The organism is Kitasatospora sp. Root107, assembly GCF_001424875.1.
Lineage (GTDB): Bacteria > Actinomycetota > Actinomycetes > Streptomycetales > Streptomycetaceae > Kitasatospora.
The window spans coordinates 57488-115158 of the sequence record NZ_LMCT01000005.1; the positions used below are offsets into that span (position 1 = coordinate 57488).

A 57671-nucleotide genomic window follows, 5' to 3' on the forward strand; every position below is an offset into this window, starting at 1 on the left:
CTGGCGAATCGGGTGAAGGCCCTGGTCGCCACCTCCGCGCTCGGCATGGGCTTCGACAAGCCCGACCTCGGTTTCGTGGTGCACCTCGGCTCGCCGGGCTCCCCGATCGCGTACTACCAGCAGGTCGGCCGCGCCGGCCGCGGGGTGGACCGGGCCGAGGTGCTGCTGCTGCCCGGCCGCGAGGACGAGGCGATCTGGCGGTACTTCGCCTCGCTCGGCTTCCCCGCCGAGGAGCAGGTCAGGCGGACGCTCGCGGCGCTCGCCGAGGCCGGCCGGCCGCTCTCCACCGCCGCGCTGGAGCCGAGGGTCGACCTCCGCCGGGCCCGGCTGGAGACCATGCTCAAGGTGCTCGACGTGGACGGCGCGGTCCGCCGGGTGCGCGGCGGCTGGACGGCGACGGGGCAGCCCTGGGAGTACGACGCGGCGCGCTACGCCAAGGTGGCCGAGTCCCGGGAGGCCGAGCAGCGGGCGATGCGCGAGTACGCCGCCACCACCGGCTGCCGGATGGAGTTCCTCCGCCGCCAGCTGGACGACGAGCAGGCCGCCCCGTGCGGGCGGTGCGACAACTGCGCCGGCACCCGGCCGTCCGCCGAGATCTCGGCGGAGGCCGACTCGGCGGCCCGGGCCGCACTCGGCCGACCCGGTGTCAGTTTCGAGCCGCGGCGGCTCTGGCCGACCGGCATGGAGGCGATCGGCGTCCCGCTCAAGGGCCGGATCCCGGCGGGCGAGCAGGCCGAGACCGGCCGGGCGCTCGGGCGGCTCTCCGACATCGGCTGGGGCACCCGGCTGCGCGCCCTGCTCGCCGACGACGCACCGGACACCCCGGTCCCGGCCGAGGTGCTGGACGCGATGGTGACCGTGCTGGCCGACTGGGCGCGCGGCCCGGGCGGCTGGGCCGGTCCTGCGGACGCCGAGGGCAAGCGGTCGGCCCGCCCGGTCGGCGTGGTCACGATGGCCTCGGCCCGCCGACCGCAGCTGGTCGGCAGCCTCGGCGCCCGGCTCGCCGAGGTCGGCCGGCTCCCGCTGCTCGGGCAGCTGGAGTACGTGGGCGGCCAGCCGCCACGCGGTGCCCGGAGCAACAGCGCCCAGCGGCTGCACTCGCTGGCGGGCACCCTGCTGGTGCCACCCGCGCTGCAGGAGGCGATCGCCGCCGCCCCCGGCCCGGTGCTGCTGGTCGACGACCTGGTCGACTCCGGCTGGACGGTCACCGTGGCGGCCCGGCTGCTCCGCCAGGCCGGCGCCGGTCCGGTGCTCCCGCTCACCCTCGCCGTCCAGGCCTGAGGACCCGGGCCTGACCACCCGGGCCTGAGCACCGGGCCAGGCCGACCTGACAGATCCGACCCTCCGTCAGCCGAATGGCAGTCAGCTTGCGGTGGAATATATCCGGCAGACCATCGGCATTCGGGCGGCGTTCGTCATTTCATCGTTGCCGTCGCCCTCATCTGAGCTGAGAATTGGGAGGTACCCAGAGCCCGGTCCGACGGACCCGGCCTTCGGCGTACGCAGACACCCGCGCGCCCTCGCACACCAGGGGCGGCGGCCGGGAAGGAGGATCGTGATCAGCGGCAGCGACCGACACCGGTTCTCCGGAAGACGCATTCTCGACCTGGAGAGCTGGACCAGCTCCGACATCCCCCTGCTGCGCGACCCGCGCGAGTTCGTCGCCGAGCTGCACCAACGGCACCTCCCGCAGCCGGGCACCACGGTGGTCGCGGTGCTGGACGCGCTGCACCAGGTCACCGCCTCCGCCTCGTTCGCCGCCCGCCAGCCCAGCGAGGACGGCTGGCAGCACCGGCACGAGATCCTCACCCACCTGCGCCAGGTCACCCCGCACGACCTCCGGCTGGCGCAGCCGAAGCGGACGGCGGTGCTGCTGCGCTGCCGTGACGGCGCGGCAGGCTGGACCCGGCAGGACGGCGCGTGGATGTGGGCCCTGCGGGACGCGGCCGCGCTGCACGGGCTGCGCTGCGGCTCGTACATCGCCCTGACGGCCAGCGGCTGGCAGTCGCTCGGGGACGGCCGCAGCGGGCGCAACCCGCACTCGGGCTCCTGGGCCGACGGCCCGGTGCACACCGTCACCGAGCTGGCCCCGCGTCCGCCGCGACCCCAGCCCGAGCAGACGGGCCAGCCTGCCCGGGTCGCACCGGTCCGCCCCCTGCACCGGTTCGCCACGGGCTGACCGGACGTCACACCCCGCCCCGGGAGACGACCACTACGCCGAGCCGAGTCCAGCTCAAGGCTCAACCCGTCACGCCGAGTTGACCCGCCAGACAGATCGGAAACTTTCCTAACCAAAGCCCTTGACCCCTCGCGCTCACGGCTCGATTCTGAACGGTGCCCTCAAGTCCGGCGCAACGCCCGGCACTTCCCCCGCACCAGACCCAAGAAGCGAGCAACCATGCGTCCATTCAAGGCAGTCGGCGGCCTGGCCGTCGCAGCTCTGCTGGTCGGGGCGGTCACCGTACCGACCGCCTCGGCCGCTCCGACCCGGTACGAGGCCGAGAACGCGGCCGTCTCGCTCGGCGTGGTGGAGGCCAACCACACGGGGTACTCGGGTACCGGGTTCGTCAACGGCGACAACGTAGCGGGTAGTTGGGTCGAGTTCACGGTGAACGCCGCCACGGCGGGCACCGCGGCGATCGCGATCCGGTACGCCAACGGCACCACGCTGGACCGCCCGGGCGATCTGACCGTGAACGGCACGGTGGTCTCGGCGGCCCGCTCCTTCCCCTCCACCGGGACGTGGGACGACTGGGCCACCTCCACCGTCACCGCCCAGGTCAACGCGGGGGCCAACAAGATCCGGCTCACCTCGACCAGTGCGACCGGCCTGCCCAACCTCGACGCCCTCGACCTCGACATCACCGCCCCGACCACCGACTACCAGGCCGAGGACGCAGCGACCGGCCAGGCCGCGGTGGCCACCAACCACACCGGCTACACCGGCACCGGCTTCGTCGACTACACCAACATCGCGGGCAGCTACGTCGAGTTCACGGTCAGCGCCGCCACGGCGGGCAGCGCCGCGCTCGCCTTCCGGTACGCCAACGCCGGGACGGCCGACCGGCCGATGGACATCGCGGTGAACGGCACCGTGGTCGCCGCCGGGGTCGGCTTCCCGCCCACCGCGAGCTGGGACACCTGGGCCACCAAGACCGTCAACGCCGCCCTCCTCGCCGGGACCAACAAGGTCCGCGCCACCGCGACCACCGCCAACGGCGGGCCCAACCTGGACCGGCTCCAGGTCGGCACCGGCGCCGACACCAGTGCGCCCAGCAGGCCCGGGGCGCCCAGCTGTTCGGCTGTCGGGGCGAACAGCCTCACGCTGTCCTGGGGTGCCTCGACCGACACTGTCGGCGTCAGTGCCTACGACATCTACGAGCACGGCAACAAGATCGGCGAAGCGCCCGGCGACACCACCGCCAAGCAGCTGACCGGCCTCACCCCGAGCACCACCTACAACCTCACGGTGATCGCGCGGGACGCCTCCGGCAACGCCTCGGCAGCCAGCACCCCGGTCGACTGCACCACCCTGGCCGGCACCGACCCGCCGCCCAGCCGGCCCGGCACGCCGACCGTCTCGGCCGTCAACTCCACCGGCGCCACGCTGACCTGGGCCGCCTCGACCGACGACAAGGGCGTCGTGGCGTACGAGATCCGCAGCGGCAGCGCCGTGGTGAAGACCGTGACCGGCACGCCTCCCGCCACCTCGACGGTGGTCACCGGCCTGGCCTGTGACGCACCGTTCGCCCTCACCGTGGTGGCCCAGGACACCGCGGGCGGCTACTCGACGCCGTCCGCGGCGGTGTCGTTCACCACCGGCGCCTGCTCGGCCGACGGCGGTGTGCCCGGATCGCCCACCACCCTCTCCAGCGGGTGGACCATCCCCTGGGGCGTGTACTGGATGCCCGACGGCAAGACCTCACTGGTGACCGAGCGGGACAGCTTCAAGGTCTTCAGGACCACCCTGGCCGGGGTCCGTACCCAGGTCGGCACCGTCCCCAACGCCGTCACCACCGACGGCGAGGGCGGGCTGCTCGGGGTCGCCGTCGACCCCGACTGGTCGACCAACCACCGGGTCTACTTCATGCACACCGCCAGTGAGGGCAACCGGATCGTCCGGATGAACTACGACGGCACGACGCTCAGCGGCTACACCGTGCTGCTCCAGGGCATCCAGAAGAACCGCTACCACAACGGCGGGCGGCTGGCGTTCGGCCCCGACGGGTACCTGTACGCCACCACCGGGGATGCCCAGACCTCGGCCAACGCGCAGAACAAGAACTCGCTGAACGGCAAGATCCTGCGACTCACCACCGAGGGCAAGCCGGCCCCCGGCAACCCGTTCAACAACTACGTCTACAGCTACGGCCACCGCAACCCGCAGGGCCTGGCCTTCGACCGCAACGGGCGGCTCTGGGAGGCGGAGTTCGGCAACGCCACGTACGACGAGCTCAACCTGATCAAGCCCGGCGCCAACTACGGCTGGCCGACCTGCGAAGGCACCTGCAGCACCGCCGGGATGACCAACCCGAAGGCCAGCTGGGCGGTCAACGTCGCCTCCCCCAGCGGGATCGCGATCGTCCGCAACGTGGTCTACATGGCGGCGCTGCGCGGCGAACGGATGTGGCGGATCCCGATCAACGGCGACACCGAGACCGTCGGTACGCCGACCTCCTACTACGTCGGCACCTACGGCCGGCTGCGCACGGTCAGCAAGGTGCCCGGCGCGGACCAGCTCTGGCTGACCACCACCAACGCCGACAACAACGGCGGGGCGGCCGACGGAGCGGACAAGCTCCTCCGGATCACCATCGGCTGAGCCACCGGGAGTTGAGACCTGAGGCCCAGGACTGTGGCGACCCCTGCCGGGGTCGCCACAGTGGGTCGGTCAGGCCGGGACCGGCGTGCCGGCGCCCGGGAACAGCGGCGCCACCGTGTCGACGTCGCCGCAGACCATCAGCAGCTCCGTGGCCAGCGCGTGCGCGGCCCGGGCGGCCTTGGCCAACCGGTCGGCAGGCACCGGGGAGTTGACCACCAGCACCACCACCTCGCGGCCGACCGTACGGGTCGCGGCGGCGTCCGCGTAGAAGACGTCGCCGCCGTCGGTGAGCTGCGCCCAGTAGCGCTCCTCGCCGAAGCCGATCTCGTGCTGCTGCCAGGGGTGCGGCTCACCGACCGTCAGGACCAGGACGGTGCCGGGGCGGCGGCCGGACTCCAGTAGCCGGTCGACGGTGTCGTCGGCCCGGTCGACCGCGCCGCGCGTGGTCGAGGGCACCAACTGGACCGGGGTGCCGGGTCGTCGGGCGGGCGGCGGTCCGGGGCGGGGCCCCGGCCGGGGTGCGGCCGGACGCGGGCCCGGCACCGGGCGGGCGGCTCCGGCGGGGACAGGTGTGCGGGGGGCTCGTGCGTCCGACTCTCGCGGAAAGGGAACGCCGGGGCCCGGGATACTCTCGTGAATCTCCGGCTCCTCGGGGAAGACAGGCATGCCCGATGTCTATCAAATGCCGGTCGAATGCGCACGGGCGCCCCACCAGTTGGAACCGACCGGCAATCATTGGACCCCGAACGGTCACCGCAGGTCCGAACACCGGGCGAACACCGGGCCAACGCGGGGGCCTGCGGCCCGAGTCGGGGTCCGGGTCGAGGTCGGAGTGAGAGTCAGAAGCCCAACGAGAGCTGCTCGCCGGCCGGTTCGTCGAACCGGCTGCGCTTCAGGTGGCTCCACCTCGGCAGCGCGTCCAGGTAGGACCAGGAGAGCCGGTGCTGCCCGGTCGGGCCGTACTCCTCCAGTGCCGCGCGGTGCACCGGCGAGGGGTAGCCCGCGTTGTCGGCGAAGCCGAACTCCGGGTGGTCCAGGCCGATTTCGGCCATCATCGCGTCGCGCTTCACCTTGGCGAGCACCGAGGCGGCCGAGACGCAGATGCAGGACTGGTCGCCCTTGATCACGGTCCGGACCCGCCAGGGGCCACCGAGGTAGTCGTGCTTGCCGTCCAGGATCACCGCGTCCGGGCGGACCGGCAGGGCTTCCAGGGCTCGGGTCGCGGCCAGCCGCAGCGCGGCCGTCATCCCCAGCTCGTCGCACTCCTCCGGCGAGGCGTGGCCGAGCGCGTACGCGGTGACCCAGTCGGCCAGCACCGGGGCCAGCTCGGTCCGGCGCTTCTCGGTCAGCAGCTTGGAGTCCGTCAGCCCGTCCGGCGCCTTGCGCAGCCCGGTCACCGCCGCACCCACCGTGACCGGTCCGGCCCAGGCGCCCCGGCCGACCTCGTCGAGGCCGACCACCACCTGCGCCCCCGCCCGGCGCAGCGAGCGCTCTACCGAGTGGGTGGGTGGCTCGTACGGCATCGGGGGTCCATTCCGGCTGCGAAGGTCTGACGCCTTCAGCCTACGACAACCCCCATGGCTGTCCCGACGGTCGCGGACGTGCCCCCCGGCACGCCCGCGACCGCCAAGTCCTCGGCTCCGCCGGTCCCTAGTGGCCCCGGACCCGGGCGCAGGCCTCGCCCCGGTCCATCAGGACCGGCCGGTCCCGCAGGATCTCGGCCGCCCGGGCCTCGGCCAGGCTGGTCACGTACCAGGACCGGTCCGAGCCGGCCAGCGATGCGGAGATCCGCTGGAGGGCGCAGGTGCGCCGGTCGCCCGTCAGTCGGTCCAGGGCGGGCGCCGCGTCGGCGGAGAGATCTCTCAGGTAGTCGACGTCGATGGTGCCGTGCTCGGAGCGGGCCACGTTCTGCTCGGCGATCAGCGCGTCCGGGCGGATCAGCCCGAAGACCGCGACCCCGACCACCGCGCTCAGCACCACCGCGCGGGGCAGGCAGCGCCGGGCCCCCAGCAGGACGCCGACCAGCACCAGCAGCAGCACGACGCCGAGCCAGACCTCGACGGCGGTGACCGAGATCCGCAGCCGGGTCAGACCGAAGGTCTCCACGTAGCGCTGCATCCGGTAGTACGCGGAGGCCACCACCACCAGGGTCAGTGCGCAGAGCAGGCCGATCAGGCTCTTCGACAGCAGCCGGTCGGCGGGAGTGCTCCGGGGCGCCCAGTGCTGGGCGAGGGCGACCACGACCAGGGTGAGCACGGTGACCCAGAGCAGCTGCCAGAAGCCCTGCCTGGCGTACTCGGCGGGGATCAGCCCGGGCTTGCTCATGACGGCCTCGTAGCCGCCGAAGAACACCACGGCCTGGATCGCCACGAAGGCGCCGAACAGCAGGTTGAGCGCGACCATCGGGACGGCCCACTCCGTCCGGCCGCGCTCCCGGCCGGGCTTGACGGGCAGTCGGTCCCAGCGGCGCGGGGCGGCGGCGGTGTGGGCGGCGCCGAGTGCGACCACCAGGCCGATCACGAAGAGCACGATCCGGGGCGTCAGCTTGCCGAGGTCGGTGCTCGGGGTCAGCCCGTCGAGCAGGTCGGCCACGGCCGCGTCGGCGCTGGCGAACAGCGCGCCGAAGACCCCCAGCAGCACCGCCGCGACCAGCACCGCCTTCAGTACCGGCAGCACCTTCGCCCTGGCCGGGTACGACTGGCCACGCAGCGCTCCGACCGCCCAGGGCAGCGAACGCGGGAAGTGCGACCAGATCCCGAGCGGCCCGAGCAGCACGCCGGCCCACCGGGTCCCGCCGTGCAGGGCCAACGAGGCGACCCCGAGCGCGGCGGTGAGGGCCAGGAAGGTCGGCCAGCCAGCGTCGGTGAACGCCGGGACGGCGGCCAGGACCAGCGCGACCAGCACCCACAGCACCGTCCACGGCCGGGCCCGGCGGCGCCGATCAGCAGGGTCGCCGAGAGCAGTCCGACGCCCGCCGCCGCGCCGAGCACGCGCAGCCCGGGGGTGGCAGGCACCCGGGGCTCGGTCGCGGTCACCCAGGCGGGCTTGGGCGGCGCCACCGGCGGCCGCCAGGGACCGGCCGGACCGCCGGCCGGACCGGCAGCCGGACCGGGCTTCGCCCCGGTGCGGGCACCGGCAGCAGGCCCCGGTATCGGCGGACCGGGCACGGAAGGACTGGACATGACGCTCCCTCAGAGTTCGACGAGCAGCGCGGTTCCGGACGGGGAAGCCGCGCCGCTCGTGACCCTAGGGGCCGAACGCCACTTCTGAACAGGTTCAAAACATCCCTGCGACCTCCTTGTCGCAGAGCTGTGACAGAACCTGACGGATCAGTAGGACCCGAACAGCGAGTACGACAGCACCGTCTTGGTCGCCGTACCGAAGCTGCTCGGCCAGGTCCCGAACGGCACCGCCGCGCCCTGGTACGCCCCGTCGCCGTACACGCCGGTGCTGAAGTGCATGTTGTTCACCGTCGCGCCGGTGCCGTTGGTGTTGTAGACCAGCCAGTACGTGGTCCCGGCGGTCAGCGTCACGTTCACCGGCAGCGCGTTCCAGGCGTTGGCGGTCAGCGCCCCCGCCGCCGTGGTGGTCACCAGGGTGCCGGGCGCACCGCCCGCGTCGGTGTAGACCGCCAGCTGGTACTGGTTGTTCGGTGCCGGGCTGACCGCGCCGACGTGCACGCTCAGCTGATTCAGCGTCACCGGGGCGGCGCCGGTGACGATCCGGCTGCCGTTCAGGTGGTTGAAGTCGGTGTCGTCGATCTGGGTGCCGATCTCGCTGTTGCCGATGGTCAGCGGCGGCGGACCTGCCGTGCTGAAGGTGAGGACGTACGGCGCGGCCAGCTGGTTGCCCGCCACATCGCGGACGCCCTGCACGGTCGCCGTGTACCCGGTGGTCAGCGCCAGCGCCGCCGCCGGGGTGAAGACCACCCCGCTGGTGGTCGAGTCGTACGAGACCGTGCCCGCCACCGCCGCTCCCCCGGCGGTGGGCCGCAGGGTGACGGCCGCGCCGTTCACCGTGGCCCCGTCCAGCGGCTCGCTGAACGAGAACCGGACCGGGTTCCCGGCCGGTGCGGCAGGCGCGCCGGCCACCGGCGAAGTCCCGGTCACGGTGGGCGCGGTGGTGTCCTGGCCGTAGCTCGCGGTGTAGCTGCCGACCGCTCCGTCGAAGAACGCGTAGGCGACGCCCTTGACGGTCTCCACCCGGTACGGCAGCGACTGGCCGCCCCGGCTGACCCCGGTCAGCGTCCCGGTGGCGGACTGCACGGGCAGCATCGCGCGCAGCCCGCTCGTGCCGCCGGTGATCTCGAAGGTGAGCGAACTGCCGCTCCAGGCCAGCTCGGTGAAGGCCGAGCCGTTACGCCCGTCCAGCCAGGTCAGCAGCTGGCGTCCCGACACCACCGGCACGCCCTTGGCCTTGGCCGCAGCGATCACCTGGTCGGAGGTCTGGGAGGCGGCGAAGTCGGTGTGGATGTTGGCGGTCAGCGCGGCGTAGTAGCCCTGCGGGCCGTAGGCGGCGTTCAGCAGGGTGTTGACCGTGCCCGGGTAGGACTGGCCGGACTCGTCGGTCAGCTGGGTGGTCGCCTGGTAGACGTCGATCAGGCTGCCGTCGGTGTCGGCGAACCTCATCGGCATCCCGGTGCCGTTGAAGTAGCCGGGCCGGTTCTGCACGAAGGAGGACGGGTAGAAGTAGTAGTCGTGGTCCAGCCGGATGCCGTTGGCCAGCTTGGTCTTCGCCTGGGTGGCCCAGTCGTCCCACTCCACGCAGTGCGTCCGGCTGCCCGAAGGCGTGGGCAGCGCCGGGTACTTGGTCTTCCAGGCGCTCAACTGGCTCGCGTACATGGACTGCAGGTTCGCCGCGGTGCCCCAGGGGCGGCAGTCGGTGGTGATGTGCACGCCCACCTCGAAGCCCTCGTCCGAGTAGGCCTGCGCCTGCGCGGGGGTCATCGGGCCGCCGGTGTACAGGTACGAGGAGCCGCGCACGCACTGCCAGTCGGCCGCCACGCAGCCGGGCGGGCTCTGCGAGATGTAGTAGTCCCAGCGGCCCGAGGTGCCGCCGACGCCGTGGTCGTCACCGGTCATCACCACCACCGCCTTGACGTCCCGCGGGAAGTACCAGAACCGCGGCAGCGGGGTCTTCGCCAGGTTCATCCTGGTGACCAGGTTGGCCAGCAGCCGCTGCTGCTCGTCGGCGATCGGGATCAGCGCCTTGTCCAGGTTGTTCCAGTTCGACTGCCCGCTCAGGCCGAAGAACATCTCGCTGGCCTCGTAGCCGTCGGTACCGTCGCGCTGCTGCCCGGCCCAGGCCGCGTTGCCCTGCCGGGTCTGCACCACCGACCTGGCCAGGTCGAAGGTGAAGGCGGCGGCCTGGCCCGAGCCGGCCGCGCGGACCGAGACCGCCGGGTTGGCGGTCGCCGTGGAGGCGTCGCTGTACAGCGTGGCGACCGCGGTCGCGCCGTTCAGCGTGTACCGGTCGGCAGTGCCGTGGAAGCCGATGGTCTCCCCGGTCAGCCCCGCCCCGGGGGCGGCCGAGGTGTCGATCCGCAGGTAGGCGTCGGACTGGGTGCCCGCCGTGGCGGTCAGGCCGAGCAGCGGGGCGAGCTTCTTGTCCGGCCGCATCGCGACCAGCCGTCCGCCGCCGTTGGTCCAGTCGGTCAGCACGGTGACCTGACCGTCCGTCAGCGCGGTCTCGCCGAGCAGCACCAGGTCGTGCTGGGCCAGCAGCGCCGGGGTGACCTGCGAGAGATCGACCAGCTGGTAGTGGTTCAGCCCCTCGGCCTTGAGGATCTCGGCCAGGTACTTGCTGTACGGGTTGGCCGCAGTGGTGACCAGCAGCACCGGACCCGACCCGCCGGGCCCGGTCCCCGGGGTGACGGTACCGCCACCGGTCGGGGTGTAGGTCGCGTAGATCGAGAACTCCAGCGAGGTGGTGGTCGAGGCACCGAAGCTCGCGGGCCAGCTGCCGTACGGCGTACCGGCGTTGCTGTACACGCCCTTGCCGCCGCCGTTGTACTTCAGGTTGTTGACGGCCGGGCTGCTGCCGTTGCTGTTGTAGGCCAGCCAGTACGCGGTGTTGGGGGCCAGGGTGGCCGCGACGGGCAGGGTGTTCCAGCTGTTCGCGGTCAGCGCGCCGGCCGCGCTGTTGGCCAGCAGGGCGCCGGGCTTGCCGCTGGCGTCCTGGTAGACCGCCAGCTGGTACTGGTTGTTGGGCGCCGTCCCGACCGGGCCGACGTACGCGCTGACGCTGCTGACCTGGCCCCCCTTGGCACCGGTGACGAACCGGGAGGCGTTGAGGTGGTTGGAGTCGCCGGAGTCGGTGGTGGTGCCGATCGTGGTGTTGCCCAGCTTGGCCGTCTCGGCCGCGCTCGCCGGTCCGGCGCTCAGCGCCGTCGCCGCGAGCAGCGCCACCAAAAAGCCCGAGAGTCTTTCCCTGTACCCCACACCCACCCCAAGTGTCTGATAACCGCATCTCTGGCGGAATGCCGTTACCGGTGTACAGCTTGGGGGGAGCCCACGTACGCAGAACCCTCACATTCCCGGGGCATGACAGGTCAGCCCTTGACGGAGCCGGCCAGCAGTCCTCGGACGAAGTAGCGCTGGAGCGCGAAGAAGACGATCAGCGGGATGATCAGCGACAGGAAGGCCCCGGCCGTCAGCAGCTCCCAGCGGCCGCCGAACGAACCGGAGAGCTGGGCCAGCCGGACGGTCATCGGCGCCACCTCGGGGGTGCCGCCCGCGAAGGTCAGTGCGACCAGCAGGTCGTTCCAGACCCAGAGGAACTCGAAGATCGCGAACGAGGCCAGCGCCGGGGTGCAGAGCGGCAGCACGATGGACCGGAAGATCTTGAAGTGCGAGGCGCCGTCCATGATCGCCGCCTCCATCAGGTCACGCGGCAGCTGCGAGATGAAGTTGTGCAGCAGGAAGGTGGCCAGCGGCAGCGCGAACATCGTGTGCGCGAGCCAGACCGGCGCGTACGTCCCGCTCAGGTCCACCGCCGGGATGATGGTCAGCCCGCCCAGGTGGGCCCCGCCGGAGAACAGCTGGAGCAGCGGGATCAGCGCCATCTGCAGCGGCACCACCTGCAGCGCGAAGATCACGAAGAAGACCGTGTCGCTGCCCCTGAACCGCACCCAGGCCAGCGCGTACGCCGCCATCGCCGCGATCACCAGCGGGAAGACGGTGGCCGGCACGCTGATCGCCAGCGAGTTGACCAGGAACGGCATCATCCCGGCGCTGACGCCGAAGCCGCCCTCGAACAGCACCGTGTGGTAGTTGGACAGGATCAGCTCGGGGTGGGTGAACACCTCCCACCAACCCGTGGTCGCCACCTCCTGCTTGGGCCGCAGCGAGGTGGCCAGCAGACCGAAGGTGGGGATGGTCCAGAGCACCGTCACCACGATCACGAACAGCGAGCCGAGCGGTCCACTGAAGGACCGTCGGACGGCGGTGGATCCCTTCATCGGGTCTCACGCTCCTTGCGCAGCTGGACGATGTTGTAGGCCACCAGCGGCAGCACCGCGAGGAAGAGGATCACCGCGAGGGTGCTCCCCCGGCCCACGTCGAACTGGGTGAAGGACTGCGCGTACATCTCGTTGGCCAGCACCTGGGTGCCGAAGTTGCCGCCGGTCATGGTGCGGACGATGTCGAAGGCCTTCAGCGTGGTGATCATGACGGTGGTCAGCACCACCACCACGGTGGTGCGGATCATCGGCACCGTGATGAACCAGAACAGCCGCATGCCGCGCGCGCCGTCCAGCCGGGCCGCCTCGGTCACCTCGTCCGGGATCGCCTTGATCGCGGCCGAGAGCACCACCATGGCGAAGCCGGTCTGCACCCAGACCATCACCGCGATCAGCAGGAAGTTGTTCAGCGGCTGGCTGAGGATCCAGTTCGGCGGGTCCTCCCAGCCCAGGCTGACGGCCAGTTGGCTGAGCAGGCCGATCTGCGGCTGGCCCGCGCCGCGGGACTCGTAGACGAACTTCCAGATGATCCCGGCGCCGACCAGCGAGACCGCCATCGGCAGGAAGATCAGCGACTTGTACAGCCCCTGCCAGCGCATCCGCTCCACCAGCAGCGCCAGCGCCAGGCCGAGGCCGGTCGCGGTGAGCGGCGCAACCACCAGCCAGAGCGCGGTGTTCAGCAGCACCGTGTGGATCGAGTCGGTGGTGAACGCCCAGTCGTAGTTGCGCAGGCCCACCGAGCGGTCGCTGTCGGCGTTGTAGAAGCTCAGGAAGACCGTCCGGACCAGCGGCGCGACCAGGCCGACCAGCAGCAGCAGGATGGCCGGGCCGAGCATCACCAGCACCGCGAGCGGCTTGGCGAACCGGCCGGTGGCCCGGCCCGCCGCGAAGAAGATCAGCAGCAGGATGCCCAGGAACCCGGCGATCGCGCCCAGGCTGTTGCCGAGCTTGATCCCGGCGTCGGTCCAGGCGGACGCGGCCAGCGGCCCGGCGGAGGCGACCACGTGCAGGGTGGCAGGCATTCAGATGTCCTTCCCGGCAATGGAGTTGGGGCGGCACGGGCGGGTGGACCCGCGCCGCCCGTGGCGGCCGGCGCCTTGCCCGGTGGGGATTGTCCGGAAGGAGCGTCGTTCGGTGCGTGCTCTCGGCGTGCCGGCCGGAGGTCCTCGTAGCGGAGCTACTTGGGCCTTTGGCCGGTGCGGCGAGAGTGCGTGCCGGGCGGCGCGACGGGGCAATCCCTGCCGGGCAAGGCGCTCACTGCTGCGGCCAGGCCGCATCGATGTCAGCCGCCACCTTCGGGATGGCCTGTCCCTCGGCGAACCAGGCGGTCAGTGCCTTCCACTCGGCACCCGCGCCGACGGCGGCGGGCATCAGGTCGGAGGCGTCGAACCGGAAGGTCGCGGCCGGGTCGGTCAGCGCGGCCGCCGAGAGCTTGTCGATCGGGTCGGTGTAGAGGCTCTTGTCCACGCCCTGGTTGGCGGAGACCCAGCCGCTGGAGACCTTGACCCGGCTGCTCGCCCACTCCGAGCTGGACAGGTAGTTCTGCACCGCCTGCACCTCGGGACGGCCCGCGAAGGCCGCCACGAACTCGCCACCGCCCTCGACCGGGTTGCCCACCGAGGGGTTCACCGCCGGGAACTGGAAGGCGAAGATGTCGCCGTCCGCCCCGATCTTGGTGCCCTTGGGCCACTGCGCCGCGTAGAACGAGGCCTGCTGGAGCATCGCGCACTTGTCGGTCAGGATCGGCGCCCCGGCGTCCTGGAAGGTGGTGGTGGCGATCGACTTCACGTCGCCGATGCCGCCGTTCACCCAGGCCGGGTTCTGCATCCAGCCCGCCACCGTCTGCATCGCCGCGGCGATCTTCGGGTCACCGAACTTCACCTGGTGGCTCACCCACTGGTCGTAGACCTCGCCACCGTGGGTGCCGAGCACGACCTCCTCCAGCCAGTCGGTCGCGGGCCAGCCGGTCGCGGTGCCGGAGCCGATGCCGCCGCACCAGGGCTTGGTGGAGCCCGAGGCGGCGATTTTCCCGCTCAGCGTCATCAGCTCGGCCCAGGTCTTCGGCACCTCGTAGCCGGCCGCCTTGAAGGCCTTCGGCGAGTACCAGACCAGCGACTTCATGTTGGCGCTCATCGGCGCCGCGTAGAAGGTCCCGTTCACCGACCCGTAGGTCTTCCAGATCGGGCTCCACTTGGCCTGGTTGGCCTCGGTCTGGGCCGGCGGCTTCACCACCTTGCCGGTCTTCACCATCTGGGCCAGCACGCCGGGCTGCGGGATGATCGCCAGGTCGGGCGCGTTTCCGCCGGTCACCCGGACCTGGATCTGCGACTCGAAGTCCGGCGAGCCCTCGTACGAGATCTTGATCCCCGTACAAGAACTGAACTCGGCCCAGGACTTCTCCAGCGAGTCCGACTCGGGGCTGCGGATCGAGGCGAACATCGTCACCGTCGTTCCGGAGTGCCCCGCGTAGGCCTGGTACTTGACGCAGTCGCCGGTCAGCGGGGCGGCCGAGCCGCCGCCGTTGCCACTGCTGGAGGAGTTGGAGCAGGCCGCCGTGAGAGCGAGCACGAGAACGGCGGGTACGGCCAGCAGCCGGGGGCGGAGGGTCATCGGCGGCCTTCGATCACGAGCAGGACGGTGGTCAACGAGGTCCTCCTTGCCAGGGCACGATCGTGCCAGCAGTAAGACGGAACTACAGGCGCTGAACCGGAGAAGTGGAGTGTCCCAACCCGTCGGGCTGGCTCGAAGACGTTAACCCAGTCGTCATCCCGAGCCAAGGTGTGCGTTCGACCTTCATCGGCCAGTGCCGCAGTCGTGACCTGGCCGTGCTGCGCGGCCAGGTCACCCGACGACGGATCAGAGCAGGACCGGCAGCGCCTTCAGGCTGTTGACCACCATCGACGGGCTCGGCCGGAGCTCCGCGTCCGGCACCGCGAGCCGAAGCCCGGGGAAGCGCTCGAACAGCGCGGGCAGCGCGATCTGCGCCTCCATCCGCGCCAGCGACGCCCCCGGGCAGATGTGCGGGCCGTGGCCGAAGGAGAGCAGCCTGGACGGCTCCCGGGTGACGTCGAACACCTCGGCGGTGATCCCGTGCTGGGCCGGGTCACGGCCGATCGCGTTGTAGGAGACCAGCACCGCGTCCCCGGCCGGGATCACCACGTCGCCGTACGGCAGGTCCTCGGCGGCGAACCGGAACAGGAAGTTGCTGGTCGGCGGCGTCCAGCGGAGCGACTCCTCGACCACCGCCGACCACGGCACCTCGCCCTTAAGGACCAGCTCGAGCTGGTCCGGGTGGGTGAGCAGGGCCCGGACGGCATTGACGATCAGGTTGACCGTGGTCTCGTGCCCGGCCGCGATGATCACCCGTACGGTGGCCGCCGCCTCGGCGTCGGTCAGTGCGCCGCCCTCGACGTCGGCCGCCAGCAGCGCGCTGATCAGGTCCTCGCCCGGCGCGGCCCGGCGCTTGGCCACCAGGTCGTTCACGAAGGCGTTCAGTGCCGCGATGATCGCCGGGACCTCGGCCGGGTCCTTCACACTGCTGAAGAACCGCTCGTACAGTTCCCGGATCCGGGTGTGGTCCTCCTCGGGCAGGCCGAGCAGCGACCCGATCACGGACATCGGCAGCGGGAAGGCGAACACCGTCTTGAGGTCCGCCTCGGGACCGGCCGCCGCCACCTTCTCCAGCAGTTCGGCGGTCATCGCCTCGATACCGGGCCGCATCGCCTCCACCCGGCGCGGGGTGAACGCCTGCGCCACGATCGAGCGCAGCCGCCGGTGCTCCGAGCCGTCGGTGGTGACCATGCTCGGCCCCGGTACCGCCAGACCGATCAGCGGCCAGGTCCTCGGTATCTCACCGCGCTGGTAGGCCGCCCAGTGCTGGGCGTTCTTCACCAGCCGCTCGTCGTTGAGCAGCGCCCTGGCAGCGGCGTGCCGGGTGATCGCCCAGGCCCGGACGCCCCCCATCAGCTCGACCGCGACCACCGGCCCGGCCGCGCGCAGCAGCGCACCCTCGGCGGCGCTGTCGGTGGCGAGCGGGTCCATCAGGATCGGGGCGGCCATACGTACTCCTTCGGTTGAGTGGCGGCTCTGCAGACAGGGGAACTCGCGCTCTGGGCTCAGCCATCAGGGGCTCGGGGCCCTGCTCCGCGCGCTTGCAAGGTGACCGTCGCGTGGGTGGTCAGGCACTTTCGCCGTGATACCCGCCAGCCACGAACCGTCGCCGTTCCCCGAGCCCCTGGACAGCGCAACCGGGCCATCTGCCGACGGTCAGCCGGCCAGGTAGCCAGGGGTGAAGGCCACCGGCAGCGCCATCAGCGCGCGCACCCAGGCCGACGGACGCCAGACCAGCGCGTGCTCGGCCACCGCGAGCCGCAGGTCGGGCAGCCGGTCCAGCAGCACCTCGATCGCCGTCGTGGCGATCACCTCGGCGGTCTCCTGGGCCGGGAACGGACAGCTGTGCGGGCCGTACGAGTAGGCCAGGTGGGCCCGGTTGCCCTCGGCCGGGGTGCCGTCCGGCTGCCGGACCGAGGGGTCGGTGTTGGCCCCGGCCAGGCCGAGCAGCAGCAGGTCCCCCGCCGCGATCCGCTGCCCGCCGAGCTGGGTGTCCCTGGTCGCCCAGCGGCCCGCGAAGATCTGGGTCGGGGTGTCCTCCCAGAGCGCCTCGGCGAGCGCCTGGCCGACGCTCCGCCTGCCGCCGGAGAGCGAGGCGGCGAACCGGTCGTCGGTGAGCATCAGGCGCAGCGCGTTGGAGATCCAGTACGCGCAGGGCTGGTGACCCGCGATCAGGATCACCCGCAGGTCGCGCATCACCTCCTCGTCGGTCAGCCCGGCCGGGTGCGCCAGCAGCCGGGAGGTGATGTCGGGGCCCGGCTCCGCGCGCTTGCGGTGCACCAGCCCGAGCATCACGTCCAGCAGGCGCTGTGCCCCGGCCTGGGCGTCCGCGCCGCCGTCCAGCATCGCCACCAGGCCGCCGATCAGCACCGGCGCCTCGTCCTCGTCCAGACCGAACAGCCGGCAGAGCACCAGCAGCGGCAGCCGGTGCGCGTAGTCGGCGACCAGCTCCGCCTCGCCCTTGCCGGCGAACCCGTCGATCAGCCGGTCGGCGACCTCCTCGCAGTGCTGCTTCAGCTCGTACTGGTCCACCCCGGCCAGCGCGTCGGTGACCGCCGTCTTCCGGCGCTGGTGCTCGGCGCCCTCGGCGTACAGGATCGACGGGACGGGGGCCATCATCGGCTTGAGCGGCCAGTCCGCCGGGATCTCCGGCCACTGGTTCCACCGAGTCGAGTCCCGGCCGAACAGCTTGGGCTGACCGGTCATCAGCTGGAGTTCGCGGTAGCCGATCACCAGCCAGGCGGGCACTCCTCCGGCCAACTCGACCGGCGCCACCGGGCCGTGGACGCGGCGCAGCTCCTGGTAGAGCTGGCCCGGGTCGGTCTGGAACCGGGGCCCGTACAGCGGGGTGGCGTCCGCGTGCGCCGGGCAGCCCGGGGGCGGGGTCGTCGCGGGCTCGGTCACGGGGTCTCCTCGTCAAGGGCTCTCTGAGCCAACTGCTGGATGTGGCGGACCAGTCCGATCAGCACCTGCTTGCCGGAGTCCCGGTCCCGGGCGTCGCAGTCGATCAGCGGCACGTGCTCGGGCAGGTCGAGTGCGGCGCGTACCTCGGCCAGGCTGTGCTCGGGGCCGCCGAAGTTGTTCCTGGCCACGATGAACGGCGTGCCGTGCTGCTCCAGCCGGTCGATCGCGTACCAGGACTCGGCCAGCCGCCGGGTGTCCACCAGCACCACCGCGCCCAGCGCCCCGGCGAACAGCCGGTCCCAGAGGAACCAGAACCGCTCCTGGCCGGGGGCGCCGAACAGGTACAGCACGTGCCGGTCGTCCAGGGTGATCCGGCCGAAGTCGAAGGCCACCGTGGTGGAGCGCTTCTCGGCCACCCCGGTCAGGTCGTCGACACCCTCCCCCGCCTTGGTCATGGTCTCCTCGGTGCTGAGCGGACGGATCTCGCTCACCGAACCGACCAGGGTGGTCTTGCCGACCCCGAAGCCGCCCACCACCACGATCTTCAGCCCGTCCGAGGCGGTGCTGCGCAGCGGACTGGCCGACCTCGCCCGCAGCAGCGCGGTGTCAGAGCCGTTGGAGTCCACTCAGCACCTGCTTCAACGTGTCGAGGTCGGGCAGCCGGGCCTTGCTGGGCGCGAACCGCGGGTGCCTGGCGGTGACCCGGCCGGTCTCCAGTAGGTCGCCCAGCAGGATCTTCACCACGCTGACCGGCAGGGCCAGTTCGGCCGCCAGCTCGACCACGGCGGTGGGGTCGGCGCAGATCTCCAGGATCCGGACGTGCTCGGACTGCATGCCGGGCGTCGGTTCCTGCTCGGCGACGATCAGGGTCACCAGGTCGAAGGCCTGCTCCGGCGGGCGGCTGCGCCCCTTGGTGACGGTGTAGAGCCGGTCCGGCGAATCGTCAGGACCCGGCAAGCCTCGGCCGGTGCTCATGCCGACTCGCGCGCCGGGGCGGTCAGGTACGTGCCGATCTGCTCGACCAGTCCGTACATGTTGTGCCCCACCACGCCGACGTCGGCGCTCTCGTCGGTGACCACCGCGAGGTGTGCGCCCTCGCCGGCCGCGACGATGCACAGGATGCCGCCGTGGAACTCGGTCATCGACTGCCGGACGCCGCCGGTGCGGTCGCCGAACTCGATCGAGGCGCCGTGCGCCAGGCTCTGGATCCCGGAGGCGATCGCGGCCAGCTGGTCGGCCTGATCGGTGCTCAGATCGGCGGTGTGGCAGAGCTTGAGGCCGTCGGCCGACAGCACCAGGGCGTGCCGGGCGCCGGGGGTGGCGGCCAGCAGGTTCTCCAACAGCCAGTCGAGACCGCGGTCGGTGCTGCTCATCGGGAGTCGTCCTTCCGGGAATCGTCGTCGGGGCTTGCGCCGGAGCCGGCCTGGATCGCGCGGCGGAACGCGCCGAACCGGGCGGCGGCCACTGCCGCATCGGCGTGTACGGGCTGCGCGGCGGGCGCGGCCACGGGGTGGGCCGTGCTCAGGGTCTGGCCGCGGCGGCGCTGTGGCAGGCCGTTCTCGGTGGGTTCGGCGCTCTCGGCAGGCTCGGTGACGGCCGGCTGGGGCGCCGGTCGCTCGTGTACGGGAGCGGGCTCCGGTGGTTCGGCCTGGACCGGTGCCGGGTGGGTGATCAGCTGCTCGGGGATCAGCACCACCACCCCGGTGCCACCCCGGGCGGACGGGCGGAACGAGATCTGCAGCCCGTGCTTGCGGGCCAGCACGCCGACCACGGCCAGGCCGAGCCGGGTGCCTGCGGAGAGCGCGGTGAGGTCCAGCGGATCGGCGGAGACGGCGGCCTCGGCCCGCTTCAGCCAGCTCTCGCCGAGGCCGAGCCCACCGTCCTCGACCGTGATCACCAGACCGGAGTGCACCTCCTCGACGTAGACGTGCACCTCGGCCGGTGGGGCGGAGAAGTTGGCGGCGTTGTCCAGCAGTTCGGCCAGCGCGTGCATCACGCCCTCGGCGGCGTACCCGGCCACCGCGGCCGTGCTGGCCGAGTGCAGCCGGACCCGCCGGTACGCGCCGATCCGGCCGAGCGCACCGCGCAGGATCGACTCCACCCCGATCGGCCTGGTCCACCGGCGGCCGGACCGGGCGCCGGTGAGCACCGCGATCGAGTCGGCCATCCTGCCCGCCTGGGCGGTGGCGTGATCGAGCGTCAGCAGGTCGCCGAGCACCTCCTCGCCGTGCCGGTGCTGCATCTCGCGCAGCTCCGCGTGCATGCTGGTGGCGAGCGCCTGGACCCGTCCCGCAGCGGTCGCGCAGACCGCCAGCGCGGCGGCCCGCTGCCGCTCGCCCCGGCCGATCTCGGTCGCCACGGTGCGCAGCAGCGCGGCGTGCGGCAGCTTGCGGTGCGGGGCCAGCGCGGTCTCCACCGAGCCGCCGGAGCGCAACCGGCCGACCACCTCGGGCAGCACCTCGGCGGACAGCCGTTCGAGGGCGGCCCGGTCGGCCTCCGCCTGCTCGGCCTGCTCGCGCAGTTCCTTGGTGTCGACCCGGGCGGTGGCCAATTCTGCTTCGACGAAGCGGAGTTCGGCGTGCGCCGAGTCGGCCTCGGCCCGGGTGGTAGCCAGCGCCGCACGCAGCTCGGCGGCGGCGTAGTGCGCGGCGCTCAACTCGGCGTGCAGGGTGGTGGCATGGCCGGTGGTCGCGGTCAGTTCGGCGCGGGCGGCGTCGAGTTCCTCGGCGCTCCGGTGGGCCCGGTCGAGCTGGCGGCAGGCCAGCGCGAGCAGCCCGCACCAGAGCAGCAGCGCCCCGCCGACGGTGCCGGCCACGGCAGGCTGCTGTGCGGTCGGAGCCAGCGCGACCGCGGCCGCGCCACCGCCGGCTCCGACCAGCAGGCCGACGGCGGCCCACCAGGCGGTGCTGCCGTACGGACGGCGGAGGGCCGCGCCTCGGTCGGGGCGCGTGCGAGCTCTCATCAGTCTGATCCTCGGGGGCGGAGGGCTGCGGGAGGCGGACGACAGCGCACCACCCGTCACGCTCTGGGTGGTTGATCAGTACACGCGGTCAGCAGATCATATCTATTCACCTCTTGCACTCAACCCCACATCTGACGCCCTGTCCGACTTTCGGACACCGTCCGTGACGATGCGACAGACGGTGCCCGAACGACAGGTTCAGCGACCCGACAGCGCCTCCAGCTCCCGCCGCAGGCCGTCCGGATCGATCCCCTGCTCCGTGATCAGCGTCACCGCCGGCCCCGCGCCCGCACGGAGCAGACCGAGCAGCAGATGCCGGACGCCGATCTCCTTCTCCTTCAGCCGCAGCGCCTCCCGCAGCGAGAGCTCCAGCACCTTCTTGGCGCCCGGCGTGAACGGCCGGTGGTCGCCCTTGAACCAGCCGCGCCGGCGCGGCTCCTCCCGCGCCCCGGTCAGCGCCCCCTCGCCGAACTCGGCCTCCACCGCCGCCCGGACGGCGTCCAGGTCCACCCCGATCGAGGCCAGCGCCTCCGCATCACTCCCCGGCCCGGGCCCGAGCCGCCGGGCCAGTCCGGCCCGGGCGGTCGCGTGATCCAGCCCCTTCGCCACCAGCAGCGCCGCCGCCGGGTCGGACGGATCGGCCAGCACCCCGAGCAGCAGGTGCTCGGTGCCGATCCAGTCGTGCTTCAACTCCCGTGCCTCGACCTGGGCCTGCACGACCACCTGCCGCGCCGCCACCGTGAACCGCTCGAACATCCCTCAGCCTCCGTCCCGCTTGGCGTGCTTCTTGTGTACGGCCTGCCTGCTGACGCCCAGACAGACCGCGATCTCCTGCCAGGACCAGCCCTGGCGGCGTGCGTTCCCGACCTGGAGGTCCTCCAGCCGGTCCGCCAGGTCGCGCAGGGCGCGGACGGCGCGCAGGCCGACCGCCGGGTCACGACTGCTCGCGGCTGCCGCGAGCTGCTTGGTGTCGCTCATAGTGTCAACTTAGGTTGACGAATCGCCCCTGTCAACCAAAGTTGACGCCTGGCGGCACCCGCTACGGTCGTGCCATGACCACCACGCCCACCGAGACCGGAGCCGGAGCCCTGCTACGCGACTGGCGGGAGCGACGCGGCCTCAGCCAGCTCCAACTCGCCCTGGGCGCCGACTCCTCGGCCCGGCACATCAGCTTCATCGAGACCGGCCGGTCCCGCCCGGGCCAGGAGCTGCTGCTCCGGCTCGCCGAACACCTGGACGTCCCGGTCCGCGAGCGCAACTCCCTGCTACTGGCCGCCGGTTACGCCCCGCACTACGCCGAGACCCCGCTCGACGACCCCTCGCTGGACGCCCTGCGCTCCGGCATGGAGCAGCTGCTCGCCGCCCACGAGCCCTACCCCGCGCTGATCGTCGACGGCACCTACCGCGTACTCGCCGCCAACCGCGGCATCGCCCTGCTGCTGGAGGGCGTCGACCCCGCCCTGCTCACCCAGCCGATGAACGCCATGCGGATCACCCTGCACCCGCAGGGCCTGGCCCCCCGGATCCGCAACCTGCGGCAGTGGCGGGCCCACCTGCTGGAGCAGATGGAGCGCCAGATCGCGCTGGTCCGCTCCGAACCGCTGCGCGTGCTGTACGAGGAGGTCCGCGCCTACCCCGCCCCCGCCGAGGACGAGTCGCAGGACGCCTCCGCGCTCTTCCCGTTCGCCCTCCCGCTCCGGTTCGAACACGGCGGGCGGGTGCTGTCGTTCCTCTCCACCATCTCGACCTTCAACACCCCCATGGACGTGACGGTCTCCGAGCTGGCCATGGAGACCTTCCTCCCGGCCGACCCGGAGACCGCGTCCTACCTGCGCGAGGTGCTGCCGTGACCGCCCACTGGTTGCACGTCGACCACGAACCGCAGCTGGAGTCCTTCTACGCCCGGTGCTGCTTCCGGCCGACAGCCGCCGGCCTGCTAGCGCTCTGACCGCGCCGCCGGACGCAGCGCCAGCCACTGCAGCGCCGCGAACCCCGCGACGGTGGCGGCCTGCATCGGGATCCACACCAGCCCGGCGGTGCTCGGCTCGAACCGCACCACCATCGCCACGATGCTCAGCACCGACCACACCACGTTCGCGTCCACCAGCGCCTTCACCGCCAGCGCCGACGGCTCCCGCCGACTCGCCAGGAACCCCACCCCGGCCCCGAACAGCAGCAGGAACGCCCCGATGTCCAGCAGCACCATCCGGTCGATCCCGAGCAGCTCCCCCAGCGGCCCCGAGAACGCCAGGTAGGCGAGCCCGTTCCCGCCGGTCACCACGGCATCCAACGCCAGCACCTTGCGCAGCCATCCCTGTCCGGCACCGGTCGAACGGACAGCACCAGCAAGCGAGTTCACAGCCATGACGAACAACCTCCGAGTGGTCGGTGGGCCCCTCCGGGGTTCTCCCCGGCGGCCTGAGACCAGCCTGCCGGGCGAGCGTCCCAGCGTCGATTACGTACCAGGTAATGCAGCCCGAGCAACGAACCGCCGCTGCCACGGAGTCTCGACGGCTCGGGCGTCATACCCCCGCCGCACGAACTCCACCGCCGCCCCCGCCGGCACCCCGTCCAACACAGCCAGCCAGGCCAACGCCGTCCCGGTCCGCCCCCGACCACCACCACACGCGACCTCGACCCGCTCCCCCTCGGCCCGCTCCCACGCCTCGGCCAGGACCGCCCTCGCCTCCGCCTCGTCGCCCGGCAGCCAGAAGTCGGGCCACCGCAACCACCGCTGCTCCCAGTCCACTTCGGGCGGCCGACGCCCCAACAGGTACACCCCGAACTCCGGCACCGGCCCGGCCGGCAACGGCCGCCGCAACCCCCGCCCCCGCACCAGCCGCCCGGACGGCAGCCGCAACACACCGGGGTCCCCGTCCTGCCAGGTCTCACTCATCGACCCACCGTAGCGCCGACGGAACCGCACGTCCGACGACCACGTTCTATCTCCCAACAGCCCACCCGGCAAGCCCCGTTGGGAGAAATCGCGATGGAACCCGCCACGCCCGAGCAGCAGACCCGGATCGCCGGAGTCGTGACCACCCTGCAGTCCGACCTCTCCCGCGCCGACGCCAAGGCGGGCCTCCTGCTGGCCCTGTCGGGAGCGGCCTTGGTCGCCCTGGCCTCGACCGCCTCCCACCTCCACCCCACGGTCCCCGCCACCATCGCCGCCGTTCTCTGCACCGCAGCCCTGCTCGCCGCGACCGCCCTCCTGCTCCTGGCCGTCCGCCCGAACCTCCGAGGCAGCGGCTGGACCACCTGGCCCCGCCTGACCAACGATCAGCTCCACACCTGGCTCACCGTCGGCTACAAGGTCGACCACCTGCGCTTCATGGCTGTCCTTGCCGCCCACAAATTCCGCCTGATCCGCACCGCCATCGACTGCCTCCTCGCCTCCCTCGGCCTGCTCGCCCTGACCACCCTCCTGGTCGCCACCGCCTGACATCCCGGCGCCCAGCAGATCTCACCGCCCGAAGGACCGCCCCGGGTGCACCTCGATCGGATGCTCGCCTGCCCGCCGCGGCGCAAGGACGGTCTCGTAGTGGTGATCGAAACTCAGCAGCGTCGGCCTGGCCAACCGCCAGGCCAGTGCGGCATTGACACAGTCAGTCAACCCGAGCGCCTGCCCAAGATGACGGCTCATCAGCCCCGCCGCCTCTGCCAACAACTGACGGTCGGCCTCGGCGATTTGCACGCGGCCCTGGCCGGCCAGCGCACCGAAACGGGTCACGGCACTGACAGCCTCTCGCTCCGCCGATGCACCACCCGCCGACCGAGCTCCGGGGAAGGCTCGGTCGCGCCCTGATCGCTGCGGGCCAAGGTGCGACAATTTCTCACCTGCCATAACGCTCACGGAAGATGTTGCGTTCGAGTGCCCGCCGCCCCGGGTGGGGGCGGTGCTCCGCCGGGTGGCCGACCGAGACCAACAGGGCGATGGCGAGGTCGTCGCGGTCGCCGATGCCGATCGCCTGCTTCACCTGAGCTTCGTCCCAGCCGTTCATCGGCGAGGTGGCCAGCCCGAGTTCGGTGGCGGCGAGCATCAGGAAGGAGGCCGCGATCATCGCGTCCTTGACCGCGTACTCGCGGAGCAGCCCTAGTTTCTCCAGGCCCTCCTGAAACTCCGTCGACTCGGCCGAGAACCCCGCGATGAACTCGTCGCTCCACGCACCGTTGCGGCTCGCCTGGTCATAGACGTCCGCGCGGTCCTCGCGCCAGGCCTGCGGCTCCGCGACGAAGACCAGGACGACCGGGGCTTCCTGCGGCTGGGGCTGACCTCCGGTGGCACGGGTCAGCCGGGCGCGGCCCTCGGCGTCCGCCACCACGACGATCGAACGGTCCTGCAGGTTCCAGCTGGTGGGCGCCTCGACGGCGAGGGCCAGCAGCGAGGCGAGGGCGGCCTCCGCGATCGGGTCGGGCCGGTAGTGGCGGATCGTGCGGCGGCTTCGGATGGCGTCTGCAACGGAAAGCGTCATGTGGCCAACTATTGGTTAGCGACACTCCTTCAGGAAGTAGGCACTAAATAGTGCGTTACTCTCCCATGCATGACGACCGTGGTGGATTCATCCGGACTGACCGCCGACTGCTACTCCGCGAAGTGCCCGACCCGCCAGGTGCTCGACCAGATCGCGGGCAAGTGGACGATCCTGGTCGTGGGCGCTCTCCTCGAAGGAACCTTGCGCTACACGGAGTTGAGCCGTCGCATCGAGGGCGTCTCGCAGAAGATGCTCACCCAGACCCTGCGCGGCCTGGAGGCCGACGGGTTCGTGACCCGGACGGTGTACCCGACCATCCCGCCCCGGGTCGACTACGACCTGACGGAGCTGGGCCGAAGCCTGGCCGGACCCGTCACCGCGCTCCGCCAGTGGGCGGAGGCGAACATCAACGAGATCGAACGGGCCCGCCGGCAGCACAAGGCGTGAACAGCGGAGCGGGGAGCCGACGTGTCGTCGACTCCCCGCTCCGGCAGGCTACTTCAGGCCGTCATCAGCTGCAGCCGCTGGTGGAGCCGCAGCCCTCGCAGAGGTAGCAGCTGCCCGCACGGCGCATCTTGGTGCCGCAGGAGAAGCAGAGCGGGGCGTCGGCGTTGAGCCCGAGCTGAATCTCCATCAGTTCGGTGGAGTTGTGCGCCTGGGCCGGGGCGACCTTGGGGGCCTCGACGGCGACCGGCTTGGGGGTGGTGGCGATCGGGGCGGACTGGGCCAGCGACTCGACGCCCAGGTCCTCCGGCTCGATCGGCTCGTAGGAACCGGTGTCGAGGTGGCGCTGGCGCTCCTCGACGGAGTGGATGCCGAGCGCCGAGCGGGTCTCGAAGGGCAGGAAGTCCAGCGCCAGGCGGCGGAAGATGTAGTCGACGATCGACTGCGCCATCCGCACGTCCGGGTCGTCCGTCAGACCGGCCGGCTCGAAGCGCATGTTGGTGAACTTCGAGACGTACGTCTCCAGCGGGACGCCGTACTGCATGCCGACCGAGACCGCGATCGAGAAGGCGTCCATCATGCCCGCGAGGGTGGAACCCTGCTTGGACATCTTCAGGAAGACCTCGCCGAGACCGTCGTCCGGGTAGGAGTTGGCGGTCATGTAGCCCTCGGCGCCGCCCACCGTGAAGGAGGTGGTGATGCCGGGGCGGCCCTTCGGGAGGCGCTTGCGGACCGGGCGGTACTCGACCACCGGAGCAGCGGTGACCGGGGCCTCGACGGCCGGAGCGTCCTTCTTCTTGGCCGAAAGGGGCTGCCCGACCTTGCAGTTGTCGCGATAAATGGCGAGGGCCTTCACACCGAGCTTCCACGCCTCGAAGTAGATCTCCTCGATCTCCTCGACGGTGGCGATCTCGGGCATGTTGACCGTCTTCGAGATGGCCCCCGAGATCCACGGCTGGATCGCCGCCATCATCCGCACGTGGCCCATCGCCGAGATGACCCGCTCGCCCATCGCACAGTCGAAGACCGAGTAGTGCGCCGGCTTCAGACCGGGCGCGTCCACCACGTTGCCGTGCTCGGCGATGTGGGCGACGACCGCCTCGACCTGCTCCTGCTGGTAGCCGAGGCGCTTGAGGGCGCGCGGCACGGTGTTGTTGACGATCTGCATCGAGCCGCCGCCGACCAGCTTCTTGAACTTGACCAGGGCGAGGTCGGGCTCGACGCCGGTGGTGTCGCAGTCCATCATCAGGCCGATGGTGCCGGTCGGTGCGAGCACCGAGGCCTGCGCGTTGCGGAAACCGTTCTGCGCACCGAGGGTCAGCACCTCGGCCCAGGTGGAGGTGGCCGCGGCCCAGATCGGGGCGTCCAGGTCGTCGTACGAGACCGCGACGGCGTTGGCGTCCGCGTGCTGCTGCATGACCCGCTGGTGCGGGGCGGCGTTGCGGGCGTAGCCGTCGTACGGGCCGACCACGCCGGCGAGTTCGGCGCCGCGGCGGTAGGCGGTGCCGGTCATCAGCGAGGTGATGGAGCCGGCCAGTGCGCGGCCGCCCTCGGAGTCGTAGGCGTGGCCGGTGGCCATCAGCAGGGCGCCGAGGTTGGCGTAGCCGATGCCGAGCTGGCGGTACGCGCGGGTGGTCTCGCCGATCTTCTCGGTCGGGAAGTCGGCGAAGCAGATCGAGATGTCCATCGCGGTGATGACCAGCTCGACCACCTTGGCGAAGCGCTCGGCGTCGAACGAGTCGTCGTCGCGGAGGAACTTCATCAGGTTCAGCGAGGCGAGGTTGCAGCTGGAGTTGTCCAGGTGCATGTACTCGGAGCAGGGGTTGGACGCGTTGATCCGGCCCGACTCCGGGCAGGTGTGCCAGTGGTTGATGGTGTCGTCGTACTGGATGCCCGGGTCGGCGCAGGCCCAGGCCGCCTCGGCCATCTTGCGGAACAGCTTCTTCGCGTCGATGGTCTCGATGACCTCGCCGGTCATCCGGGCCCGCAGGCCGAACTCGGTGCCGTTCTCGACCGCCGTCATGAACTCGTCGGAGACCCGGACCGAGTTGTTGGCGTTCTGGTACTGGACCGAGGTGATGTCGTCGCCACCGAGGTCCATGTCGAAGCCCGCGTCACGGAGGGCGCGGATCTTCTCCTCCTCCTTGACCTTGGTCTCGATGAAGGCCTCGACGTCCGGGTGGTCCACGTCCAGCACGACCATCTTGGCCGCGCGGCGGGTGGCGCCACCGGACTTGATGGTGCCGGCCGAGGCGTCGGCGCCGCGCATGAAGGAGACCGGGCCGCTGGCGTTGCCGCCGGAGGAGAGCAGCTCCTTGGAGGAGCGGATCCGGGAGAGGTTCAGGCCGGCGCCGGAGCCGCCCTTGAAGATCATCCCCTCTTCCTTGTACCAGTCCAGGATCGAGTCCATCGAGTCGTCGACGGCCAGGATGAAGCAGGCGGAGACCTGCTGCGGCTGCTTGGTGCCGACGTTGAACCAGACCGGCGAGTTGAAGCTGAACACCTGGTGGAGCAGGGCGTAGGTCAGCTCGTGCTCGAAGATCTCGGCGTCGTCCGGGCCGGCGAAGTAACCGTTCTTCTCGCCGGCGGCGCGGTAGGTCAGCACCACCCGGTCGATGATCTGCTTGAGGCTCCACTCGCGCTGCGGGGTGCCCACCGCGCCGCGGAAGTACTTCGAGGTGACGATGTTGACCGCGTTCACCGACCAGGAGTCGGGGAACTCGACGCCGCGCTGCTCGAAGTTGATCGAGCCGTCACGCCAGTTGGTCATCACCACATCGCGGCGCTCCCAGCTGACCTGGTCGTAGGGGTGCACGCCCGCAGTGGTGTGGATGCGCTCGACCCGGAGGCCGCCCTTGGGAGCCTTGCCGGCCCCCTTGGCAGCCTTCGACCCGCGTGCAGACCCGCTCGTGGTGTCGGTCACTTCTCGCTTCTCCTCTTGCGCAAATCCCCCAATATCCCAGTATGCGTGGGCACTGAGGGCGGACGACAGTGTTCAGCGGGCCGTTTTCGGGCACGCCGGACCGCCCCGGACGACTGGCATGGGCCGGTCGGTCAGGTAGCGGTGGAGAGGACGGCGACAGCGTCCTCGGTGGGGAGAGGACGCTCATCGCGGAGTTCCGCGATGGCGGCCTCGAAGTCTTCGAGATCGTCGAAGGCGCGGTACACCGAGGCGAACCTCAGGTACGCGACCAGATCCAGTTCCTTGAGTGGGCCGAGTATGGCCAGACCCACGTCGTGTGTCGAGAGCTCGGCACTACCGGAGGCCCGGACGCACTCCTCGACCCGCTGGCCGAGCTGGGCGAGGGCGTCCTCGGTGACCGGGCGGCCCTGACAGGCCTTGCGAACACCGCTGATCACCTTCGACCGGGAGAACGGCTCGGTCACGCCGCTGCGCTTGATGACCATCAACGTGGCGGTCTCGACCGTGGTGAATCGACGGCCGCAGTCGGGACACTGGCGGCGGCGACGGATCGAACTTCCGTCGTCGCTGGCCCGGGAGTCGACCACGCGGCTGTCCGGGTGCCGACAGAAGGGGCAGTGCACCTGTGGACTCCCTCTCTGAAGGCACGGCAACGGACTCGCACACTCTACACGGACCACTAGGGGTGGGCCCACCGGAGAACCTAGGCCCCCACATGTAGTGGTGGAAGCCCGACGCGCCGCTACGGGGTGAAATTTCTCCGACCCGTGAAATAGACTGCGCAAGTCGAACACTTAAGCGATGTACACCCAAGGCCTTGATCGAGTCAGCCCGACTCGAATAAATTCACTCGAACGTGTGTTTGGCGCAACCTTTCGATAGGGGCACCAGTTGAGCTGGGCAAAGGGAGACCTGTCGGAAGGACCGCCGTGAACACCGTCGAAGCCAAGACCTCCATCCCGGTGCAGGAGCGCCCCGCGCGCACCGCTGAGCAGGAGAGCGTGGACCCCACCATGAGCCGGAGCCAGCCCATCGAGCACTCGGCCGCCCAGGACGACGTCCTCGGCCAGCCGACCCCGACCCGCTCCATGGCGGGGCGGCCGCCGGGCATCCGCACCGACGAGGCCGGACTGACGGAGCGCCAGCGCCGGGTCATCGAGGTCATCAGGGACTCGGTGCAGCGCCGGGGTTACCCGCCGTCGATGCGGGAGATCGGCCAGGCCGTCGGCCTCAGCTCGACCTCCTCGGTCGCGCACCAGCTGATGGCGCTGGAGCGCAAGGGCTTCCTCCGGCGTGACCCGCACCGCCCGCGCGCCTACGAGGTGCGCGGCGTCGAGGTGGCCCGTCCGAACACCGCCGAGGCGGCCGGCCGGCCTTCCACCTCGTACGTGCCGCTGGTCGGCCGGATCGCCGCCGGTGGTCCGATCCTGGCCGAGCAGACGGTCGAGGACGTCTTCCCGCTGCCCCGTCAGCTGGTCGGCGAGGGCGAGCTGTTCGCGCTCACCGTGCGGGGTGACTCGATGATCGAGGCCGCCATCTGCGACGGCGACTGGGTCACCGTCCGCCGCCAGCCGGTGGCCGAGAACGGCGACATCGTGGCCGCGATGATCGAGGGCGAGGCCACCGTCAAGCGTCTCAAGCGCGAGGACGGCAAGATCTGGCTGATGCCCCACAACCCGGCCTACGACCCGATCCCGGGCGACAACGCGACCATCCTGGGCAAGGTCGTCGCGGTGCTCCGCCGCCTCTGACGCACCGTAGGACCACATGGGAAAGGGCCACCCCGAGAGGTGGCCCTTTCCCATGTCCGGCGGCGCGTCAGCCGCGCTTGGGCACCGGGCGGACCGGTGCCGCCACAGCGTCGATCGCGGCCAGCGAACGGCGCACCTGGTTGCGGTCGTCGGTGTACCAGAAGTCCGGCATCGAGGACTTGAAGAAGCTGCCGTACCGCTTGGTCGCCACCCGGGGGTCGAGCACCGCGACCACGCCCCGGTCCTCGGCCGCGCGGACCAGCCGGCCGGCGCCCTGGGCCATCAGCAGTGCGGCATGGGTGGCCGCGACCGCCATGAAGCCGTTGCCGCCGCGCTCCTCGACGTCCTTCTGACGGGCACTCATCAGCGGGTCGTCCGGGCGCGGGAACGGGATCCGGTCCATCACCACCAGCTGGCAGGCCGAGCCGGGGACGTCCACGCCCTGCCAGAGCGACAGCGTGCCGAACAGACAGGTCGTGGCGTCCGAGGCGAACTCCCGGATCAACTCGCCCAGGGTGTCCTCGCCCTGCAGGAGGATCTTGTGGTCCAGCCGCTCGCGCAGCGCCTCGGCGGCCGCCTTCGCCCCGCGCATCGAGGAGAACAGGCCGAGGGTACGGCCGCCGGCCGCGCCGATCAGCTCGGTGAGCTCGTCCAGCATCTCCGGGCGCTCCGGGTCACGGCCCGGGTCGGGCAGGTGCCTGGCGACGTAGAGGATGCCCTGCTTGGGGTAGGCGAACGGTGAGCCGACGTCGATGCCGCGCCAGTACGGCGGGGTGTCCTCGTCCTGGACCAGCTTCGGCTCCTCGGGCGAGCGCTCGTCCGGCAGCCGACCCTCCCCCGGCAGGCCGACCGAGGCGGCCACGCCGTTGAAGTCGCCGCCGAGCTTGAGGGTGGCGGAGGTGAGCACCACCGAGCGCTCGTTGTAGAGCTTCTCCCTGAGCAGTCCTGAGACGTTCAGCGGGGCGACCCGGAGCGAGGCGGTGCCGGGGCCGAAGCGGTCGCTGCGCTCGATCCAGATCACGTCGTACGCGGACTCGGTGAGCAGCCGGTCGGCGGTCTCGTGCAGCGACTCGACCGAGGCCATCGCCTGCTTGCGGGCCGCGTCCTCGTCGGTGAGCGCCTTGTCCCTGGTCTCGCCGAGCGAGGTGATCACCAGTCGGGCGGCGTCCCGGATCGCGGTGACCGCGTAGGCCAGGTACTCGGGCAGCTCGCCCTCGACCCGGCCGGGCTGGGCGGTCTCCATCAGGCCGTGGTAGTTCTCCGCGGCGGCCTGGAGGGCGTCCACCGACTTCTCGTTCGCCAGCCGGGCTGCTCGTTTGACCGCCCGGTTGACTGCGCCGACGGTGAGCTCGGCGGTGGCGGCGCCGGTCACCCGGTTCACCAGCTCGTGGGCCTCGTCGACGATCAGCAGGCCGTGGTCGGGCAGCACCGGGGTGCCCTCGATGGCGTCGATCGCCAGCATCGCGTGGTTGGTCACCACCACGTCGGCCAGCTTGGCCCGCTCGCGGGCCGCCTCGGCGAAGCACTCCTGCCCGTAGGTGCACTTGGCTGCGCCCAGGCACTCCCGGGAGGTGACCGAGAGCTGGGCCCAGGCCTTGTCGGAGACGCCGGGCGAGAGGTCGTCCCGGTCGCCGGTCTCGGTCTCGTCGGCCCACTCGCGGAGCCGGATCACGTCCTGGCCGAGCTTGCCGGTCGGGCCGCCGAGCGCGTCCACCGGGTCGAACAGGCCCTCGCCCTCGTCGCTCGGGGTGCCCTCGTGGGCGCGGTGCAGGCAGAGGTAGTTGGACCGGCCCTTGAGCATCGCGAACTGCGGGCGACGGCGCAGCACCGGGTGCAGCGCGTCCACCGTCCGGGGCAAGTCCCGCTCCACCAGCTGGCGTTGCAGCGCGAGGGTGGCGGTGGCCACCACCACCCGGTCCCCGTGCGCGAGCGCGGGGACCAGGTAGGCGAGGGACTTTCCGGTGCCGGTGCCGGCCTGCACCAGCAGGTGCTCGCCGCTGCCGACCGCGTCGGCGACGGCTTCGGCCATCGCGACCTGGCCGGGGCGCTCGACGCCCCCGACGGCCGTCACGGCGGCGTGCAGCAGCTCGGGGAGCGCGGCGCGGGAGACAGGTGCCGGGGCCTCGGCGGTGCCGGGCAGGGCCTGGGGTGCGGAGTCGTTCGTCATGGCCCGCCCAGCCTACGACGTGGGGGTGACAATCCGGCTCTGCTGTGGGGGCAGCCCGACCGACCCGCCGTAGTGCAGCGGGTTGTCCACCTCGCCGTGCACGGCGGCGTGCGGGCGGTGCGGGCGGTCCCGGTAGCCGTCGAGCAGCAGCCGGTTGCGGTTCAGGCAGAGCCGGTCGATCCGGGGGGTGAAGAGGTCGAAGAGCTTGAAGCGTTCGCCGAGCTCGGGGAAGCGCCGCTGGTAGGCGGTGATCCGCTCGCGCAGCAGCTCCCAGAACTCGGCCTCGGAGACCCCGAGCTGGGCGTCGAAGAGCGGGGCCAGGTAGCGGAAGACCCCGACGAACAGACCGGAGTGCAGGAACTGGCAGAGGTACTCGGACGGCTCGCGCAGCAGCACCTCACTCACCTCGGCCGGGAGGCCGTCGAGTTCGGGCAGGTCGCGGTCGCTGATGTTGACGTCGTCGACGAAGTCCTTGACCGCGAGCCGGGCGGGCGCGTCGTGCTGGTCGAAGACCACGATGGCGTTCTCGCCGTGCGGGGAGAAGACCGTGCCGTACCGGTAGAGGAAGTGCAGCAGCGGCGGCAGCATCACCGCGAACAGCCGGCGCAGCCAGTCCCGGGCCGGCAGACCGGAGCGGCCGACCAGCTCGGCGACCAGCGCACGGCCGTCCGAGCCGACCTGGAGCAGCGCGGCCAGGGTACGGGCCCGCTCGTGCGGAGCAAGGTACCGGCCGAGTGGTTCGCGCCAGATCGCGCCGAGCAATTCCTTGTACTGGTACGGGACTTCGGGCAGGTCCCGGTAGAGCGGGTGGTCGACGGTGACCGAGGCGATCTCGCCGAGCAGGATCACCCGGCACTCGTCGCGCAGGAACGGGTCGCCGTCCCGCAGGGCGTGGATCCAGGCGGTGACGGCGGGGGCGGCCAGCGTGCGTTCGGTCGGCAGGCCGCGCCAGACCAGGGTGTTGAGCACCGAGAGCGGCAGTTTGACGGTGCAGCGCTCGGGCCTGCTGAGGTTGAAGAAGCTGCGGACGGACTGCTGCGGCAGCCGCAGGTCGCCGTCGCTGGGCAGCGGGATGATCTCGCCGGAGGCGATCCAGGGGGCGAACAGCGGCAGGATCACCTCGTCCCACTGCCAGGGGTGCACCGGCAGCAGCAGGTAGTCCGCCCCCACCCCGGCCCGGAACTCCGGGCTCAACTCCTGTTCGTACAGATCCGGTTGACCCCGGAACTCGGCCAGCCTCCGGTGCACCGCCAGCCACGGCAGCCGCTGCGGGCTACGGGCCTCGGGGGCCCAGGCGGCCAGGTCGCGGGCCGACAGGCCGAGCCGGCCCTTGTTCGGGACGATCCACGGGTGCCCGGTCTGCCGTCCCTCCAGGGCGACGTGGTCCAGGTCGGCCAGCTCGGCGGCGGTCAGTTCGGTGCTCAGCTGCCGGGCGTCGGCGAGCAGCGTGGCGGTCAGCTCGCGGATCAGGTGGCCCAGGGTGTCGCCGGGCAGCCCGAGCACCCCCCGGGCCAGCTGGAGCAGCCGCAGCGGGTCCCCGTCGGGGTCGTCCTGGCAGTCCACCGAGTCCGGGTCGACCTGCCAACTCCCGTACGCGCCACGGCGGGCGGTGAACCGGTAGACCGCGTCCGGCAGGTCGAGCCGGTAGCCGGCGCCGTCCGGCACCGGGGTGAGCAGCTGCTCGTAGGCGAACTCGCCGAGCATCTTGGCGAGCATCGCCCGGCGGGCCCGCCGCCAGTGCGCGGCCGTGAGCTGGGGTGGCAGGTGGAGCTCGGCGGGAGGCTGCGGCACGGTGGCCCTCCGGAGGAGTTCAGCGGGTGACTGGGGTGGCACGGGTGCCCTCCTGCGGGCGCGGGAAGGCGGGAGCAGTGGGGGCGGGCGGGGCGAAGCTGGTCCAGGCCGTCCGGGTGGGCAGGCGGTGGACGGTCCGGCCGGTCACCGCGTTGAGGATCACGGCGGCCCGGTGGGCGCCGAGCCCGAGATCGGGGGTGCCGACGCCGTGCGTGTGCAGTTCGGCGTTCTGCACGTACAGGCCGCCGGTCAGCTCGGGCCTGGTGGCCACCCGGTGGTCCAGGCCGACCCGGAACCGGCCCTGCTCGTCCCAGTCGACCAGCTCGGCGACCGGGTCGAGCAGGGCCGGGCGGACCGCCCGGTAGCCGGTGGCCAGCACCACGGCATCGGTACGGACCACCTGCTCGACGCCCGAGTCGACCTGGCGGCAGGCGAGTTCGAAGCCACCGCACGGCCCGGCCAGCGCCTCGGTGACGGCGGTGCCAGGCCGGATCTCCACCGGGTCGGCGTCCATCGGCCGGCCGATGGTCCGCTCGTACAGCAGGTCGTGGATCTCGGCCAGCGTCTCGGCGCTGGCCGCCTTGTGCAGCTGCCACTGCTCCCGCACCAGCCGGTCCCGGACGGCGGGGGGCAGGCCGTGGAAGTGGCGGGTGTAGTCGGGGGTGAAGTGCTCCAGGCCCAGCTTGGAGTACTCCATCGGGGCCAGCGCCCTGGTCCTGGTCAGCCAGCGCAACCGGGTGCCGTCGTCACCCCGGTTGCGCAGCAGGTCGAGGAAGATCTCGGCACCGGACTGCCCGGAGCCGACCACGGTGATGTCCCTGGCCCGGTCCAGGCTCGCCCGGCGGTCCAGGTACTCGGCGGAGTGCCAGACCTGCGGGTGGCCGCGCAGCGCGGCGAACGCCTCCGGGAGTACGGGAGTCGTGCCGACGCCGAGCACCACGTTCCGCGCCCAGACCTCGGTGCCGCCGGCCAGCGCGCGGAACAGCCGGTGCCCGGGGTGCCAGTGCAGCTCGGTCACGGCGGCCCCGAACCGGCAGTTGACCAGCCGTTCGGCCGCCCAGCGGCAGTAGTGGTCGTACTCCCGGCGGGCCAGCTGGAAGCGCTCGGCGAAGTAGAACGGGAACAGCCGGTCCTGGTCCCGCAGGTAGTTGAGGAAGGACCACGGGTTGGTCGGGTCGACCAGCGAGACCAGGTCGGCCAGGAACGGCACCTGCATCCTGGCCCCGTCCACCAGCATCCCCGGGTGCCAGCGGAACTCCTGCCTCGCCTCGCAGAACAGCGAGTCGAGCCCGCTGACCCGGTCGGCCAGCGCCGCCAGGGACAGGTTGAACGGGCCGAGGCCGACGCCCAGCAGGTCGTACGCCTCGGGCTGCTCCTCGGACGGCACGTCGTACGCCTCGGGCTGCGGGTTGTCCATGTCGTCCTAGTGTTCGCGTTGACGGGTCATTGTTGACGCAGCATCAGGGCGGCCCGCTTCTCGGGCAGCTCCAGCTCGGCCACCGGGTCGAACCCGGCCCGCCGGAAGGCCCGCAGCGACGGGGTGTTGCGCAGGTCGGGCTCGGCGACCAGCCGCTCGCAGTCGGGCTCGGTCAGCAGCCGGTCGGCCAGCGCGGTCAGCAGGACGGTGCCGAGCCCCCGGCCGCGGTGGCCGGGCGGGCCGAGCAGCAGGTGCAGCCCGAGGTCGCCCTGCCCGGCGGGGTAGTACCCGGCCAGCCGGTCCGCCTCGGCCCGGTAGAGCTCCCAGTAGCTCATCGGGACACCGTCCAGCAGCCCGATCAGCGGGCAGCTGTGGCTGTCCGGGCCGAGCTGCGGGGCGACGTGCCGTTCGGTGGTCTCCGGCGGCCCGGCCAGCTCCCAGTACGCCGCCACCGCCGGGTCGTTCATCCACCCGGCCAGCAGCGGGAGGTCGGTGGCGAGGTCGACCTCCCGAAGCTCGAACTCGCCTGCGGAGGTCCTCACCGGACCGCCAGCGGGTTGGGGATGTCCACGTAGACGGACTGGGTGGCGACCGGGCCGACCAGCTCGTCCATGCAGTTCAGCCGGGTCAGCAGGTTGGCCTTGCAGTGCAGTTCGGGGCTGTCCAGCAGCAGGGCGGGCAACCCGGAGCCGGTGGCGGCGGCCGGCCGGCTGCCGAGGAAGCCGCGCAGGGCGGCCAGCAGGACGCTCTCGTCGGCCAGCCGCTGGGAGCCGAAGGCGCCGATCAGGCCGAACACGTGGTTGATGCCGAGGTAGTAGGCGAAGTGCCTGTCGATCACCCGGTCCGCGACGAAGGTGTCGCTGGCCAGACCGACGCCCGGCAGCCGGGCGTCCAGCCGGTCGGCGAACGAACTGCGGAAGTAGTAGCCCTGGTTGTCCCGGTACCGGCCGCCGACCGGCCAGCCCGCCTCGTCCAGCAGTACCAGGCTGTTCTGCTGGTGCGCCTCCAGGGCGATCCCGGCCCGGCCGTCCAGCCAGAGCACCGGGAGCACCACGGCGTCCAGGTAGCGCAGGAACCACTCGGTCGCGACGGTGTGCACCGGGCGCCCGCACTGCTCGGCGAGCCTCCGGACGGCCCGGCCGAGCAGCGAGTCGACCCGCTCGCCGAACGGCTGCTCGGCGACCAGGCCCGCCACGCAGAACGCGCGTTCGCGCAGGCCGAACGGCTGCTGGCGGAGCACGGTGTCCAGGCCGTTCGGATCGGCCCCGCCGGGCAGGTCGACGCCGATCCAGGCCGGATCGCGGACGATGTCGAAGCCGGGGTGGGCGGCCCGCCACTCGGCGCTCAGCCCGGCCTCCAGCAGCCGGTGCACCTCCAGGCCCCGGTGCAGCTCCTTGCGCAGGTTCTCCCGGCGGGAGTTGGTGATCCGCAGGCCGAGCGAGAGCTTGAGCATCCACGGCGTGCCGGGGCGGCAGACGGTCCGCACCGAGGAGGTCGGGTGCCACTCCTCGCCGTGCTCGCCCAGGTCGTGCAGCGCACCGTCCGCCAGCAGCCCGGCCACCTCGGGGCGCAGGGCCAGCTCGCGGGCCTGCCAGGGGTGCAGCGGGAGTGCGGCGGTGCCGGGCGGCAGCGCGACCCGGTCGCCGAGCAGCCGGGCGGTGAGCTGCTCGGCCGGGACGCCGACCGCCGAGCCGGAAGCCAGCAGGTCCCGGTCGACGGCGTACCAGTGCAGCCGGAAGGACCCGTGCAGTTCGGGCGAGTACGCGGCGCTCTGCGCCGGACCGAGGCCGTCGCGGCTCTTCGGGGTGGGGTGCAGCGGGTGGCCCAGCAGCAGGGCCTGCTCCCCCGCCAGGAAGGGCCAGTCCGGGCCGGCGGCGGTCCGGCGGCGCTCCAGCACCTCGGCGGTACGCAGCACCGAGTCGGCCACCCGGGCGGCCAGATCGGTCAGTTGACCCGCCTCGGGCCGTTCGGCGGTGGCGCCCGCGACCAGGGTGGCCACCGTCACCACGTCCACCGGCAGCCCGGCCAGGGTCACCTCGCCGAACCGGTGCCAGCCGGTCGGCGACCAGTACCGGACCGCCGCGGTCAGCTCGACCGCACCGCCGAGCACCGGCACCCGAAGCGTCCCGTCCGGGCCGGGCCGGGCCCCGGTCTCCCGGGCCCAGCACCGCAACAGGCTCTCCACCCCGGCCTGTTCGGCGGCCACCGCCGGGTCGGCGTCGAGCAGCCTGTCCTGGGGCCGTGGATGGACGACGGGCGGGACTCCAGCGAGGGCGACGGTGCTCAAGGCTGCTCCTTGGGGCGAGCGAGGGTGCGGGCGCCGGGAGTTGGGGGGACGGCCGTGGCTCGCGAGACCGAGGGCGCCGACAGGTCAGACAGCCCAAGGGAACTGGCCACTGACGGGTGATCACAAGATCAGCTCACTCGTTGTGGTGAATCCCTGCGGATCACTCACCCGTTGGAGTGGTCCGCTCCGGATCGACACGGGCACCGCAGGCGGACCGGGCCGCCCGCCGGTGGGAGAATCGGCGTTCGACACAGGGGGGCTGGGAGTCATGCGGTCGATATCCAGAAGCACGGCGGCGGTACTGCTCGGGCTGGTGCTGCTGACCGGGTGCGGCGGCACCCCGTCCGAGGACTGGCGGCTGCCGACCGCCGTACCCACCCAGTGGCGGGGCGAACTGGCCCAGCGCTGGCAGGAGTTGAAGACCTGGCGGGACGAGGACTGGGACCGCTGGGCCAGGCAGCACCTGTTCGAGAACCCGGTGGTCCAGGACCTCTGGGGTCCGGAGCGGATGGTCGACGCCCCACCGCAGCAGCAGCCGCTCCCGGCGCCGTCCCCGACCGCCGCTCCGCCTGAGGTCGAGCCGGGCCCGGTGCAGGCCGTCCCGGTGCCCCGGCCGTACACCCGCTACCCGGCCTCCGGGAAGGTGTTCTCCACCGCACCGGGCGGCGGCACCGGGCAGTGCTCCGCCACGGTGGTGGCCGACCCGGCCCACCCGGGGCGGAGCAACCTGGTCTGGACGGCCGGGCACTGCGTGCACGAGGGCAGCGGCGGCGGCTGGTTCAAGAACCTGATCTTCGTGCCCGCCTACAACAGCTCCGGCTCGGCCGCCGGGAAGAAGGCCACACTGGCCGAGGTCGCCCCGCTCGGGCAGTGGTGGGCGGACAACGTGATCAGCTCACCGCAGTGGATCGCCGAGGGCGGCCACAGCGGCAACGCCGCCAACCAGTACGACTTCGCCGTACTCAAGGTGCACAACCCGGACGGCAGCGGCCGCTCGCTGGAGGAGACCGTCGGCACCGCCGTCCCGGTCTGGTTCGACGCCCCGCGCGACCAGCTCGCCGTCTCGGTCTGGGGCTACCCCTCCGCCAAACCGTTCGACGGCCGCGAACTGTACCGCTGCGACGGCGGCCGCCCCGCCCGGCTGTCCTTCGACGCGACCCGGCCACCGATGCTCTCGGTCGGCTGCACCATGACGGCCGGCTCCAGCGGCGGCGGCTGGTTCGCCACCATGCCGGACGGCCGCCAGGCCCTGGTCAGCAACACCTCGATCGGCAACCTGGCCCACACGGCCCTGAACGGCCCGTACCTGGAGGACGTCGCCCGCCAGGCGCTCAACTACTTCTCCCGGAAGCAGTGAAACGCCCCAGGGCTTCGGGACTGCGCTCAGCCATCTACGCACCAGGGGCTCGGGGAACTGCGACGCCGACCTCGTAAAGAGGTCACACCCGCGTGCATGGCCAGGCACTTTCGCCTGTGACCCGCACGCCAGATCTCGTCGCCGTTCCCCGAGCCCCTGGCTTCGCCATGGCTGAGGTCAGCCTTGAGTCACGACCGCGTACTTCTCCAGCTCGGCCGCCAGCTCCGCCGCCACCTTGGCGTGCAGCAGCGTGCCCTCACCCGTGTGCTCGGTGGAGATCGGCTCCCCCTCGGCGTGCACCCGGGAGACCAGGTCGCCACGGGTGTACGGGATCAGCGCCTGCACCTCGATGGCCGGCCGCGGCAGCTCACTGTCGATCAGCTGCAGCAGCTCCTCCATGCCCAGCCCGGTACGGGCCGACACCACGATGGCGTGCGGCTCGCGGCGGAGCAGCCGCTGGAGCACCAGCGGGTCGGCGGCGTCGGCCTTGTTGATCACCACGACCTCCCGCACGTTCTGCGCGTCGACCGAGACGATCACCTCCCGGACGGCGGCCAGCTGGGTCTCCGGCTCGGGGTGCGAACCGTCCACCACGTGCAGGATGAGGTCCGCCTCGGCGACCTCCTCCATGGTCGAACGGAACGCCTCGACCAGGTGGTGCGGCAGGTGCCGGACGAAGCCGACCGTGTCGGCCAGGGTGTAGACCCGGCCGCTCGGGGTCTGCGCCCGGCGGACCGTCGGGTCCAGGGTGGCGAACAGCGAGTTCTCCACCAGGACACCGGCGCCGGTCAGGCGGTTGAGGATCGAGGACTTGCCCGCGTTGGTGTAACCCGCGATGGCGACCGAGGGGACCTGGTTGCGACGGCGCTCCTGGCGCTTGGTGTCGCGGCCCTTCTTCATGTCGACGATCTCCCGGCGGAGCTTCGCCATCTTCTCGCGGATCCGCCGACGGTCGGTCTCGATCTTGGTCTCACCGGGACCACGGGTGGCCATACCGCCACCGGAGGAGCCGGAGCCACCGCCACCCATCTGCCGGGACAGCGAGGCACCCCAGCCACGCAGGCGCGGCAGCATGTACTGCATCTGCGCGAGCGAGACCTGTGCCTTGCCCTCCCTGGACTTGGCGTGCTGGGCGAAGATGTCGAGGATCAGGGCCGTCCGGTCGACCACCTTGACCTTGACCACGTCCTCCAGCTGGATCAGCTGACCCGGGGTCAGCTCACCGTCGCAGACCACGGTGTCGGCGCCGGTGGAGGCGACGATGTCGCGCAGCTCCCTCGCCTTGCCGGAGCCGATGTAGGTCGCGGGGTCGGGCTTGTCGCGGCGCTGGATCACGCCGTCCAGCACCTCGGAGCCCGCGGTCTCGGCCAGGGCGGCGAGCTCGGCCATCGAGTTCTCCGCCTCCTCGACCGTGCCGTCGGTCCAGACCCCGACGAGCACCACGCGCTCCAGGCGGAGCTGGCGGTACTCGACCTCGGTGACGTCCTGCAGTTCGGTGGAGAGACCGGCGACCCGGCGCAGCGCGGCGCGCTCGCTCCGGTCGTACTGCTCCCCGTCATATCGGTCGAAGCCCTCGTCGTTCGCCGCGAGGTCCTCGTCCATCAGGGCTTCCGCCCGGAGGTCCGACAGTCGCTTGCCCTGGCTGTCGGAATTGCTGCGGCTCTCGAACGTGGAGGTCAATCTCATCCTTAGGTAGATCGGGAGGGGCCGGTGCGCCGTGCGCACCTGGGAGTGTGCCCCGTCTGACGCCCCGATACCAGGTGGCGAGCCGAGCTACCCCTGCAGGCCGCGGCCGGCACCGGAACCACTACGTCCGGTGAACGCCACGGACCGGCCGTGAATTCCCCACGATGGTCGCACGCCCGCCACGGCCGGGTCATCCCGATTTCCCCGATCCGGACCGGGTCGATAGACGTCGTAGACCCCGGAGACCCGCAGCATCGCCCGCATCAGCAGCGGCAGGGTGGCCGCCGCCGGCAGCTCGACCGTGTAGCTGTGCCGGACCCGCAGTTGCTGCGGCGGCTCCACCTCGGCCGCGATGATGCCGACACCCTCGGCCGAGATCGCCGCCGTCAGATCGGCCAGCAGCCGGGGGCGGTTCAACGCCTCGGCCCGGAGGGTCGCCCGGAAGCCGTCGGCGGGGGCGGCGCCCGGCACCCAGCACGGCCCGACCGGCTCCCGGCCGGCCTCCCGCAGCTGCTCGCCCACCGGACAGTGGGTCCGGTGCACGGCCACCGCCCCGCCCCGGATCAGGTAGCCGGTCAGCTCGTCCGGCGGCACCGGCGTACAGCACCGGGACAGCCGGACCACCCCGCCCGAGCGTCCCGGCACGGTCACCGGCGCCTGCCGCCGCGCGGCGGACGGGACACCGGCGGGCGCCGGCTTGGCCGCCCCTGCGTCCGGCTGCGGCGCCCCGGCCGGACGGTCGGCCAGCCAGCGTTCGATCGCCAGCCTGGCCCCCGGGGTACGGACGTACTCCAGCCACTCGACGGCCGGTCCCGACGCCTCGGCGGCCTGCTCGGTCAGCACCGCCAGCACATCGCCGTCCCGGAGCGTGGTGGAGAGCGCGACCAGCCGCCCGTTCACCCGGGCCCCCAGACAGCGGTGGCCGGTCTCCTCCCCCAGCAGGTACGCGGCGTCCACGCAGCTCGCGCCGGACGGCAGGTGCAGGGTCTCGCCCTGCTCGGTGACGGCGGTGATCTCCCGGTCGCCGGACAGGTCCGAGGTGAGCGCGGACCAGAAGGTGTCCGGGTCCGGGGTCTCCTGCTGCCACTCCAACAGCCGGCTCAGCCAGCCGGGCCGGGCCGGGTCGGTCCGCTCCGGGTCCTCGGGGCCGTCCTGGTGCGGATCGCCCAGGGCGACCACGCCGAACTGGGCCACCCGGTGCATCTCCCGGCTCCTGACCAGGACTTCGACCACCTCGCCGGCCGGCAGCGCGACCGCCGTGTGCAGCGACTGGTACAGGTTGAACTTGGGTGCCGCGACGAAATCCTTGAACTCCCCGGGCAGCGGCGTCCAGCAGGTGTGCAGCTCGCCGAGCACCGCGTAGCAGTCGGCGTTCTCCTCCACCACCACCAACAGCCGCCCGAAGTCGGCGGGTTGGAGATCCTGCGGCAGACCGTCGGGCCCGGCGGCGGCGGTCCGCTTGAGCAGCACCCGGTGCACGGACACACAGTGCCTGGGCCGCACGGTGACGGTGGCCGTCACCCCGGACTCGGCCAGCTGCCGGGTCAGCGCATCGGCGAACGGCTGCAGCAGCTCCTCGGGCCGCTCGTCGTACGCGGCGATCAGCGCACCGGTCCGGGCGTACTCCTCCGGGTGCAGAGTGGCGAACACGATGTCCTCCAACTCGGCTTTCAGCACCTGGATCCCGAGCCGCTCGGCCAGCGGGATCAGCACGTCCCTGGTCACCTTGGCGATCCTGATCCGGCTGGCGGGCTTCATGTGCCGGATGGTCCGCATGTTGTGCAGCCGGTCGGCGAGCTTGATCACCATCACCCGGACGTCGTCGCCGGTGGCCACCAGCATCTTCCGAAAGGTCTCCGCCTCGGCCGCTGCACCGAAGTCCACCTTCTCCAACTTGGTGACGCCGTCCACCAGATAGGCCACCTCGGGCCCGAACTCCTCGGCCACCTGAGCCAGCGTCACCTCGGTGTCCTCGACCGTGTCGTGCAGCAGCGACGCCACCAAGGTCGTTGTCCCGGCCCCGAGTTGGGCCAGAATCATGGTCACCGCGAGCGGATGGGTGATGAACGGCTCCCCGCTCTTCCGGGTCTGCCCCCGGTGACTGGCCTCCGCCGTCCGGTACGCCCGGCCGAGCAGCGCCAGGTCCGCCTGCGGGTGGTGGCGCCGGTGCGCCTCCACGATCGGCTCGATCGCATCGGGGAGCGGGGCGCGGCCGGTTGCCAGTACGGCGGCACGGCCTGCCCGGCCCAGGGAGGCTCGGTTGAGTCTGCCCCGGGAGCGCTTTCCAGCCTCGGCTTCGACGGTCATCTGCACCTCCGGCAGCGATGGTCCATGCTACCGAGCAGAGCACGTTCCGCGACCCCCTGCTCCCGCACCGTCACCAACACCACCCGAACGGGGGGATTCACTCCGTACCCGACGGGGAAGCGACCCGCACCCGTGCAGCGGCCCGAGCATCGACGGCCAGGGGCTCGGGGAACTGCGACGCCGACCCTGGCAACGTGATCGTCGCGTAGGTGGTCAGGCACTTTCGCAGTGACCCCGGCGCCAGATCTCCTCGCAGTTCCCCGAGCCCCTGGGTAGTAGACCGCTGAGCACCTGCCAAAAGCTAAGCCCGTTCAGAGGCGGAGCGTCCCCGTGGCGACGATCTCCGCCGGCCCCGCCATCTCGATCCGGCCGTCCGGGTGCTCGGTGATCAGCAGGGTGCCGCCGGGCAGGTCGACGGTGTAGGTGACCGCCCGGCCGGTGACCGAGGGGTCGAGGTGGTGGCGGCGGGCCGCCGCGACGGCCACCGCGCAGGCGCCGGTACCGCAGGAGCGGGTCTCGCCGGAGCCCCGCTCGTGCACCCGCATCGCGACGTGCTGCGGTCCGCGCTCCACCACGAACTCGACGTTGACCCCCTCGGGGTACACGCCGACCGTGACGCCGGGCGCGGTGAACAGGTCACCGGCCTGGGCCAGCTCGTCGACGAAAGCGACCGCGTGCGGGTTGCCCATGTTGACGTTGAGCGCGGGCCAGACCTGATCGCCGACCGTCACCTCGACCCCGTCGGGACCGGGCAGCCGGACCTTGCCCATGTCGACCGTGATCAGGCCCGGACCTTCGGCGGTGTCCTCCGCGACCCGCACCGTGAGCACACCGGCCCGGGTGGCGATCGGGATCAGGCCCGGCTTGGCCAGCCCGGCCTCGACCAGGTAGCGGGCGAAGACCCGGCTGCCGTTGCCGCACATCTCGGCGATCGAGCCGTCGGCGTTCCGGTAGTCCATGAACCACTCGGCCCGGTCGGCCATGCCGACCGCCGCCGGGTCGGCCGCCGACCGGACCACCCGGATCAGGCCGTCGCCACCGATACCGGCCCGGCGGTCGCACAGGGCGGCGACCTCGGCCGGACCGAGGTCGAGCAGACCGTCCCCGTCCGGGACGATCACGAAGTCGTTCTGGGTGCCGTGGCCCTTGAGGAAGGGGAGACCGAAGGTCTTGGATGCGCTCACAGAGCCGATGGTACTGAGACCGACCGGTCAGGAGGCGAGGTGGACCACACGCCAGACGGCGAGGCCGACCGCGGCCACTGCGGCCAGGGTGTAGAGCGCGATCGCCTTGCGACCGGCCCGCCGGCCGCTGCCCCGGCGCGGGACGCCGGGCCACTTGTACCCGGCCATCCGGGCGGCCATCGCGCCCCAGCCGACCGAGGCGGCGGTGAGCAGCAGGCCGAGCATCCCGATCATCGCGGAGGCGCCGCCCCCGGAGCCGAAGGCGAGCGGGAAGGCGAACATCAGCGCACCGGCGGCGCCGACCAGCACGATCGGCAGGATCTGCCACCAGCGCAGCCGGCGCAGCGGCCGGATCTCCCGCTCGTGGACCACGCCGGGTGCGGCCAGGTCGGCGAGGGCGGGCAGAGCCAGGGCGTACGAGGTGGGAATCCGGTCTTCGGACAGCACCAGTTCGGCGCTGACACTGCTCGGCAGTTCCTCGGTTTCGGGGCCGGTACCCGTGGACACGCGGCCTCCCCTGACGGTTCGACACGAGCCAACGGACTCGCGGGTGTAGGAGCGGCCCGCGCGGCCGACCCCTGGTTGTTCTCGATAATGGCATGTCCGGTACCGCCGACGCGGGTTCCATCGGGCCGTCGGGTGATCCGTGGCCAGGACGTGATGTGCCTGTAACCCTCAGTTGGTCGTGCACCTGCAGCTGCACCGGCCGGATGGCCGGAAACCGCTCAGATCTGACGGTCGATCAGCTCCAGGGACCGTTCCAGCAGCGCAGTCGGGTCCGCACCGGCCGGGCGGGCCAGCCAGTGGATCCGGTCGTCCCGGCGGAACCAGGACTCCTGGCGGCGGGCGAACCGCCTGGTCGCCCGCACGGTTTCGGCCTTCGCCTCGTCCTCGGTGCAGTCCCCCGCGAAGTGGGCCAGCACCTGCTGGTAGCCGAGTGCCCGGGAGGCGGTCAGCCCGTCCCGCAGCCCTCGCGCCTCCAGCTCGCGGACCTCGGCGAGCAGACCGGCCTCCCACATCCGGTCCACCCGCAGCTCGATCCGGCGGTCCAGCTCCGGACGCTCCACCTGGACGCCGATCTGCACCGTGTCGTACACGGCGGTGTTGGTCGGCAGGCTGGCGGTGAACGGGCGGCCGGTGATCTCGATGACCTCCAGCGCCCGGACCACCCGGCGACCGTTGCTGGGCAGGATCGCCTGGGCGGCGGCCGGGTCCAGCTCGGCCAGCCGCCGGTGCAGCGCACCGCTGCCGAGCTGCTCGCACTCGGCCTCCAGCCGGGCCCGGACCGCCGGGTCCGTGCCGGGGAACTCCATCTCGTCGATCGCCGCCCGGACGTACAGCCCGGAGCCGCCGACCAGCACGGGCGTCCGGCCCTCGGCGAGCAGCCGGTCGATCGAAGCCCTGGCCAGCCGCTGGAACTCGGCGACGCTGGCGGCCTCGGTGACGTCCCAGATGTCCAGCAGGTGGTGCGGGATGCCGCCGCGCTCGGCGGTGGTGAGCTTCGCGGTGCCGATGTCCATGCCCCGGTAGAGCTGCATCGAGTCGGTGTTGATCACCTCGCCGCCGAGCGCGGTGGCGATGGCGACCGCCAGGTCGGACTTGCCCGCGGCGGTCGCGCCGACCACGGAGACGACGCGGGGCTGGATGACGGGAGAGCTGCTCACGGGCCAAGTCTCGCAAAGATCGGGAGTGGCACCGTGTCTCAGGTCGTCACTCTGGGGAAGGATATGAACGGTATGACCTATTTTCTCCGTCCGCCGGGCGGACCCTGCTGAAGGAGAGCAACGGACCATGGGTCTGATGGACAACCTCAAGGGCAAGGCCGAGGAGCTCAAGGGCAAGGCCAGCGAACTCGCGGGCAAACACAACGAGAAGATCGACCACATGGTCGAGAAGACCGGCAGCGCCGTGGACAAGGCCACCAAGGGCAAGTACAGCGACAAGATCGAGACCGGCACGAGCAAGGCCAAGGGCGCGGTGGACCACTTCGCCGCCAAGCCCAAGGACGAGGGTCAGAGCTGACCCGCTGTCAGCTCCAGGAGGCCACGAAGTAGCCCACCCCGTACGGGGCTTCGTCGTACCGCAGCCTCCCGTTCAACCCGGCGCCCTGAGCAGCTCCCGCGAGGACCTGCCAGGGCGCCCGTCCGTCTGCCTGGAGCTCCGCCGACACCCCGGGGTCGAGCGCGGCCAGCGCGGTCAGGTCCGCGGCACCCAGGGCCCGGGCCGCCTCGGCGTCGTAGCCCTCGGCGCGGTCGTCCAGATAGCCCGGCGCCTTGACCGATCGGCAGGCGCTGCCACCGCCGAGCACCAGCAGAGCGACCCGGTCGGCCAGTTCGGCCAGCCCGCCGCCCAGGCCGAGCAGCCGCTCGGCCGGCGCGTCGGCCGGGACGGCGCACGCGTGGGTGGGGGTGGTCGCCCCCGCCTGCTCCAGCAGCCAGGCTCCGACGGCCAACGACGGCGCGAGCTCCGGACCGTCCACCCCACCCGACGGCAGCCGCACCACCCGGGGCACGCCGTACCGGTGGAACGAACCCACTCCGCCCTCGGTCCACACCCCGGCCTCCGGACCGCCGCCGACCAGCACGATCAGCTCCGCCCCCGAGGCCGACAACTCCCGCACCGCTTCCAGGCAGGCGGCCCGCAGCGGCTCCAGTTCGGGCGCCGCACCCGAGGCGACCTCGGGCACCAGCAACGGCGGACAGGGGACGACGGCAGCGGCTACGAGCATGACGATCACCTTATGGCACCCGCCGCAGCACCCAGGGGCTCGGGGAACAGCGACGGTTCGTGGCTGGCGGGCATCACGGCGAAAGTGCCTGACCAGCTACGGACGGATCACCTTGCAGCGGTCGGCGTCGCAGTTCCCCGAGCCCCTGGTGGCTGAGCCCGGAGGGCTACTCGCCGCAACCCGTGACCACGGGAAGCGCAGCCGGAACCCCGATGGTGGGCAGGCCGAGCATCACGCCGGCCGGCTTCGCCGCCGGGGCGCCCTGCCGCTTCTCCCAGGCGTCGCCCGCGCGGGTGCGGCGGACAGCCAGGGTGGGCCCCTCGGCGAGCAGGTGGTGCGGGGCGGCGTAGGTGATCTCGACCGTCACCGTGTCACCCGGACGGACCGGCTCGGTGGGGCGGGTGAAGTGAACAAGGCGGTTGTCGGGGGCGCGGCCGGAGAGCCGGTCCGTCCGGTCGTCCTTCTTGCCCTCGCCCTCGGCGACCAGGATCTCCAGCACCCGGCCGACCTGCTTCTTGTTCTCCTCCCAGGAGATCTCCTCCTGGAGGGCGATCAGCCGGTTGTAGCGCTCCTGCACCACGGCCTTGGGGATCTGCCCCTCCATCTCGGCGGCCGGAGTGCCGGGCCGCTTGGAGTACTGGAAGGTGAAGGCGTTGGTGAAGCGGGCCTCCCGGACCGCGTGCATGGTCTGCTCGAAGTCCTCCTCGGTCTCACCGGGGAAGCCGACGATGATGTCGGTGGAGATCGCCGCGTCCGGCATCGCCTCACGGACCTTGCGGATGATGCCGAGGAAACGGTCCTGCCGGTACGAGCGCTTCATCGCGCGCAGCACGGTGTCCGAACCGGACTGCATCGGCATGTGCAGCTGGGGCATCACGTTCGGGGTCTCCGCCATCGCGGCGATCACGTCGTCGGTGAAGTCGCGCGGGTGCGGCGAGGTGAAGCGAATGCGCTCCAGGCCCTCGATCTGCCCGGCCGCCCGGAGCAGCTTGGAGAACGCCTCCCGGTCGCCCAGGTCGGAGCCGTACGCGTTGACGTTCTGGCCGAGCAGGGTGACCTCGATGACGCCCTCGCCGACCAGCGCCTCGATCTCGGCGAGCACGTCGCCGGGGCGACGGTCCTCCTCCTTGCCGCGCAGCGCCGGGACGATGCAGAAGGTGCAGGTGTTGTTGCAGCCGACCGAGATCGCCACCCAGGCCGCGTACGCCGACTCGCGCCGGGTCGGCAGGGTGGACGGGAAGGTCTCCAGCGACTCCAGGATCTCCACCTGGGCCTGCTGCTCGATCCGGGCCCGCTCCAGCAGCGCCGGCAGGTGCCCGATGTTGTGGGTGCCGAAGACCACGTCGACCCAGGGGGCCCGCTTCACGATGGTGTCGCGGTCCTTCTGGGCCAGGCAGCCGCCGACGGCGATCTGCATGTCCTTGTTCCGGGTCTTCGCCGGGGCGAGCTGTCCGAGGTTGCCGTACAGCTTGTTGTCGGCGTTCTCACGCACCGCACAGGTGTTGAAGACCACCAGGTCGGGATCACCCTCCTGGTCGGCCTTCACGTACCCGGCGTCCTCGAGCAGCCCGGAGAGCCGCTCGGAGTCGTGCACGTTCATCTGGCAGCCGTACGTGACGACCTTGTAGCTCTTGGAATCCTGGCTCGTACCCACGGACCCAAGAGTACGAGAACCGGATCGGGCTCCGTGACCCTCTCCCTTTCCCGGGCCCGGCCTGGCAGTATCCAACCCCATGACCTGGAGACCCGTCGCCCTGCCGAACGCAGTGGCCCGCAGCCGGCTCGGCCGGACGGCCGCCGCGTTGCTGCTGGTCATCGGCGGGCTGGGCGGTTGGTGGCTGGCCGCGGCCGACGGCCCGGACTACCCGCGCGGCGAGATCGGCTTCGCCACCGGAGTCCAGCGAGGTGTGTACGACCGGTACGGACAGCTGCTCCGCAGCTACCTGCACACCGCGATGCCCGGGGTCGAACTGCGGCTGGACAACTCGCAGGGCTCGATCGACAACCTGGACCGGGTCGCCTCAGGACGGGACGCGTTCGCGATCGCCACCGCCGACGCGGTGGCCAGCTACCGGGGCGACGGCAAGGACCGGCTACGCGGGATAGCCCGGCTGTACGACGACTACCTGCAACTGGTGGTGCCCGCCGACTCCAAGGTGCAGCGGGCCGCCGACCTCAAGGGCCTGCGGGTCGGGGTCGGGCAGAGCCGGTCCGGCGTCCTGCTGGTGACGAAGCGTCTGCTGGCCTCGGCCGGACTGGATCCGGACCAGGACGTGGCCGCCGCGAACCTCGGCGTCGGTGACGCCGCCGACCAGCTGAAGAACGGTCAGCTGGACGCCTTCTTCTGGTCCGGCGGGCTGCCCACCAGTGCGCTGAGCGACCTCTCGGACCAGTTCGCGATCCGGATCGTCCCGCTCGGTGACCTGGCCGAGGCGGTCGGCCACGGCGAGGGCGGCGGCGCCGACGCCTACCGCGCCGCCACCATCCCGGCCGACGCCTACCCCAAGGCCCGCCCCTCCGCGACGGCGGTGGCGACCCTGGCCGTCCCCAACCTGCTGATCACCCGCGAGGACGTCGACCCGGCCCTGGTGGAGCGGATGACCCAGGCCGTGATCGACAGTCGCGACGCGATCGGCGCCGAAGTCCACGCCGCCCAGGTGGTGGACCTCCGCACCGCCGTCTACACGGACCCGCTGGCCCTGCACGAGGGCGCCCGGCGCTACTACCTCTCCGTCAAACCGTAAGTTTCCGAGGAGATCTGGCGCTCGGGTCACTGCGAAAGTGCCTGACCAGCTACGGACGGATCACCTTTTCCGAGGTCGGCGTCGCAGTTCCCCGAGCCCCTGGTGGCTGATGCCCGAGCACCCTGCCAAGGGTCACCGGGGCCGAGGGACCGTCAGGTGGACCGAGAGGCCCGTCGGGGTGACCGGGGCGAAGTCGAGGGAGCCGCCGCCGGCCAGCAGCAGGGTACGGGCGATGGAGAGGCCGAGGCCGGAGCCGTCGACGTTCTGGTGGCGGGGGCTGCGCCAGAAGCGGTCGCCGATCCGGGCGAGTTCCTCTTCGGTGAGGCCGGGGCCCGCGTCGGAGACGGTGAGGGTGACCTCGCGTTTGCCGCGCTCGACGCCGAGCCGGACGGCCCCGCCGCTCGGGGTGAACTTGAGCGCGTTGTCGAGCACCGCGTCGAGCGCGCTGCCGAACCCGATCGGGTCGGCCAGCCCGACCGCGGTGGCCGGACCGTCCCAACCGAGCTGGATGCCGCGCTGGTTGGCGACCTGCTGCCAGGCGTCGATCCGGGCCAGCGCGAGGTCGGCCAGGTCGACGTGTTCGGGTTCGGGGCGGGCGTGTTCGGCGGTGGCCAGGCCGAGCAGGTCGTCGAGCACCCGGGCCAGCCGGACGCCCTCCTCCCGGACCGCGCCGAGCTCGGCGTCGTGGCCTTCCGGGAGTTCGAGACCGAGCAGTTCGACCCGCAGCAGCAGGGCGGCCAGCGGGTTGCGCAGCTGGTGCGAGGCATCCGCGACGAAGGCCCGCTGCTGGTCCAGGGAGATCAGTACGTTGTCCGCCATGTCGTTGAACGACCGGGCCAGCCGCCGGAGTTCGGGGGGGCCACTGCTGGGGGCGACCCGGGCGTTCATCCGGCCGGTGGCGATGTCGTGGGTGGCCCGGTCCAGGGTGCGGACCGGGCGCAGCACCCAGCCGGTCAGCCGCATCGAGAGCAGGATGGCCGCGATCATGGCGAGCGACTCGCCCGCGCCGATGCCGAGCCAGCGGTAGAGGATCCGGTGCCGCAGCGCTCCGGTGGGCGACTCGGTGATCACCACGGCGATCACGTCACCGTCGCGGACCACCGGGGCGGCCACGGTGAGCGTGCGGTCGGGTGTCCAGGGCCAGGCCTGCGGCGGGTTCTGGCTGCGGCGGCCGTCCACCGCCTCCTGGAAGGCCTGCGATCCGGAGCCGGTGGTCGGGACCTGCCAGTCGGCGGGGGCCACCGCCACCGCGCTGCCGTCCCGGTGGAAGATGCCGACCTTGATCCCGTACAGCTCGTGGTAGCGCTGGACCTCGCCGACCAGGGCGTGCAGCCGGCCGCCGTCGCCGTCCACGGGGGTGGGGTCGCCCTTGACGGCGGTGCCCGCGGTGGGGCGGCCCTGGGTCGGCAGGCTCTGGGCGAACCGGGCGGCGTCGTCCATCCGGTCGACCACCACCTTGCTCTGCTCGGCGGCGGCCATCGCGGCCCCCAGCGGCACCCCGAGAGCGGCCAGGACGGCGGTCATCAGGGAGAGCAGGATGCCGAGCAGGCGGGTACGCACGGGGGATCAGCCGGCCGGCTGCTCGGGGATCAGGCGGTAGCCGACCCCCCGGACGGCCTCGACCAGGCCGGGCAGCGCGAGCTTGGTGCGCAGCGAACCGATGTGCACCTCGAGGGTCCGGCCGTTGCCCTCCCAGCCGGAGCGCCAGACCTCGCTGAAGATCTGCTCCCGCCGGTAGACCACGCCGGGGCTCTGCGCGAGCAGCGCCAGCAGGTCGAACTCCTTGCGGGTGAGCGGGACATCGCGCCCCTGCACGCTGACCCGGCGGCGTTCGCGGTCGATCAGGATGCCGCGGGCCTCCAGCGGCCCGGCCTGGCTGACCGGCTCGGCCGGTTCGGCGGCGAGGCCGCGGCGGGCCACCGCGTGGATGCGGGCGAGCAGTTCACCCATGTCGTACGGCTTGGTGACGTAGTCGTCGGCGCCGAGGTTGAGGCCGTGGATCCGGGATCGGATGTCGGCCCGCGCGGTCACCATGATCACCGGGACGCCGCTGTGCGCGCGGATCCGGCTGCACACCTCGAAGCCGTCCCGGTCGGGCAGGCCGAGGTCGAGCAGCACCACCCGGTACGGGTCGCTGCCGTCCGGCACCAGCGCGTCCAGCGCCTCGTGCCCGCTGCGGGCGTGCCTGACCTGGAAGCCGTGCCGGCCGAGCACCGCGACCAGCGCGGCGGCCACCCGTTCGTCGTCCTCGACGAGCAGCAGTCGCATCCTGGGCCTCCGTTCGGTGTCCGATCCCTGCGGAGTATTGTCCAGTCCGCTCCGTCTGTCACGGCCGGACCGGTCGGCGACACAGCGTGGCCGGATCGTGATGCTCAAGTAATCCTCAGATCGGCTGACGTGGCATGGTCAGCGCCCTAAGGTCGGCCCAACCGGGGGCTGCGAGCTCCGCCGGCGAACAGCCCCCGGGATCAGCACCGCCCCCTGTGAGGAGAAACCTCAGGGGTTCGCCCACGAGGGAGCCAGGCGCGATGACCGAGACCACCGTCAGTGACTCCACCGCTGCTCCGCTGGTGGTGCTGAGCGGTGTGAACAAGCACTTCGGCGCCCTGCACGTGCTCCAGGACATCGACCTGGAGATCCGCCAGGGCGAGGTCGTGGTGCTGATCGGCCCGTCCGGATCCGGCAAGTCGACCCTGTGCCGGACCATCAACCGGCTGGAGACCATCGACTCGGGCGCGATCTCGATCGACGGCCGCCCGCTGCCCGCCGAGGGCAAGCAGCTGGCCAAGCTCCGGGCCGAGGTCGGCATGGTGTTCCAGAGCTTCAACCTCTTCGCGCACAAGACCGTGCTGGAGAACGTGGTGCTCGGCCAGGTGAAGGTGCGGAAGATCGCGCGCCCCGAGGCCGAGAAGACCGCGCACGCACTGCTGGAGCGGGTCGGGCTGGCGGCGCACGCGGCCAAGTACCCGGCCCAGCTCTCCGGTGGCCAGCAGCAGCGGGTGGCGATCGCCCGCGCGCTGGCGATGAACCCGAAGGTGATGCTCTTCGACGAGCCCACCTCGGCGCTCGACCCGGAGATGATCAACGAGGTGCTGGAGGTCATGCGCAGTCTGGCCGCCGAGGGGATGACCATGGTCGTGGTCACCCACGAGATGGGCTTCGCCCGCTCCGCCGCCAACCGCGTGCTCTTCATGGCCGACGGCAAGATCGTCGAGGAGAACACCCCGGAGGCGTTCTTCACCGCGCCCCGCAGCGACCGTGCCAAGGACTTCCTTTCGAAGATCCTGCACCACTGAGGCCCCCACTGACCTAGCGTCAGTCTTCTGTCATGCCCTGAACTCCCCGTGCCCGGACACTCCGTGGCCACACCAGAGGAGAGCTCCTTCCATGAGGACTCGTCGTACCATCGCTGCCGCCATGTCCGTGCTGGCCCTGACCGCCGTCGCGGCCTGTGGCAAGGAGGCCCCCGTGGCCGCCGACAACGCCGTCAAGCTGCCGACCTACACGGTGAAGACCGACGCCAAGGTGGAGGGCTCGAAGACCTTCGACGAGGCCAAGAAGCGCGGCAAGTTGGTCATCGGCGCCAAGGCCGACCAGCCGTACCTGGGCTTCGAGAACACCGCCACCGGCGCCCGTGAGGGCTTCGACATCGAGATCGCCAAGATGATCGCGGCCGACCTGGGCTTCGCGCCCGACAAGATCGAGTTCAAGACGATCAACTCGGCCAACCGTGAGACCTCGCTCATCGGCGGCCAGATCGACTACTACGTCGGCACCTACACCATCAACGACACCCGCAAGCAGAAGGTCTCCTTCGCCGGCCCGTACTACATCGCCGGCCAGGACCTGCTGGTGCTCAAGGACAAGGCCGAGTTCACCGGCCCCGAGTCGGTCAAGGGCAAGAAGGTCTGCTCCGCGACCGGCTCCACCTCGGTGAAGAAGATCGAGGAGTTCGACCCGGTCAAGCCGGTCACCCAGTACGACACCTACGCCCAGTGCGTGGACAAGCTGCTCACCAACGAGGTCGACGCGGTCACCACCGACGACGCGATCCTCAAGGGCTTCGCCGCCAAGAACGCCGGCAAGCTCAAGGTGGTCGGCAAGACCTTCTCCAAGGAGCCCTACGGCGTCGGCCTCGCCAAGGAGGACACGGCCTTCCAGACCGCCGTGGCCGCCGCGCTGAAGGCGCACGAGGACAACGGCGACTGGAAGAAGGCGTACGACGCCACCCTCGGTCTCTCGGGCGCTGCGGCTCCGGAGATCCCGGCCCTGACCAACTGACCCGTCCAGTAACGAAAGGAGGGCCGCCGGTATGGGCAGACTGTTCGAGAACGGCAACTTGGAGCTGTTCCGGGACGGCTTCCTGCAGACGGTCGAACTCAGCGCGCTGAGTGCGCTGTTCGCCCTGCTGCTGGGCACCCTGCTGGCGGCCTTCCGGGTCTCCCCGGTCCCGGTGCTGCGAGTCTTCGGCACCGTCTGGGTCAACACCTTCAGGAACACCCCGCTGACCGTGCTGTTCTTCGCGGTGGTCTTCGGACTCCCGCGGCTGGGCGTGCACTTCGACAACTTCACCTTCGCGGTGATAGCCCTGTCCGCGTACACCGGCTCGTTCGTCTGCGAGGTGCTCCGCTCGGGCATCAACACCGTCCAGGTCGGCCAGGCCGAGGCGGCCCGCAGTCTGGGCATGACGTTCAGTCAGACCCTGACCCAGGTGGTGCTGCCGCAGGCGGCGCGGACGGTGCTGGGGCCGATGAGCAGTGTGTTCATCGCACTCCCCCGCAACTCGGCGATCGCGGGCGCGTTCAGCGTCTCGGAGCTGTACCACTTCCAGCAGACCATGACCGACCTCGGGTACGGCATCTTCCTGATCTTCTTCTGGGTGGCGCTCGCCTATCTCTTCCTGAGCGCCTGCGTCGCCCTGATCTTCCGCTTCCTCGAGACCCGACTGGCGGTGGCCCGATGAGCGGCAGCAGTGTTCTCTACGACGTCCCCGGCCCCCGGGCCAAGGCGCGCAACCTGATCCTCGGCGTGCTGGCAGGCGCCGGTCTGCTCGGACTGCTCTGGTACGTGTACCGGAGCCTGGCCGACGCCAACCAGTTCACCGCAGCGATGTGGGACCCGTTCCAGTACAAGGTGGCCCAGGAGAAGATCCTGACCGGCCTGCTGGACACCCTCAAGGCCTTCGCCACGGCGGCCGTGCTCTCGCTGATCCTCGGCGCGCTGCTCGCGGCGGGCCGGCTCTCCGACCACAAGCCGGTCCGGACGGTGTGCACAGCGATCGTGCAGTTCTTCCGGGCGATGCCGCTGCTGATCATGATCTTCGCGCTGTACCAGTCGCTCTTCACCACCTCCCCGTTCTGGGGCCTGGTGATCGGGCTGGCCCTGTACAACGGCGCGGTCCAGGCCGAGATCATCCGCTCCGGCATCAACGCCGTGCCGCGCGGACAGGGCGAGGCGGCCTTCGCGCTCGGCCTGCGCAAGACCCAGGTGATGGGCACCGTGCTGGTCCCGCAGGCGGTCCGCTCGATGCTGCCGGCCATCATCGGCCAGCTGGTCGTCACCCTCAAGGACACCTCGCTCGGCTTCGTCATCACCTACCCCGAGCTGCTCTACGTCGGGAAGCTGATCGCCGGCACCACGGCCACTCCGGACGGTTACCCGTACATCCCGGTCACCATCATCATCGGAGCGATCTACATCACGCTGTGCCTTCTTCTCACGGCGCTCGCCAAGTGGATCGAGGGCCGGAGCCGCCGCGGCGCGAACCGGCGTACACCTGCCGCTGCTTGACGGACACCCAGGTGATCTGTTGCATTGCTCTTCGTGACACCACCCGGGACCTCTGAGAGCCTGACTGCATATCCGGGCCGCATGCCCGGGCCGGATATGCGGTCGGGCTCTGCCGCCCTTTCGGCTCCTCCGACCATGTGCGAGGTCCCGCCGTGGACCCGGTGATCATCGTCGGGGCCGGTCCGGTCGGCCTGGCCCTGGCCCTCGCGCTGGCCAGACAGGACGTACCCAGCGTCGTCCTGGACGAAGGCGCGGGGGTCTGCTCCGAGGGCCCGCGCAGCGTCGTGCTCACCCATGACAGCACCGCCTTCCTGACCCGGCTCGGCTACCAGCGGGCCGCCTCCGACGCCGCGAGCTGGGACGCCTTCACCATCTGGCGCCGCCGCACCGAGGTGCTCAGGATGCCGCTGGACGGCATCACCCACCTGCCGCAGCACCGGCTGCACCGCGGCCTGCGGGACGCGGTCACCGCCACCCCGCTGATCCAGCTCAGCCCGCTCACCCGGCTGGTCGAGCTGGAGCAGGACAAGGACGGGGTCAGCGCGCGTAGCGTCAACTCGCAGACCAACGCCGTCACCTGGTGGCGCGGAAGTCATCTGGTCGGCTGCGACGGGGCCCGCTCGACCGTCCGCAAACTGCTCAAGGTGCGCTTCCCCGGCCGCCCCGCCGTCGACCGGCACGCGGTGGCCACCATCCGGGTGGACCTGCCGTTCGCGGGCGAGGCCCGGCTGCACCGCGAACCCCCGTGGCGGGGCGACCGCGAGGCCTCCGCCCGCCCGCTCCCGGACGGGCTCTGGCGGCTCGACTGGCGGCTGCCCCCCGGCCGCCCGGCACCCACCGCCCCGGTCGACCCGCACGCCACCTGGCCCGGCATCGTCACCGGCGACACCCTGCTGGCCCGGGTGAAATCCACCCTGACCGGCTGGTGCGGCGAGCTCCCGCCGTACGAACTGCTGGCCGCCGCCGACCACACCGCCCAGCAGCGGCTGGCCGCCCGGTTCCGGGTCGGCCGCTGCTTCCTGGCCGGGGACGCCGCCCACCTGCACGGCGCACTCGGCATGCAGAACCTCGCCGACGGCCTGCGGGACGCCGACAACCTGTCCTGGCGGCTCGCGCTGGCCTGGCACCTGCACTCCGGCTCCACCCTGCTGGACGGCTACGAGACCGAACGGCGCGGAGCGGTCGGCGCCCGGCTGCGCGCGGTCGACCAGGCGATGCCGCTGCTCCGGCCGCTGCGCGGCTGGCAGCAGACCCGGCGGTCGCTGCTCACCGGCTCGTTCCGCAAGCACGCCCCGCTGCTGGCGGACGGTCAGCTCGGCACCGGCCGGTTCGGCGGCGCGCCCGCCTACCCCGAGGCGCCGTCCGGCATCCCCGGCCGGGTCCCGCCACAGCGCGGCAGCCGGGGCACCTCGCTGACCGAGCAACTCCCGCCGACCGCCGCCGGGGTGCTCGCCCCCGACCTGCCGGTGACCACCACCGACGGCAGCACCGACCGGCTGCACGCCAGGCTCGGGGCCGGCTTCCTGCTGCTGCTGGTCGCGCCCGGCACCACGGTCTGGTCCTCCCAGCACTGGCTCTCGGCCGGTCTGATGCCCCGGCTGACCGCCCTGGCCGCCGCCCTGCCGATCCCCACCGAAGTGCTGGTCACCGACCAGTACCCGGCGGCCGATCCGCACACAGTCCTGCTGATCCGCCCCGACGGCCACCTGGTCGGCTCCGCCCACGGCGCCGAACCCGACGCCCTCCAGGCCCTGGCCCAGCACGCCCGCGGCGGCCCGACCCCGATCACCAGCCCCTGACGGCCCGTCACCGGCTGCGGCGCTGACCATGCGTCAGCCCGTCACTGGTCGCGGCGACGGACCGCCG

Annotated in this window: 51 protein-coding genes (2 of these 51 running past the window's edge); 15 read left to right on the plus strand and 36 right to left on the minus strand. The window is 71.7% G+C overall.

The window, feature by feature from the left end; translation table 11 throughout:
* The 3 genes from ASC99_RS06695 to ASC99_RS06705 form a co-directional block, all read left to right on the plus strand.
* Positions 1-1281 carry the 3' portion of a DEAD/DEAH box helicase gene (locus ASC99_RS06695; protein ID WP_057229354.1) on the plus strand. It extends 930 nt beyond the left edge of the window, so 1281 of the gene's 2211 nt are visible here — the last part of the coding sequence; its start codon lies off the left edge, out of view; its stop codon occupies positions 1279-1281.
* Between the two features lie 274 nt (positions 1282-1555).
* Positions 1556-2179, plus strand: coding sequence for a hypothetical protein (locus ASC99_RS06700; protein ID WP_063857004.1), 624 nt, complete (start codon positions 1556-1558; stop codon positions 2177-2179).
* A gap of 219 nt (positions 2180-2398) precedes the next feature.
* Positions 2399-4822, plus strand: coding sequence for a PQQ-dependent sugar dehydrogenase (locus ASC99_RS06705; protein ID WP_082598129.1), 2424 nt, complete (start codon positions 2399-2401; stop codon positions 4820-4822).
* A 69-nt stretch (positions 4823-4891) separates the two neighbouring features.
* Here the strand turns inward: ASC99_RS06705 and ASC99_RS42040 are convergent, their stop codons facing one another.
* The 15 genes from ASC99_RS42040 to ASC99_RS06780 form a co-directional block, all read right to left on the minus strand.
* Positions 4892-5278, minus strand: coding sequence for a hypothetical protein (locus ASC99_RS42040; protein WP_157531402.1), 387 nt, complete (start codon positions 5276-5278; stop codon positions 4892-4894).
* 383 nt (positions 5279-5661) lie between these two features.
* Positions 5662-6345: a ribonuclease HII gene (locus tag ASC99_RS06715; RefSeq protein ID WP_057229359.1), complete on the minus strand. Its 684-nt coding sequence runs from the start codon at positions 6343-6345 to the stop codon at positions 5662-5664.
* 127 nt (positions 6346-6472) lie between these two features.
* Positions 6473-7726: a DUF4153 domain-containing protein gene (locus ASC99_RS06720; protein ID WP_057241064.1), complete on the minus strand. Its 1254-nt coding sequence runs from the start codon at positions 7724-7726 to the stop codon at positions 6473-6475.
* Between the two features lie 425 nt (positions 7727-8151).
* Positions 8152-11229, minus strand: a complete 3078-nt coding sequence (locus ASC99_RS06725) for an Ig-like domain-containing protein (RefSeq protein ID WP_057229362.1) — start codon at positions 11227-11229, stop codon at positions 8152-8154.
* Between the two features lie 143 nt (positions 11230-11372).
* Positions 11373-12281: a carbohydrate ABC transporter permease gene (locus tag ASC99_RS06730; RefSeq protein ID WP_057229364.1), complete on the minus strand. Its 909-nt coding sequence runs from the start codon at positions 12279-12281 to the stop codon at positions 11373-11375.
* Positions 12278-13303: a carbohydrate ABC transporter permease gene (locus ASC99_RS06735; protein ID WP_057229366.1), complete on the minus strand. Its 1026-nt coding sequence runs from the start codon at positions 13301-13303 to the stop codon at positions 12278-12280. Before ASC99_RS06735 ends, ASC99_RS06730 begins: the two co-directional genes overlap by 4 nt.
* A 232-nt stretch (positions 13304-13535) precedes the next feature.
* Complete coding sequence (locus ASC99_RS06740; protein ID WP_057229368.1) at positions 13536-14891, minus strand: ABC transporter substrate-binding protein; 1356 nt, start codon at positions 14889-14891, stop codon at positions 13536-13538.
* Positions 14892-15137: 246 nt separating this feature from the next.
* On the minus strand, positions 15138-16340 hold the full coding sequence (locus tag ASC99_RS06745; protein WP_057229370.1) for a cytochrome P450: 1203 nt from the start codon (positions 16338-16340) through the stop codon (positions 15138-15140).
* 207 nt (positions 16341-16547) lie between these two features.
* On the minus strand, positions 16548-17795 hold the full coding sequence (locus tag ASC99_RS06750; protein ID WP_057229372.1) for a cytochrome P450: 1248 nt from the start codon (positions 17793-17795) through the stop codon (positions 16548-16550).
* A complete protein-coding gene (locus ASC99_RS06755) occupies positions 17792-18421 on the minus strand; it encodes an ATP/GTP-binding protein (protein WP_057229374.1) in 630 nt (209 codons plus the stop codon). The genes ASC99_RS06750 and ASC99_RS06755 overlap by 4 nt, the downstream gene beginning before the upstream one ends.
* Complete coding sequence (locus tag ASC99_RS06760; protein WP_057229376.1) at positions 18402-18770, minus strand: DUF742 domain-containing protein; 369 nt, start codon at positions 18768-18770, stop codon at positions 18402-18404. Before ASC99_RS06760 ends, ASC99_RS06755 begins: the two co-directional genes overlap by 20 nt.
* On the minus strand, positions 18767-19168 hold the full coding sequence (locus ASC99_RS06765; RefSeq protein ID WP_057229378.1) for a roadblock/LC7 domain-containing protein: 402 nt from the start codon (positions 19166-19168) through the stop codon (positions 18767-18769). The genes ASC99_RS06760 and ASC99_RS06765 overlap by 4 nt, the downstream gene beginning before the upstream one ends.
* Positions 19165-20757: an ATP-binding protein gene (locus tag ASC99_RS06770; RefSeq protein WP_057229380.1), complete on the minus strand. Its 1593-nt coding sequence runs from the start codon at positions 20755-20757 to the stop codon at positions 19165-19167. The genes ASC99_RS06765 and ASC99_RS06770 overlap by 4 nt, the downstream gene beginning before the upstream one ends.
* A 198-nt stretch (positions 20758-20955) precedes the next feature.
* Positions 20956-21513 carry a Clp protease N-terminal domain-containing protein gene (locus tag ASC99_RS06775; protein ID WP_057229382.1) on the minus strand — a complete coding sequence of 186 codons (558 nt, stop codon included), beginning with the start codon at positions 21511-21513 and terminating at the stop codon, positions 20956-20958.
* A gap of 3 nt (positions 21514-21516) precedes the next feature.
* Positions 21517-21735 carry a hypothetical protein gene (locus ASC99_RS06780; protein ID WP_057229384.1) on the minus strand — a complete coding sequence of 73 codons (219 nt, stop codon included), beginning with the start codon at positions 21733-21735 and terminating at the stop codon, positions 21517-21519.
* Positions 21736-21809: 74 nt separating this feature from the next.
* Here ASC99_RS06780 and ASC99_RS06785 point away from each other — a divergent pair, with 74 nt between their 5' ends.
* Entirely contained in the window at positions 21810-22607 is a 798-nt protein-coding gene (locus ASC99_RS06785; RefSeq protein ID WP_057229386.1) for a helix-turn-helix domain-containing protein, read from the plus strand.
* Between the two features lie 86 nt (positions 22608-22693).
* On the opposite strand, the gene ASC99_RS06790 is transcribed toward ASC99_RS06785, so the two are convergent.
* On the minus strand, positions 22694-23122 hold the full coding sequence (locus tag ASC99_RS06790; protein ID WP_057229387.1) for a hypothetical protein: 429 nt from the start codon (positions 23120-23122) through the stop codon (positions 22694-22696).
* Positions 23123-23212: 90 nt separating this feature from the next.
* A complete protein-coding gene (locus ASC99_RS40115; protein WP_057229389.1) occupies positions 23213-23653 on the minus strand; it encodes a hypothetical protein in 441 nt (146 codons plus the stop codon).
* 93 nt (positions 23654-23746) lie between these two features.
* Here ASC99_RS40115 and ASC99_RS06800 point away from each other — a divergent pair, with 93 nt between their 5' ends.
* On the plus strand, positions 23747-24199 hold the full coding sequence (locus tag ASC99_RS06800) for a Pycsar system effector family protein (RefSeq protein WP_057229391.1): 453 nt from the start codon (positions 23747-23749) through the stop codon (positions 24197-24199).
* A gap of 21 nt (positions 24200-24220) precedes the next feature.
* Here ASC99_RS06800 and ASC99_RS06805 read toward each other — a convergent pair whose 3' ends face one another.
* Both ASC99_RS06805 and ASC99_RS06810 read right to left on the minus strand, forming a co-directional pair.
* Positions 24221-24487 carry a hypothetical protein gene (locus ASC99_RS06805; protein ID WP_057229393.1) on the minus strand — a complete coding sequence of 89 codons (267 nt, stop codon included), beginning with the start codon at positions 24485-24487 and terminating at the stop codon, positions 24221-24223.
* Between the two features lie 103 nt (positions 24488-24590).
* Positions 24591-25229 carry a nitroreductase family protein gene (locus ASC99_RS06810; RefSeq protein ID WP_057229396.1) on the minus strand — a complete coding sequence of 213 codons (639 nt, stop codon included), beginning with the start codon at positions 25227-25229 and terminating at the stop codon, positions 24591-24593.
* A gap of 69 nt (positions 25230-25298) precedes the next feature.
* On the opposite strand from ASC99_RS06810, the gene ASC99_RS06815 reads away from it, so the two are divergent.
* Positions 25299-25676, plus strand: coding sequence for a helix-turn-helix domain-containing protein (locus ASC99_RS06815; protein ID WP_057229398.1), 378 nt, complete (start codon positions 25299-25301; stop codon positions 25674-25676).
* Positions 25677-25740: 64 nt separating this feature from the next.
* On the opposite strand, the gene ASC99_RS06820 is transcribed toward ASC99_RS06815, so the two are convergent.
* Positions 25741-28596 (minus strand): vitamin B12-dependent ribonucleotide reductase, encoded by a 2856-nt coding sequence (locus ASC99_RS06820; RefSeq protein ID WP_057229400.1) that lies wholly within the window; start codon positions 28594-28596, stop codon positions 25741-25743.
* A gap of 131 nt (positions 28597-28727) precedes the next feature.
* Positions 28728-29219: a transcriptional regulator NrdR gene (gene nrdR / locus ASC99_RS06825; protein WP_057229402.1), complete on the minus strand. Its 492-nt coding sequence runs from the start codon at positions 29217-29219 to the stop codon at positions 28728-28730.
* A gap of 390 nt (positions 29220-29609) precedes the next feature.
* Here nrdR and lexA point away from each other — a divergent pair, with 390 nt between their 5' ends.
* Complete coding sequence (gene lexA, locus ASC99_RS06830; protein ID WP_082598138.1) at positions 29610-30347, plus strand: transcriptional repressor LexA; 738 nt, start codon at positions 29610-29612, stop codon at positions 30345-30347.
* A gap of 67 nt (positions 30348-30414) precedes the next feature.
* Here lexA and ASC99_RS06835 read toward each other — a convergent pair whose 3' ends face one another.
* Genes ASC99_RS06835 through ASC99_RS06855 form a run of 5 tightly spaced genes read right to left on the minus strand, consistent with a single transcriptional unit; the run spans position 30415 to position 38009 of the window.
* Entirely contained in the window at positions 30415-32514 is a 2100-nt protein-coding gene (locus ASC99_RS06835) for an ATP-dependent DNA helicase (protein ID WP_057229404.1), read from the minus strand.
* Between the two features lie 12 nt (positions 32515-32526).
* Complete coding sequence (locus ASC99_RS06840) at positions 32527-34305, minus strand: IucA/IucC family siderophore biosynthesis protein (protein WP_057229406.1); 1779 nt, start codon at positions 34303-34305, stop codon at positions 32527-32529.
* Positions 34306-34324: 19 nt separating this feature from the next.
* A complete protein-coding gene (locus ASC99_RS06845; protein WP_057229408.1) occupies positions 34325-35722 on the minus strand; it encodes a lysine N(6)-hydroxylase/L-ornithine N(5)-oxygenase family protein in 1398 nt (465 codons plus the stop codon).
* Between the two features lie 26 nt (positions 35723-35748).
* Positions 35749-36264 (minus strand): GNAT family N-acetyltransferase, encoded by a 516-nt coding sequence (locus tag ASC99_RS06850; protein ID WP_057229410.1) that lies wholly within the window; start codon positions 36262-36264, stop codon positions 35749-35751.
* Positions 36261-38009: an IucA/IucC family siderophore biosynthesis protein gene (locus tag ASC99_RS06855; protein ID WP_057229412.1), complete on the minus strand. Its 1749-nt coding sequence runs from the start codon at positions 38007-38009 to the stop codon at positions 36261-36263. Before ASC99_RS06855 ends, ASC99_RS06850 begins: the two co-directional genes overlap by 4 nt.
* A 268-nt stretch (positions 38010-38277) precedes the next feature.
* Between ASC99_RS06855 and ASC99_RS06860 the strand changes: the two genes are divergently transcribed.
* Positions 38278-39366 (plus strand): serine protease, encoded by a 1089-nt coding sequence (locus ASC99_RS06860; protein ID WP_057229414.1) that lies wholly within the window; start codon positions 38278-38280, stop codon positions 39364-39366.
* A 177-nt stretch (positions 39367-39543) separates the two neighbouring features.
* Here ASC99_RS06860 and hflX read toward each other — a convergent pair whose 3' ends face one another.
* From hflX to miaA, 5 genes are all read right to left on the minus strand, one after another.
* Positions 39544-41046 carry a GTPase HflX gene (gene hflX, locus ASC99_RS06865; RefSeq protein WP_369824239.1) on the minus strand — a complete coding sequence of 501 codons (1503 nt, stop codon included), beginning with the start codon at positions 41044-41046 and terminating at the stop codon, positions 39544-39546.
* A gap of 93 nt (positions 41047-41139) precedes the next feature.
* Positions 41140-43359: a bifunctional (p)ppGpp synthetase/guanosine-3',5'-bis(diphosphate) 3'-pyrophosphohydrolase gene (locus ASC99_RS06870; protein WP_057229417.1), complete on the minus strand. Its 2220-nt coding sequence runs from the start codon at positions 43357-43359 to the stop codon at positions 41140-41142.
* A 311-nt stretch (positions 43360-43670) separates the two neighbouring features.
* Entirely contained in the window at positions 43671-44543 is an 873-nt protein-coding gene (dapF, locus tag ASC99_RS06875) for a diaminopimelate epimerase (protein WP_057229419.1), read from the minus strand.
* A 27-nt stretch (positions 44544-44570) separates the two neighbouring features.
* Positions 44571-45050, minus strand: coding sequence for a hypothetical protein (locus ASC99_RS06880; RefSeq protein ID WP_057229421.1), 480 nt, complete (start codon positions 45048-45050; stop codon positions 44571-44573).
* Positions 45051-45268: 218 nt separating this feature from the next.
* Positions 45269-46207 (minus strand): tRNA (adenosine(37)-N6)-dimethylallyltransferase MiaA, encoded by a 939-nt coding sequence (gene miaA, locus ASC99_RS06885; RefSeq protein WP_057229423.1) that lies wholly within the window; start codon positions 46205-46207, stop codon positions 45269-45271.
* 127 nt (positions 46208-46334) lie between these two features.
* Between miaA and ASC99_RS06890 the strand changes: the two genes are divergently transcribed.
* Positions 46335-46565: an antitoxin gene (locus tag ASC99_RS06890; protein ID WP_057229425.1), complete on the plus strand. Its 231-nt coding sequence runs from the start codon at positions 46335-46337 to the stop codon at positions 46563-46565.
* A gap of 7 nt (positions 46566-46572) precedes the next feature.
* Here the strand turns inward: ASC99_RS06890 and ASC99_RS06895 are convergent, their stop codons facing one another.
* Positions 46573-47271 (minus strand): class III extradiol dioxygenase subunit B-like domain-containing protein, encoded by a 699-nt coding sequence (locus ASC99_RS06895; RefSeq protein WP_057229427.1) that lies wholly within the window; start codon positions 47269-47271, stop codon positions 46573-46575.
* Positions 47272-47437: 166 nt separating this feature from the next.
* Positions 47438-48925 carry a tRNA (N6-isopentenyl adenosine(37)-C2)-methylthiotransferase MiaB gene (miaB, locus tag ASC99_RS06900; protein ID WP_057229429.1) on the minus strand — a complete coding sequence of 496 codons (1488 nt, stop codon included), beginning with the start codon at positions 48923-48925 and terminating at the stop codon, positions 47438-47440.
* A gap of 79 nt (positions 48926-49004) precedes the next feature.
* Here miaB and ASC99_RS06905 point away from each other — a divergent pair, with 79 nt between their 5' ends.
* Entirely contained in the window at positions 49005-50015 is a 1011-nt protein-coding gene (locus ASC99_RS06905; RefSeq protein WP_082598131.1) for a TAXI family TRAP transporter solute-binding subunit, read from the plus strand.
* 132 nt (positions 50016-50147) lie between these two features.
* Here the strand turns inward: ASC99_RS06905 and ASC99_RS06910 are convergent, their stop codons facing one another.
* Together ASC99_RS06910 and ASC99_RS06915 are read right to left on the minus strand one after the other, a co-directional pair.
* Positions 50148-51575 carry a HAMP domain-containing sensor histidine kinase gene (locus ASC99_RS06910; RefSeq protein WP_057229431.1) on the minus strand — a complete coding sequence of 476 codons (1428 nt, stop codon included), beginning with the start codon at positions 51573-51575 and terminating at the stop codon, positions 50148-50150.
* Positions 51576-51581: 6 nt separating this feature from the next.
* Positions 51582-52283, minus strand: coding sequence for a response regulator transcription factor (locus tag ASC99_RS06915; RefSeq protein ID WP_057229433.1), 702 nt, complete (start codon positions 52281-52283; stop codon positions 51582-51584).
* Positions 52284-52543: 260 nt separating this feature from the next.
* Between ASC99_RS06915 and ASC99_RS06920 the strand changes: the two genes are divergently transcribed.
* The 5 genes from ASC99_RS06920 to ASC99_RS06940 all read left to right on the plus strand — a co-directional run bounded on the left by ASC99_RS06920 (position 52544) and on the right by ASC99_RS06940 (position 57604).
* Positions 52544-53311 (plus strand): amino acid ABC transporter ATP-binding protein, encoded by a 768-nt coding sequence (locus ASC99_RS06920; protein WP_057229435.1) that lies wholly within the window; start codon positions 52544-52546, stop codon positions 53309-53311.
* 91 nt (positions 53312-53402) lie between these two features.
* Positions 53403-54296: a glutamate ABC transporter substrate-binding protein gene (locus ASC99_RS06925; RefSeq protein WP_057229437.1), complete on the plus strand. Its 894-nt coding sequence runs from the start codon at positions 53403-53405 to the stop codon at positions 54294-54296.
* A 31-nt stretch (positions 54297-54327) separates the two neighbouring features.
* The gene (locus ASC99_RS06930) at positions 54328-54978 is read left to right on the plus strand and encodes an amino acid ABC transporter permease (protein WP_057229439.1); all 651 of its coding nucleotides are present in this window, start codon (positions 54328-54330) and stop codon (positions 54976-54978) included.
* The gene (locus ASC99_RS06935; protein WP_057229441.1) at positions 54975-55805 is read left to right on the plus strand and encodes an amino acid ABC transporter permease; all 831 of its coding nucleotides are present in this window, start codon (positions 54975-54977) and stop codon (positions 55803-55805) included. Before ASC99_RS06930 ends, ASC99_RS06935 begins: the two co-directional genes overlap by 4 nt.
* A 152-nt stretch (positions 55806-55957) precedes the next feature.
* The gene (locus ASC99_RS06940; protein ID WP_057229443.1) at positions 55958-57604 is read left to right on the plus strand and encodes an FAD-dependent monooxygenase; all 1647 of its coding nucleotides are present in this window, start codon (positions 55958-55960) and stop codon (positions 57602-57604) included.
* A 41-nt stretch (positions 57605-57645) separates the two neighbouring features.
* On the opposite strand, the gene ASC99_RS06945 is transcribed toward ASC99_RS06940, so the two are convergent.
* Positions 57646-57671, minus strand: partial view of an ABC transporter permease gene (locus ASC99_RS06945; protein ID WP_057229445.1) — the 3' end only. The gene runs 796 nt beyond the window's last position; the window shows 26 of its 822 coding nt (coding positions 797-822); its start codon lies off the right edge, out of view; its stop codon occupies positions 57646-57648.

Coding starts and splice junctions, on each gene's coding strand:
- ASC99_RS06705 (WP_082598129.1), top strand. CDS start 2,399: ATGCGTCCATTCAAGGCAGTCGGCGGCCTGGCCGTCGCAGCTCTGCTG.
- ASC99_RS06715 (WP_057229359.1), bottom strand. CDS start 6,345: ATGCCGTACGAGCCACCCACCCACTCGGTAGAGCGCTCGCTGCGCCGG.
- ASC99_RS06730 (WP_057229364.1), bottom strand. CDS start 12,281: ATGAAGGGATCCACCGCCGTCCGACGGTCCTTCAGTGGACCGCTCGGC.
- ASC99_RS06735 (WP_057229366.1), bottom strand. CDS start 13,303: ATGCCTGCCACCCTGCACGTGGTCGCCTCCGCCGGGCCGCTGGCCGCG.
- ASC99_RS06740 (WP_057229368.1), bottom strand. CDS start 14,891: ATGACCCTCCGCCCCCGGCTGCTGGCCGTACCCGCCGTTCTCGTGCTC.
- ASC99_RS06745 (WP_057229370.1), bottom strand. CDS start 16,340: ATGGCCGCCCCGATCCTGATGGACCCGCTCGCCACCGACAGCGCCGCC.
- ASC99_RS06760 (WP_057229376.1), bottom strand. CDS start 18,770: ATGAGCACCGGCCGAGGCTTGCCGGGTCCTGACGATTCGCCGGACCGG.
- ASC99_RS06765 (WP_057229378.1), bottom strand. CDS start 19,168: ATGAGCAGCACCGACCGCGGTCTCGACTGGCTGTTGGAGAACCTGCTG.
- ASC99_RS06770 (WP_057229380.1), bottom strand. CDS start 20,757: ATGAGAGCTCGCACGCGCCCCGACCGAGGCGCGGCCCTCCGCCGTCCG.
- ASC99_RS06775 (WP_057229382.1), bottom strand. CDS start 21,513: ATGTTCGAGCGGTTCACGGTGGCGGCGCGGCAGGTGGTCGTGCAGGCC.
- ASC99_RS06780 (WP_057229384.1), bottom strand. CDS start 21,735: ATGAGCGACACCAAGCAGCTCGCGGCAGCCGCGAGCAGTCGTGACCCG.
- ASC99_RS06785 (WP_057229386.1), top strand. CDS start 21,810: ATGACCACCACGCCCACCGAGACCGGAGCCGGAGCCCTGCTACGCGAC.
- ASC99_RS06790 (WP_057229387.1), bottom strand. CDS start 23,122: ATGGCTGTGAACTCGCTTGCTGGTGCTGTCCGTTCGACCGGTGCCGGA.
- ASC99_RS40115 (WP_057229389.1), bottom strand. CDS start 23,653: ATGAGTGAGACCTGGCAGGACGGGGACCCCGGTGTGTTGCGGCTGCCG.
- ASC99_RS06800 (WP_057229391.1), top strand. CDS start 23,747: ATGGAACCCGCCACGCCCGAGCAGCAGACCCGGATCGCCGGAGTCGTG.
- ASC99_RS06810 (WP_057229396.1), bottom strand. CDS start 25,229: ATGACGCTTTCCGTTGCAGACGCCATCCGAAGCCGCCGCACGATCCGC.
- ASC99_RS06815 (WP_057229398.1), top strand. CDS start 25,299: ATGACGACCGTGGTGGATTCATCCGGACTGACCGCCGACTGCTACTCC.
- lexA (WP_082598138.1), top strand. CDS start 29,610: ATGAGCCGGAGCCAGCCCATCGAGCACTCGGCCGCCCAGGACGACGTC.
- ASC99_RS06835 (WP_057229404.1), bottom strand. CDS start 32,514: ATGACGAACGACTCCGCACCCCAGGCCCTGCCCGGCACCGCCGAGGCC.
- ASC99_RS06845 (WP_057229408.1), bottom strand. CDS start 35,722: ATGGACAACCCGCAGCCCGAGGCGTACGACGTGCCGTCCGAGGAGCAG.
- ASC99_RS06860 (WP_057229414.1), top strand. CDS start 38,278: ATGCGGTCGATATCCAGAAGCACGGCGGCGGTACTGCTCGGGCTGGTG.
- ASC99_RS06870 (WP_057229417.1), bottom strand. CDS start 43,359: ATGACCGTCGAAGCCGAGGCTGGAAAGCGCTCCCGGGGCAGACTCAAC.
- ASC99_RS06890 (WP_057229425.1), top strand. CDS start 46,335: ATGGGTCTGATGGACAACCTCAAGGGCAAGGCCGAGGAGCTCAAGGGC.
- ASC99_RS06895 (WP_057229427.1), bottom strand. CDS start 47,271: ATGCTCGTAGCCGCTGCCGTCGTCCCCTGTCCGCCGTTGCTGGTGCCC.
- ASC99_RS06905 (WP_082598131.1), top strand. CDS start 49,005: ATGACCTGGAGACCCGTCGCCCTGCCGAACGCAGTGGCCCGCAGCCGG.
- ASC99_RS06915 (WP_057229433.1), bottom strand. CDS start 52,283: ATGCGACTGCTGCTCGTCGAGGACGACGAACGGGTGGCCGCCGCGCTG.
- ASC99_RS06920 (WP_057229435.1), top strand. CDS start 52,544: ATGACCGAGACCACCGTCAGTGACTCCACCGCTGCTCCGCTGGTGGTG.
- ASC99_RS06925 (WP_057229437.1), top strand. CDS start 53,403: ATGAGGACTCGTCGTACCATCGCTGCCGCCATGTCCGTGCTGGCCCTG.
- ASC99_RS06930 (WP_057229439.1), top strand. CDS start 54,328: ATGGGCAGACTGTTCGAGAACGGCAACTTGGAGCTGTTCCGGGACGGC.
- ASC99_RS06935 (WP_057229441.1), top strand. CDS start 54,975: ATGAGCGGCAGCAGTGTTCTCTACGACGTCCCCGGCCCCCGGGCCAAG.